This is a genomic window from Burkholderia sp. B21-005 (genome assembly GCF_020843965.1).
GTDB lineage: Bacteria > Pseudomonadota > Gammaproteobacteria > Burkholderiales > Burkholderiaceae > Burkholderia > Burkholderia ambifaria.
In genome coordinates this window covers 1-57,088 of sequence record NZ_CP086302.1, presented here as the reverse complement: position 1 = coordinate 57,088, position 57,088 = coordinate 1, and the positions used below count along the sequence as shown (strand labels likewise).

The 57,088-nt window shown below is 65.0% G+C and carries 51 protein-coding genes and 2 pseudogenes (1 of these 53 cut by a window edge); 25 read left to right on the top strand and 28 right to left on the bottom strand.

Annotated elements, in window-relative coordinates:
• From LMA02_RS16680 to LMA02_RS16670, 3 genes are all read left to right on the top strand, one after another.
• Positions 1–1,028: the 3' portion of a proline racemase family protein gene (locus tag LMA02_RS16680; RefSeq protein WP_228908786.1), read on the top strand. Its footprint begins 19 nt before the window's first position; the window shows 1,028 of its 1,047 coding nt (coding positions 20–1,047); its start codon lies beyond the left edge, outside the window; its stop codon occupies positions 1,026–1,028.
• 64 nt (positions 1,029–1,092) lie between these two features.
• Positions 1,093–1,800 carry a GntR family transcriptional regulator gene (locus LMA02_RS16675; protein WP_168736206.1) on the top strand — a complete coding sequence of 236 codons (708 nt, stop codon included), beginning with the start codon at positions 1,093–1,095 and terminating at the stop codon, positions 1,798–1,800.
• Between the two features lie 87 nt (positions 1,801–1,887).
• Positions 1,888–3,021, top strand: a complete 1,134-nt coding sequence (locus LMA02_RS16670) for a J domain-containing protein (protein WP_228908785.1) — start codon at positions 1,888–1,890, stop codon at positions 3,019–3,021.
• A gap of 77 nt (positions 3,022–3,098) precedes the next feature.
• On the opposite strand, the gene LMA02_RS16665 is transcribed toward LMA02_RS16670, so the two are convergent.
• On the bottom strand, positions 3,099–3,959 hold the full coding sequence (locus LMA02_RS16665) for a LysR family transcriptional regulator (protein WP_228908784.1): 861 nt from the start codon (positions 3,957–3,959) through the stop codon (positions 3,099–3,101).
• Here LMA02_RS16665 and LMA02_RS16660 point away from each other — a divergent pair.
• The 3 genes from LMA02_RS16660 to LMA02_RS16650 all read left to right on the top strand — a co-directional run bounded on the left by LMA02_RS16660 (position 3,916) and on the right by LMA02_RS16650 (position 7,465).
• Positions 3,916–5,103, top strand: coding sequence for a glycine betaine ABC transporter substrate-binding protein (locus LMA02_RS16660; protein WP_228908783.1), 1,188 nt, complete (start codon positions 3,916–3,918; stop codon positions 5,101–5,103). The genes LMA02_RS16665 and LMA02_RS16660 overlap by 44 nt on opposite strands.
• Before the next feature lie 200 nt (positions 5,104–5,303).
• A complete protein-coding gene (locus LMA02_RS16655) occupies positions 5,304–6,191 on the top strand; it encodes a hypothetical protein (RefSeq protein ID WP_228908782.1) in 888 nt (295 codons plus the stop codon).
• Between the two features lie 47 nt (positions 6,192–6,238).
• Complete coding sequence (locus LMA02_RS16650) at positions 6,239–7,465, top strand: M24 family metallopeptidase (RefSeq protein ID WP_166723396.1); 1,227 nt, start codon at positions 6,239–6,241, stop codon at positions 7,463–7,465.
• A 120-nt stretch (positions 7,466–7,585) separates the two neighbouring features.
• Here the strand turns inward: LMA02_RS16650 and LMA02_RS16645 are convergent, their stop codons facing one another.
• The 6 genes from LMA02_RS16645 to LMA02_RS16620 form a co-directional block, all read right to left on the bottom strand.
• A complete protein-coding gene (locus LMA02_RS16645) occupies positions 7,586–8,491 on the bottom strand; it encodes a LysR family transcriptional regulator (protein ID WP_228908781.1) in 906 nt (301 codons plus the stop codon).
• A 79-nt stretch (positions 8,492–8,570) separates the two neighbouring features.
• A complete protein-coding gene (locus LMA02_RS16640) occupies positions 8,571–9,815 on the bottom strand; it encodes an acyl-CoA dehydrogenase family protein (RefSeq protein WP_228908780.1) in 1,245 nt (414 codons plus the stop codon).
• A 33-nt stretch (positions 9,816–9,848) separates the two neighbouring features.
• On the bottom strand, positions 9,849–10,607 hold the full coding sequence (locus tag LMA02_RS16635; protein WP_228908779.1) for an SDR family NAD(P)-dependent oxidoreductase: 759 nt from the start codon (positions 10,605–10,607) through the stop codon (positions 9,849–9,851).
• Positions 10,608–10,614: 7 nt separating this feature from the next.
• Complete coding sequence (locus tag LMA02_RS16630; RefSeq protein ID WP_228908778.1) at positions 10,615–11,379, bottom strand: SDR family oxidoreductase; 765 nt, start codon at positions 11,377–11,379, stop codon at positions 10,615–10,617.
• A 58-nt stretch (positions 11,380–11,437) separates the two neighbouring features.
• Complete coding sequence (locus LMA02_RS16625) at positions 11,438–12,469, bottom strand: phosphotransferase (protein ID WP_228908777.1); 1,032 nt, start codon at positions 12,467–12,469, stop codon at positions 11,438–11,440.
• Between the two features lie 19 nt (positions 12,470–12,488).
• Positions 12,489–13,163, bottom strand: coding sequence for a histidine phosphatase family protein (locus LMA02_RS16620; RefSeq protein WP_228908776.1), 675 nt, complete (start codon positions 13,161–13,163; stop codon positions 12,489–12,491).
• Between the two features lie 206 nt (positions 13,164–13,369).
• Between LMA02_RS16620 and LMA02_RS16615 the strand changes: the two genes are divergently transcribed.
• The gene (locus LMA02_RS16615; RefSeq protein WP_228910037.1) at positions 13,370–13,525 is read left to right on the top strand and encodes a DUF3309 family protein; all 156 of its coding nucleotides are present in this window, start codon (positions 13,370–13,372) and stop codon (positions 13,523–13,525) included.
• A 139-nt stretch (positions 13,526–13,664) separates the two neighbouring features.
• Here LMA02_RS16615 and LMA02_RS16610 read toward each other — a convergent pair whose 3' ends face one another.
• A complete protein-coding gene (locus LMA02_RS16610) occupies positions 13,665–14,057 on the bottom strand; it encodes a BON domain-containing protein (RefSeq protein WP_229050611.1) in 393 nt (130 codons plus the stop codon).
• Between the two features lie 307 nt (positions 14,058–14,364).
• Complete coding sequence (locus LMA02_RS16600) at positions 14,365–15,051, bottom strand: hypothetical protein (RefSeq protein WP_228908775.1); 687 nt, start codon at positions 15,049–15,051, stop codon at positions 14,365–14,367.
• 185 nt (positions 15,052–15,236) lie between these two features.
• On the opposite strand from LMA02_RS16600, the gene LMA02_RS16595 reads away from it, so the two are divergent.
• Complete coding sequence (locus LMA02_RS16595; RefSeq protein WP_228908774.1) at positions 15,237–16,523, top strand: MFS transporter; 1,287 nt, start codon at positions 15,237–15,239, stop codon at positions 16,521–16,523.
• A gap of 256 nt (positions 16,524–16,779) precedes the next feature.
• Here the strand turns inward: LMA02_RS16595 and LMA02_RS16590 are convergent, their stop codons facing one another.
• Entirely contained in the window at positions 16,780–17,730 is a 951-nt protein-coding gene (locus tag LMA02_RS16590) for a LysR family transcriptional regulator (RefSeq protein ID WP_228908773.1), read from the bottom strand.
• 155 nt (positions 17,731–17,885) lie between these two features.
• Here LMA02_RS16590 and LMA02_RS16585 point away from each other — a divergent pair, with 155 nt between their 5' ends.
• The 9 genes and pseudogenes from LMA02_RS16585 (at position 17,886) to LMA02_RS16545 (ending at position 26,322) form a co-directional block, all read left to right on the top strand.
• On the top strand, positions 17,886–18,932 hold the full coding sequence (locus LMA02_RS16585; RefSeq protein ID WP_228908772.1) for a 4-hydroxythreonine-4-phosphate dehydrogenase PdxA: 1,047 nt from the start codon (positions 17,886–17,888) through the stop codon (positions 18,930–18,932).
• A 49-nt stretch (positions 18,933–18,981) separates the two neighbouring features.
• Complete coding sequence (locus LMA02_RS16580; protein ID WP_175798550.1) at positions 18,982–20,154, top strand: L-rhamnonate dehydratase; 1,173 nt, start codon at positions 18,982–18,984, stop codon at positions 20,152–20,154.
• An 8-nt stretch (positions 20,155–20,162) separates the two neighbouring features.
• Positions 20,163–21,080 carry a dihydrodipicolinate synthase family protein gene (locus LMA02_RS16575; protein ID WP_228908771.1) on the top strand — a complete coding sequence of 306 codons (918 nt, stop codon included), beginning with the start codon at positions 20,163–20,165 and terminating at the stop codon, positions 21,078–21,080.
• Positions 21,081–21,180: 100 nt separating this feature from the next.
• On the top strand, positions 21,181–22,473 hold the full coding sequence (locus tag LMA02_RS16570; RefSeq protein ID WP_228908770.1) for an MFS transporter: 1,293 nt from the start codon (positions 21,181–21,183) through the stop codon (positions 22,471–22,473).
• 78 nt (positions 22,474–22,551) lie between these two features.
• Positions 22,552–23,499 carry a YncE family protein gene (locus LMA02_RS16565; RefSeq protein WP_228908769.1) on the top strand — a complete coding sequence of 316 codons (948 nt, stop codon included), beginning with the start codon at positions 22,552–22,554 and terminating at the stop codon, positions 23,497–23,499.
• Positions 23,477–24,433: an amidohydrolase family protein gene (locus LMA02_RS16560; RefSeq protein WP_228910035.1), complete on the top strand. Its 957-nt coding sequence runs from the start codon at positions 23,477–23,479 to the stop codon at positions 24,431–24,433. The genes LMA02_RS16565 and LMA02_RS16560 overlap by 23 nt, the downstream gene beginning before the upstream one ends.
• A gap of 72 nt (positions 24,434–24,505) precedes the next feature.
• A pseudogene (locus LMA02_RS16555) lies at positions 24,506–24,667 on the top strand (MerR family transcriptional regulator); the annotation flags it as partial.
• Between the two features lie 183 nt (positions 24,668–24,850).
• Positions 24,851–25,807 (top strand): hypothetical protein, encoded by a 957-nt coding sequence (locus LMA02_RS16550; RefSeq protein ID WP_324251319.1) that lies wholly within the window; start codon positions 24,851–24,853, stop codon positions 25,805–25,807.
• Between the two features lie 65 nt (positions 25,808–25,872).
• Entirely contained in the window at positions 25,873–26,322 is a 450-nt protein-coding gene (locus LMA02_RS16545) for a GNAT family N-acetyltransferase (protein WP_228908767.1), read from the top strand.
• Positions 26,323–26,416: 94 nt separating this feature from the next.
• Here the strand turns inward: LMA02_RS16545 and LMA02_RS16540 are convergent, their stop codons facing one another.
• A complete protein-coding gene (locus tag LMA02_RS16540; protein WP_228908766.1) occupies positions 26,417–29,302 on the bottom strand; it encodes a bifunctional YncE family protein/alkaline phosphatase family protein in 2,886 nt (961 codons plus the stop codon).
• A 269-nt stretch (positions 29,303–29,571) separates the two neighbouring features.
• Positions 29,572–31,506: an SMP-30/gluconolaconase/LRE-like region family protein gene (locus LMA02_RS16535; protein WP_228908765.1), complete on the bottom strand. Its 1,935-nt coding sequence runs from the start codon at positions 31,504–31,506 to the stop codon at positions 29,572–29,574.
• Positions 31,507–31,654: 148 nt separating this feature from the next.
• Between LMA02_RS16535 and LMA02_RS16530 the strand changes: the two genes are divergently transcribed.
• Positions 31,655–32,707: an RNA-guided endonuclease InsQ/TnpB family protein gene (locus tag LMA02_RS16530; RefSeq protein ID WP_228908764.1), complete on the top strand. Its 1,053-nt coding sequence runs from the start codon at positions 31,655–31,657 to the stop codon at positions 32,705–32,707.
• Positions 32,708–32,993: 286 nt separating this feature from the next.
• Here LMA02_RS16530 and LMA02_RS16525 read toward each other — a convergent pair whose 3' ends face one another.
• Together LMA02_RS16525 and LMA02_RS16520 are read right to left on the bottom strand one after the other, a co-directional pair.
• Entirely contained in the window at positions 32,994–34,301 is a 1,308-nt protein-coding gene (locus LMA02_RS16525) for a dicarboxylate/amino acid:cation symporter (protein WP_228908763.1), read from the bottom strand.
• A 334-nt stretch (positions 34,302–34,635) separates the two neighbouring features.
• Complete coding sequence (locus LMA02_RS16520) at positions 34,636–35,841, bottom strand: MFS transporter (RefSeq protein WP_228908762.1); 1,206 nt, start codon at positions 35,839–35,841, stop codon at positions 34,636–34,638.
• Positions 35,842–35,994: 153 nt separating this feature from the next.
• On the opposite strand from LMA02_RS16520, the gene LMA02_RS16515 reads away from it, so the two are divergent.
• On the top strand, positions 35,995–38,142 hold the full coding sequence (locus LMA02_RS16515) for a TonB-dependent receptor (protein ID WP_228908761.1): 2,148 nt from the start codon (positions 35,995–35,997) through the stop codon (positions 38,140–38,142).
• Between the two features lie 120 nt (positions 38,143–38,262).
• On the opposite strand, the gene LMA02_RS16510 is transcribed toward LMA02_RS16515, so the two are convergent.
• Genes LMA02_RS16510 through LMA02_RS16500 form a run of 3 tightly spaced genes read right to left on the bottom strand, consistent with a single transcriptional unit; the run spans position 38,263 to position 40,015 of the window.
• Positions 38,263–38,448 carry a DUF1289 domain-containing protein gene (locus LMA02_RS16510; RefSeq protein ID WP_228908760.1) on the bottom strand — a complete coding sequence of 62 codons (186 nt, stop codon included), beginning with the start codon at positions 38,446–38,448 and terminating at the stop codon, positions 38,263–38,265.
• A 2-nt stretch (positions 38,449–38,450) separates the two neighbouring features.
• A complete protein-coding gene (dmeF, locus tag LMA02_RS16505) occupies positions 38,451–39,731 on the bottom strand; it encodes a CDF family Co(II)/Ni(II) efflux transporter DmeF (RefSeq protein ID WP_228908759.1) in 1,281 nt (426 codons plus the stop codon).
• Between the two features lie 11 nt (positions 39,732–39,742).
• Positions 39,743–40,015 (bottom strand): metal/formaldehyde-sensitive transcriptional repressor, encoded by a 273-nt coding sequence (locus LMA02_RS16500; protein WP_228908758.1) that lies wholly within the window; start codon positions 40,013–40,015, stop codon positions 39,743–39,745.
• A gap of 174 nt (positions 40,016–40,189) precedes the next feature.
• Here LMA02_RS16500 and LMA02_RS16495 point away from each other — a divergent pair, with 174 nt between their 5' ends.
• Positions 40,190–41,167, top strand: coding sequence for a chromate resistance protein ChrB domain-containing protein (locus tag LMA02_RS16495; protein ID WP_228910034.1), 978 nt, complete (start codon positions 40,190–40,192; stop codon positions 41,165–41,167).
• A complete protein-coding gene (locus LMA02_RS16490) occupies positions 41,164–42,342 on the top strand; it encodes a chromate transporter (protein WP_228908757.1) in 1,179 nt (392 codons plus the stop codon). Before LMA02_RS16495 ends, LMA02_RS16490 begins: the two co-directional genes overlap by 4 nt.
• 215 nt (positions 42,343–42,557) lie before the next feature.
• Here the strand turns inward: LMA02_RS16490 and LMA02_RS16485 are convergent, their stop codons facing one another.
• Positions 42,558–42,698, bottom strand: a complete 141-nt coding sequence (locus tag LMA02_RS16485) for a hypothetical protein (RefSeq protein ID WP_228910095.1) — start codon at positions 42,696–42,698, stop codon at positions 42,558–42,560.
• On the opposite strand from LMA02_RS16485, the gene LMA02_RS16480 reads away from it, so the two are divergent.
• Together LMA02_RS16480 and LMA02_RS16475 are read left to right on the top strand one after the other, a co-directional pair.
• Positions 42,636–43,685: a DUF3182 family protein gene (locus tag LMA02_RS16480; RefSeq protein WP_228910033.1), complete on the top strand. Its 1,050-nt coding sequence runs from the start codon at positions 42,636–42,638 to the stop codon at positions 43,683–43,685. The genes LMA02_RS16485 and LMA02_RS16480 overlap by 63 nt on opposite strands.
• Positions 43,682–44,461: an alpha/beta hydrolase family protein gene (locus tag LMA02_RS16475; RefSeq protein WP_228908756.1), complete on the top strand. Its 780-nt coding sequence runs from the start codon at positions 43,682–43,684 to the stop codon at positions 44,459–44,461. The genes LMA02_RS16480 and LMA02_RS16475 overlap by 4 nt, the downstream gene beginning before the upstream one ends.
• A 22-nt stretch (positions 44,462–44,483) precedes the next feature.
• Here the strand turns inward: LMA02_RS16475 and LMA02_RS16470 are convergent, their stop codons facing one another.
• The 7 genes from LMA02_RS16470 to LMA02_RS16440 form a co-directional block, all read right to left on the bottom strand.
• Positions 44,484–45,188, bottom strand: a complete 705-nt coding sequence (locus LMA02_RS16470) for an RNA polymerase sigma factor (RefSeq protein ID WP_228908755.1) — start codon at positions 45,186–45,188, stop codon at positions 44,484–44,486.
• Positions 45,185–45,484 (bottom strand): cupredoxin domain-containing protein, encoded by a 300-nt coding sequence (locus LMA02_RS16465; RefSeq protein WP_228908754.1) that lies wholly within the window; start codon positions 45,482–45,484, stop codon positions 45,185–45,187. Before LMA02_RS16465 ends, LMA02_RS16470 begins: the two co-directional genes overlap by 4 nt.
• A 31-nt stretch (positions 45,485–45,515) precedes the next feature.
• Entirely contained in the window at positions 45,516–46,067 is a 552-nt protein-coding gene (locus LMA02_RS16460; protein WP_228908753.1) for a DUF4142 domain-containing protein, read from the bottom strand.
• 409 nt (positions 46,068–46,476) lie between these two features.
• A complete protein-coding gene (gene thrS, locus LMA02_RS16455) occupies positions 46,477–47,685 on the bottom strand; it encodes a threonine--tRNA ligase (RefSeq protein ID WP_228908752.1) in 1,209 nt (402 codons plus the stop codon).
• A 428-nt stretch (positions 47,686–48,113) separates the two neighbouring features.
• Positions 48,114–48,908, bottom strand: a complete 795-nt coding sequence (locus LMA02_RS16450) for an SDR family NAD(P)-dependent oxidoreductase (RefSeq protein WP_228908751.1) — start codon at positions 48,906–48,908, stop codon at positions 48,114–48,116.
• Between the two features lie 57 nt (positions 48,909–48,965).
• A complete protein-coding gene (locus tag LMA02_RS16445) occupies positions 48,966–49,820 on the bottom strand; it encodes a type 1 glutamine amidotransferase domain-containing protein (RefSeq protein WP_228908750.1) in 855 nt (284 codons plus the stop codon).
• 9 nt (positions 49,821–49,829) lie between these two features.
• Positions 49,830–50,543 carry a type 1 glutamine amidotransferase domain-containing protein gene (locus LMA02_RS16440; RefSeq protein WP_228908749.1) on the bottom strand — a complete coding sequence of 238 codons (714 nt, stop codon included), beginning with the start codon at positions 50,541–50,543 and terminating at the stop codon, positions 49,830–49,832.
• Positions 50,544–50,664: 121 nt separating this feature from the next.
• Between LMA02_RS16440 and LMA02_RS16435 the strand changes: the two genes are divergently transcribed.
• A complete protein-coding gene (locus tag LMA02_RS16435; protein ID WP_228908748.1) occupies positions 50,665–51,573 on the top strand; it encodes a LysR family transcriptional regulator in 909 nt (302 codons plus the stop codon).
• Between the two features lie 352 nt (positions 51,574–51,925).
• On the opposite strand, the gene LMA02_RS16430 is transcribed toward LMA02_RS16435, so the two are convergent.
• Positions 51,926–52,660, bottom strand: coding sequence for a winged helix-turn-helix transcriptional regulator (locus tag LMA02_RS16430; RefSeq protein ID WP_228908747.1), 735 nt, complete (start codon positions 52,658–52,660; stop codon positions 51,926–51,928).
• A gap of 741 nt (positions 52,661–53,401) precedes the next feature.
• Between LMA02_RS16430 and LMA02_RS16425 the strand changes: the two are divergent.
• A pseudogene (locus LMA02_RS16425) lies at positions 53,402–54,607 on the top strand (NAD(P)-binding protein); the annotation flags it as partial.
• A 73-nt stretch (positions 54,608–54,680) separates the two neighbouring features.
• Here LMA02_RS16425 and istB read toward each other — a convergent pair.
• The gene (gene istB, locus LMA02_RS16420) at positions 54,681–55,478 is read right to left on the bottom strand and encodes an IS21-like element helper ATPase IstB (RefSeq protein ID WP_060091270.1); all 798 of its coding nucleotides are present in this window, start codon (positions 55,476–55,478) and stop codon (positions 54,681–54,683) included.
• Entirely contained in the window at positions 55,471–56,949 is a 1,479-nt protein-coding gene (istA, locus tag LMA02_RS16415) for an IS21 family transposase (protein ID WP_416378690.1), read from the bottom strand. Before istA ends, istB begins: the two co-directional genes overlap by 8 nt.
• Positions 56,950–57,088: the final 139 nt, after the last annotated feature.

Sequence of the window (57,088 nt, the reverse complement as noted above, 5' to 3'; positions counted from 1 at the left end):
TGCAACTCGTCGACGTGCATTGCGAGGGCGAGATCGGCAAGGTCATCACCGGCGGCGTCCTCGACGTGCCGGGCAAGACCATGCTCGACAAGATGAATCACATCAACGAGATCGACGACAGCTTGCGGCGCCTGGTCGTGCTCGAACCGCGCGGCTGCCTGCAGATGTCGGTCAACCTGCTGCTGCCGCCGACGCGGCCGGAAGCGCAGGCGGGCTTCATCGTGCTGCAGGCCGACAAGGCGCATCCGATGTCGGGCAGCAACTGCATCTGCGTCGTGACCTCGCTGCTCGAACTCGGGATGGTGCCGATGCAGGAACCGGAAACCACCGTCGTCCTCGACACGCCGGCCGGGCTCGTCACCGCGCGGGCCGCGTGCCGCGACGGCCGCTGCGTCGGCGTCTCGCTCGACATGGTGCCGTCGTTCGTCGAACACCTCGACGTCGACGTGCACACGGAGGAATTCGGCACGATCAAGGCCGACATCGCGTTCGGCGGCGTGTACTACGCGCTCGTCGACGTCGACCAGCTCGGGCTGGACATCGCGCCGGGCAACGCGCGGCAACTCGCGACGCACGGTGTGCGGCTCAGGGAGATCATCAACCGGCAGGTCGCCGTGCAGCATCCGCTCATCCCGGAGATCAACGAAGTCGCGTACGTGATGTTCCGCAACCGGGTCGACGACACGGTGTACCAGACCTGCACGACGCTGCCGCCCGGCCGCGTCGACCGCTCGCCGTGCGGGACCGGCAGCTCGGCCAATCTCGCGACGCTCGCCGCGCGCGGGCGCGTGCAGGTCGGCGATTGCCTCACATCGCGCTCCACGATCGGCGGCGAATTCCGCGTCGAACTGCTGGGTACGACCGAAGTGGGCGGCCGGCCGGCCATACTGCCGCGCGTCACCGGGCGCGCCTGGGTGTTCGGGTTCCAGCAACTCGGCGTCGATCCCGATGATCCGCTGGCCGCCGGGTTCATGCTCAGCGACACATGGGGCGACGGATTCGGGCCATCCGCGCCGTCAGGCACGTGAGGACGCGATGCTAAACTCGAGAGCGCGCCCGGCGACCCGGGCCGATTACAGGAAGGATGGCGAGATGAGCAAAGAGGCCGTTGAAACCGAAGGTGGCGGCCGCCGGCACGGCGGGCGGTATGTGTATGAGGAATTGCGCAAGCAGATCCTGACGCTCAAGCTGAAACCCGGCGTGCAGCTCGACGAAATCTCGCTGGCCGCGCAGTTCGGCCTGTCGCGTTCGCCGGTGCGCGACGCGATCGCGCGGCTGAGCAGCGAGGGGCTCGTCACGATCCTGCCGAATCGCACGACGCTCGTCACGCCGTTCGAGATCGAGGAATTCCCGAAATACATCTCGGCGCTCGACCTGATCCAGCGCGCGGTCACGCGGCTCGCGGCCACGCAGCGCTCCGAGGCCGACCTCGCGAAAATCCGCAAGGCCGACGACGTCTACATGGCGGCCGTCGCGAGCGGCGACTTCCAGGCGATGTCGGAGACCAACAAGGCGCTCCACATGGCGATCGCGCATGCCGCGAACAATCCCTACTTCGTCGGCTACTACGAGCGGCTGCTCGGCGAAGGGCAGCGCCTACTTCATCTGCATTTCGACTTCACCGTGAGCTCGCCGACGGCCGCCAAGCTCGGTCGCGACCACGACGAACTGATCGACGCGATCGTGCGGCGCGATGCGGACGCCGCCGAGCGCGCCGCGCACGAGCACACGATGCTGTTCCAGAAGCGCTTCCTCGATTACATGCGGCAGAACATGACGGAGTCGATGGCGGTGCTGTAAGCGCAATACCGGAGGCCGGCGGCACCACGCCCATCCGGCTAAAATACCGCCCTGCCGCGCGTCCCGCCGCGGCCGGAGGATACTCACATGACCACACGTCGCGGTGCCGCGGTCGCCATCGCGCCCGGTCACGAGACAGCCAGCCTGTCGAAAGCCCAGAAAACGTTCAATACGCTCGTCAAGCAGATCGAGAAGCGGCGCGAGCATCTCGGCGCGTGGGATGCCGTAATGCCGGCGTTTCAGAAGAAGTTCGTCGACGCGCTGTTGCCGCTCGAACAGGAATCGACGGCGCTGCGGATCAAACTGATCCACCTGCTCGACGACGCGTTCCTGCAGAAGGGCTTGAGCAAGGCCGAGCAACGCACGCTGTCCGACCTGATCGCCGATATGGTGCGCGATTTAATGCAGGTCAGCGACGACGCGACGCTGAAGATCATTTACAACCGGCATGTCGGATCCGCGAACGTCGGCAACGCGGCGGCCGAGCCCGATCCCAAGCGGACGAAACCGGCACGGGAACCCGAACCGCAATCGCAATCGCCAGAGGATCTCGACTCGCTGTCCCCCGACGAACTCGCCGAGCGGATGCAGGCCGAACTCGACGCACAGTTCGAGCGCGACATGGCCGCTCACGCAGCCCGCGAGGCCCAGCGCGCGAAGCGCAAGAAAGCGCCGAAGCAATCGGCCGCGCAGGCCAGGATCGAAGCCGAGCAGGCCGAATCGAACAAGTCGATCCGCGAGATCTATCGCAAGCTCGCCAGCGCACTGCATCCCGATCGCGAAACCGATCCGCGCGAGCAGGAACGCAAGACCGTGCTGATGCAGCGGGTCAACCACGCTTATGCGAAGGGCAATCTGCTGCAGCTGCTGGAACTGCAGCTGGAGATCGAGCAGATCGACCGGCGTGCGATCGACGGGCTCAGCGAAGCGCGGCTCACGCGCTACAACGGCATCCTGGAGGAACAACTCCGTGAGCTCGACCAGGAGATCCAGCACGTCGAGAACGATTTCCGGCGCACGTACGGCATCGCGTCGTCCACCAAGGTCGCGCCCGATACCGTCATCCGCATACTCACGCGCGACATTGCCGGCATGCAGCGCGGCAATCAGGATCTCGCCGTGGCGCTGCGCGAGTTCGAGGATCCGGACAAGGTCAAGGACTGGCTGAAAGACATGAAGCGCCGGCCGGCATCGTCACGCTTTGACGACAATCCGTACTAGGTCCAGTCGCCCACCCCGCAGGACGTCGGGCGCGTAGCCGGTCTGACGCGACAGCGATGCGGGCCGCGGAGCCGGCGTCAGGCTGCCTCGACCGGCGAGCGCCGCCGCTCCTCGACCATCGATGCGATCAGCGCCGCCAGATCGTCGGTCGACGGATCGTGAATTCCGGACGAGAGATGCAGTTCGAGATCGGCGGGCGGCAGCGGCGGCAACCCGTCGTTCGCGTCGAGCACCCGCCAGTTGGCGGGCAACGTGCAACGGTCGATGATGGTCACCGCCGCACGGTGATTGACCGCGATCCGGATCCCCGTGGGGCTTTGGCTCGTATAGACGATATGACACGGCCGATCGATATCGGCGAGCGCCGCGAGCCCGCGCTGCCGATAACAACAGGTTTCGGGAAACAGCGCGAGCGGTACCGAGGCTTGCTGGTCGAGCCGAAAATCCCGATGCGCGGCCCACACGACCGACTCACTGCCGAGCGGGTGACCACCGGGGCGCGGCCCATGCCGGACAACCAGCGCGAGGTCGAGCTCGCCCGCATTCAGGCGGTCGAGCAGTTCGAGCGACATCCGGCAATGAATGTGCGGCTGCACGCCGGGCCGCAATTCATGGAAGCGCTTCAGCAAGTCCGGCAGCCAAAGCTCCGCGTAATCCTCAGGCAATCCGAAACGAATGACACGCTGCGACGAACTGCTTCGATTCAGTGCGGCAATCGCCTCGCTTTGGACCTGAATGATCCGGCGCGCGTGAATCAGGAAATTCTCGCCATCGCGCGACAACGCGAGCCGGCGGCCGCCACGCAGGACGAGGGGCGTGCCGAGCCGCTCCTCGAGCGTGCGGATCCGCAGACTGATCGTCGATTGCGTCCGGTGCAACTGCCTCGCAGCGGACGTGAAGCCGCCCGTATCCACCACCGCGACAAACGCGCGAATCAATTCCGGATCCAGCGAGCTGAGTTTCGACCAATCGGGTCCGCTGATAGAAGCCATCGAAATTACTCGTTTTCAAAAAGAATTTGACGTCCGAAAGATGGCGGTGAGCGAGCCGATTATTGATCAAAATAATTCCGCTCACAACCTTCGCCGATCCGACACGGCCCGACTCGCCCGGCGCGATGCAGCCCGTATCGCGCGCCCTCGTCCACCTTATCGAAAACGAGATTCGCACATGATCCCCTCATTATTTTTCCATCGTCTTTTCCGCCCGATCCTCCGTCGCGCCGGCCGCTTGCTGCCCCGGCTGATTCTGCTCACCGGCCTGATCGCCGGCGCTCATCCCGCAACCGCAGCCGACGACCGCACGATCACGATCGGCGTGAACAACTGGGCCGAAAATATCGCGGTTGCGAACCTGTGGAAGGCACTGCTCGCGCAAAAAGGCTACACGGTCTCGCTGCGACCGGGCGACAAGGCGATCATTTACAGCGCTGTCGCGCAAGGCAAGCTCGACCTCACGTTCGAAGTCTGGCTGCCGTCGGCGGATGCCGCCCCCTATGACAGCGTGAAATCGCGAGTCGAAAAGATCGGACCCTGGTTTCCGCGCGCGCAGCTGGGCCTCGCCGTGCCGGACTATGTCGACGTCGACAGCGTCGACCAGTTGAATGCACGCGCCGCGCAGTTCCAGCACGATGGCAAGCCGATGATCTTCGGCATCGAACCGGGCAGCGGCCTGATGAAACTGACGGCCCAGGCGCGCACCGCGTATGGGCTCAACTACACGGTGCTGCCGTCATCCGAGGCCGCGATGCTGCTTGCGCTCGAACGTGCAGCAAAGCGTCGCGAGCCGATCGTGGTCACGCTGTGGAATCCGCACTGGGTCTGGGCGAAGTATCCGATGCACTACCTGAAGGACCCGAAGCAGGTGTTCGGGCAGCCGGATGCGATCTACGCGATCGCGACCGCCGGATTCGGCCGCGCGCATCCGGATATCTCGCACTGGCTCGGTGCCTGGAAGATGGACGACCAGACGCTCGGCTCGCTGATGAACGACATTCGCGCGGAGGGCGATGCCGACCCGCAGAAGGGCGTCGCCCGCTGGATCGCGGCAAACCGCGAGCGCGTCGACGCATGGCTGCGCTAGGTGCCGAACCGGGCAACCGTGCGCGGTCTGCCGTGGCCGCCGCACGGCGTGCCTGCCGGCGTATTCATTGACGGTTCCGCTTGGGCAATCGGAATAACTCGTTTCCTGAAACATTCTGGTTGACGAAAGATGATCGATATCCGCGGCAAGCATCCCGCGCCGCGACCGTGCCGATGCATTTCCCTTCCTGGAGTCAAAACATGACCGTCAACCTGCCGCTTGCCGATGCCGAATGTATGGACCTCGGCGACATCGTCGATACCGACCGCTATCCGCTGCACGCCCCGGATCATCCCCGGATGCGCGAGTTGATAGCGGCCTGCCGCGAAGAACTCGCGGGCCACGGCAGCGCCGTGCTGCACGATTTCCTGCGGCCGGCCGCTCTCGAACGGGCGCGCGCCGAGGGCCGCGCGCTGGCGGCGAAGACGTTCTACTCGCACCGCAAGGTCAATGCGTATTTCACGGCCGACGATCCGTCGCTGCCGGCCGACGATCCTCGCCGCGTGTTCATGGATCGCACCAGCGGCTTCGTCACGCGCGACGTCATTCCGGCCGACGCAATCATTCATCGCCTGTACGTTGCCCAGTCGATGAAATCCTTCATCGCCGCATGCCTCGGCGAGGCGCGCGTATGGGAGTACGCGGATCCGTACGCCGGCCTCGTGCAAAACGTGCTGCCGCCCGGCACGGAGCAGCCGTGGCACTACGACACGAACGAATTCATCGTGTCGATGATGACCCAGCAACCGGCCGCCGGCGGCGACTTCGAGTACTGCCCCGGTATCCGCTCGCCGGAAGGCGAGAACTACAACGAGGTCGGGCGCGTCGTACGCGGCGAGACACGCGCGCCGGTCCGCGTGATCACGTTGCGCCCGGGGGATCTGCAACTGTTCAAGGGCCGCTTCTCGCTGCATCGCGTCGCGCGAGTCGAGGGCGAGCGCGAGCGTCACACGGCGATCTTCGCGTACTCGAAGAAGCCCGGCGTGATCGGCCGCCTCGAGCGCACACGCCAGTTGTACGGCCGTGTCTCGGAAATGCATCTCGAGGCCGAACAACGGCTCGTCCGCGCCGACGGCCTTGTCGACTGATCCGTCATGCTCCGCCCGCTTCCATTCGAAACCCGATTCCCGATACCATGTCCATCCTCAGACCGACCCACCGTCCGGAAGATTGCGAACCGACCGCCGACGAGATCGCGCAGATCCAGCGAGACCGGCTCGCCGCGGTTCGCCGCGAACTGAAGAAGCGAGACCTGAGCGCCGCCGTCCTGTTCGACCCGACCCACATGCGCTATGCGACGGGGTCGCGCAACATGCAGGTGTACTCGATGCGCAATCCGGCGCGATACCTGTTCGTGCCGGCCGAAGGCAAGGTCGTGCTGTTCGAGTACGCCGGCTGCGAGTTTCTTGCCGACGGGCTCGATACGGTCGACGAGGTTCGTCCGGCGACCGCTATTTCGTACTACTTCTGTGACGACATGCTTCGTCAGGTTACCGAACGATGGGCAGACGAAATCGACGCGCTCGTTCGTGCATCGGGCGGCGGCAAGCGCATCGCGATCGAAAGCGCGACATCCGCGGCCGCGTTCGCACTTCAGGCGCGCGGCTACGAGATCTCCGATGCACAGGAACCGCTCGAGCGCGCACGCGCAATCAAGGTGCCGAACGAAATCAAGATGATCCGCGCGTCGCTGCGCGCGGCGGAAGCGGGGGTACGCAAGCTCGAGGCCGCGCTCGTGCCGGGCATCAGCGAAAACGAACTGTGGTCGCATCTTCATCAACACGTGATCGCAACGGACGGCGACTACGTGGAGACTCGGCTGATCAGTTCGGGGCCGCGCACGAACCCGTGGTTCCAGGAGAGCAGCCCGCGCAAGATCCAGGCGGGCGAGCTGGTCGGGCTTGATACCGACGTTGTCGGCCGGTTCGGCTACTACGCGGACTTTTCCCGCACGTTCCTGTGCGGCGACGGCCCGGCGACCGACGCGCAGAAGAACCTCTACCGGCTCGCGTACGATCAGATCCACGCCAACATGGAAAACGTGAAGGCCGGCACGACGTTTCAGGAATTCATCGCGAAAGCATGGAAAATCCCGCAGCCGTATCGCGCGCGCCGCTATTTCGCGCTCGCGCACGGCGTCGGGATGACCGGCGAGTATCCCTATATCGTCCATCGTGAGGATAGCGATGCAAAGGGTTATGACGGCGTGATCGAGCCCGGCATGACGCTGTGCATCGAGAGCTACATCGGTCACGAAGCCGGGGGCGAGGGCGTGAAGCTCGAAGAGCAGGTGTACGTGCGTGACGACGGGCAGGTCGAGCTGTTGTCCGACTACCCGTTCGAAGCGCGCCTGCTCGCGTAGCAGCGGCAAGCCCGCTGCCGCCGCTACGCCGCGCCCGCCAGCGAACGATCGAACGCGATGAGCGTCAGGTACGGCACGCGCGTGCCGAAAAGCACGAGACGCAGGCGCGGCCCGCCTGCATCACCGCGGCTCGCCCATCCCGCCCATCAGCGTCATCAACTGTTCGCGCAGCCACTGACTGCCCTGGTCCTGATCGGCGCTGCGATGCCAGTAGCAGAAGTATTCGAGCCCGGGCATCTCGAACGGCAGCTCGAGGATCCGGGCCGGATAGCGCCGCAGCAGCCGCAGCGGCGCCGTCAGCGCGAGATCGCCGCGCATCGCGATCAGCGGCGCGACCATGTAATGCTGCACGCGCATCTGGATGTTGCGGCGCAGCCCCAGGCGCGTCAGCTCCGCGTCGACGTGCCCGCTGCCCTTGCGGCGGCTCGACACGTGGATGTGCCCCATCGACAGGTAGTCGTCCATGGTCAGCGTGTCGCCGTTGAACGGGTGATCGTCGCGGATCATGCATGCGTAGCGGTCGCGCACGAGCAGCGCCTGGTGCAGATGCGGATCGCCGATCAGCGGCGCGTCGATCGCGATGTCGACCGAGCCGTTCGCGAGCGCGGTCGCGACTTCGCGGCGGTCCATCGTGTAGCTGCGCACGTGCATGCCCGGCGCATGTGTTTGCAGCAACTCGCCGAGCGCGGGCAGCAGCAGCGCTTCGGTCAGGTCGCTCATGCTGAGCCGGAACACGCGCTCGGACGAGGCCGGATCGAACACGTCGCCTTCGTGCGCGCTCGAATCGAGCAGTTGCAGCGCCTCGCGCACGCGGCCGACGATGTTCTCGGCCATCGGGGTCGGCATCATCCCGGCCGGCGTGCTGACGAACAGCGGATCGTTCAGCGTCTTGCGCAGCCGCGCGAGCGCGTTGCTGACGGCCGGCTGCGTGAGGTTCAGCACCTCGGCCGCGCGCGTCAGGTTGCGCTTGTTGTAGATCGCCTCGAATACGACGAACAGGTTCAGATCAATCTTCGAAAGGCGCATCGCCGGATCTCCTTGCCGGCATGTTACGGCGTGCGCCATCTGTTCGTCCATGCCGGCCCCGCGCATCGCGACGCGATGCTCAGCCGCGCGGCGGCCGCGTCAGGTACGGCTCGGTCGACCCGCGCACGGCGTCCTTGATCTCCATCCGCGCGATCGCCTGCAGGTGCACCTCGTCCGGGCCGTCGGCGAAGCGCAGCGCGCGGCCCCAGGTCCACATGTCGGCGAGCGGCGTATCGGGGCTCAGGCCCATCGCGCCGAACACCTGCATCGCGCGGTCGCATACGTCCGTGTACACGGTCGGCACGAGCGCCTTGATCATCGAGATTTCCTTGCGCGCGGCCTTCGCGCCGACCTTGTCGATCATCCACGCGGCCTTCAGCACCAGCAGGCGCGCCTGGTCGATCTCGATGCGCGAACGCGCGATCCATTCGCCGACCGTGCCGTGACGATTCAGCGGCTTGCCGAACGCCTCGCGCGACTGCGCGCGGTCGACCATCAGTTCCAGCGCCAGCTCGGCCGCGCCGATCGAACGCATGCAGTGATGGATGCGGCCCGGCCCGAGGCGCGCCTGCGCGAGCGCGAAGCCGCTGCCCTCCTCGCCGAGCAGGTTGCGCGCCGGCACGCGCACGTTGTCGAACGTGATCTCGCAGTGCCCTTCCGGCGCGTAGTGGTTGACCACCGTGATGTTGCGCACGATCGTCACGCCCGGCGTGTCGCGCGGCACGAGGATCATGCTCTGCTGCTGGTGCGACTCGGCATCGGGATCGGTCTTGCCCATCACGATGAAGATCTTGCAGTTCGGATGCGCGGCGTTCGTGATGAACCACTTGCGGCCGTTGATCACGTACTCGTCGCCGTCGCGCCGGATGCGCGTCGTGATGTTCGTCGCATCCGACGAGGCCACGTCGGGCTCCGTCATCGCGAATGCCGAACGGATCTCGCCGCGCAGCAGCGGCAGCAGCCACTGTTCGCGCTGCTCGGGCGTCGCGAACATGTGCAGCAGTTCCATGTTGCCGGTGTCCGGCGCGTTGCAGTTGAACACTTCCGACGCCCAGCTCACGCGCCCCATGATCTCGGCGAGCGGCGCGTATTCGAGGTTGGTCAGGCCCGTGCCGGGCTCGTCGTCCTTCAGGTGCGGCAGGAACAGGTTCCACAGCCCTTCCGCCTTCGCGCGTTCCTTCAGCTCCTCCATGAACGACACGGGATACTGGCCCGCGTGCACTTCGTCGTTCCACTGGCGGATGCGCGGCACGATGTGCGCGTCCATGAACGCATGCACGCGTTCGCGCAGCGCTTCCACTTTCGGGGTGTAGCCAAAGTCCATGATCGACTCCTCGAGATTGCGTGTTCGGTTCGGTCAGAAGGCCGAGACACCGCCGTCGACGGCGACGGCCTGCCCGGTCAGATAAGTGTTTTCCTTCGCGCACAGCATCAGCATCGTCGCGACGATTTCGTCGGGCCGGCCGAGCCGCTTCATCGGCGAGCCCTGCGCGAGAAAGTCCTGGCGGTCGCCGATATCGCTGTCGGTGACCATCGGCGTCGTGCTGTAGAACGGGCACACCGCGTTCACGCGAATGCCGTGGCGCGCGTATTCGAGCGCGGCCGTCTTCGTGAGCCCGACCACCGCATGCTTCGACGCCGCATAGGCCGCCAGCTTCGGCGCGCCGCCGAGCCCGGCTACCGACGCGACGTTCAGGATCACGCCTTCGCGCTGCGCGAGCATCTGGCGGATCTGGTGCTTCATCCCGAAGAAGACGCCTTTCGCGTTCACCGCGAAGCTCAGGTCGAGATCGGCTTCGTCGGTGTCGATCAGCGCCTTCATCGGCGGTGCGATGCCCGCGTTGTTGATGCCGACGTCGAGCCGCCCGAAGCGCGCGGCGGCCGCCTGCACCAGCGATGCCACGTCAGCTTCGATGCGCACGTCGCAGCGCTGCGCGATCACGTCGGCGCCGGCCGCGCGCAGCGGCGCGGCCACGCGTTCGAGCGCGTCGTCGTTCAGGTCGCCGAGCGCGAGCCGCGCGCCCATCGTGGCCAGCTCGCTCGCGAGCAGCGCGCCGAAGCCGCTCGCGGCGCCGGTGATCATCACGGCCTGCCCCGCATAGCTGTCGAGTTTCATCGCGCGCTCAGATCGTCAGGCCGCCGTCGACGACGATGCATTCGCCGTTGGTGTAGCTCGCCGCATCCGACACGAGATACAGCACGGTGCCGGCCATCTCGCGCGGCTCCGCGTGGCGGCGCAGCGGGATCTTCGCCTTCCAGCTTTCGTAGATGTCCTTGTCGGCGAACAGCGCGCCGGCGAACTTCGTCTTCGTGAGGCCCGGCAGCAGCGCGTTCACGCGGATGCCGAACGGCCCGCACTCCTTCGCGAACGCCTTCGTCATGTTGACGACGGCCGCCTTCGTGATCGAATAGATGCCCTGCCGGTCGCCCGGCTGCAGCGCGTTCACCGACGCGGTGTTGACGATCGCGCCGCCGCCCTGCGCCTTCATCAGCTTGCCGGCCTCGACCGACATGAAGAAGTAGCCGCGAATGTTCACATCGACGGTCTTTTCATACGCGGCAAGATCGGTATCGAGGATGTGCCCGAAATACGGGTTCGCGGCCGCGTTGTTCACGAGGATATCGAGCCGGCCGTGCTTGCCGCGGATCGTCTCGAACGTCGCGGCGATGTCTTCGAGCCGCCCGACGTGACAGGCCAGCGCCTCGGCGCGGCCGCCCGCCGCGACGATCGCGTCCGCGACCGCCTGGCAGTCGTCGAGCTTGCGGCTCGACACGATCACGTGCGCGCCCTGCTCTGCGAGCAGCTTCGCGATTTCCTCGCCGATGCCGCGGCTCGCGCCCGTCACCAGCGCGATCTTGCCCGTCAGGTCGAACAGATTCGTTGCCATGTTGCTGTGCTCCTCCATTGATATGTTGTCGTGCCGTCGCTCGGCGATGTCGGCAATCTCAGCGATGCGCGTCGATCACGCCGACGGCCATTTCGGCCAGCCGCCCGGCCATCGCGCCCACGCGCAGCGCCTGCTCGCTCGATGCGTTGCCCTGCAGCGCGCGCGCCTTCACGCCCTGCGCGATCGCCGCGAGCCGGAAGAAACTGAACGCGAGATAGAAATGCCAGTCGCGGATCGGCTCGATGCCGCGCAGTTCGCAATAGCGCGCGACGATCGCCGCTTCGTCGGGAATGCCGAGTTCGGCACGATCCTGGCCCGCGAGCCCGCGCACCTGGCCGCCCGACGGCAACCGCAGGCACATGCAGAAGTACGCGAGATCGGCGAGCGGATTGCCGAGCGTCGACAGCTCCCAGTCGAGCACGGCCTGCACGCGATAGTCGTCGTGCGCGAACATCACGTTGTCGATCCGGAAATCGCCGTGCACCAGCGCGGGCCGGCCCGTGTCCTCCGGGCACGCCTTCGGCAGCCAGTCGATCAGCGCCTCCATCCCGTCGAGGCGCTCCGTTTCCGCCGCGCGATACTGCTTCGTCCACACGCCGATCTGGCGCTCGAAGTAGTTGCCGGGGCGGCCGTAGTCGGCAAGGCCGACCGCGTCGACGTCCACGTCGTGCAGCGCGGCCATCGTGCGCAGCAGTGCGTCGTAGCAGATCGCCCGATCGGCCTTCGGCAGTTCCGGCAGCGCCGGATCCCAGAAGATCCGGCCGTCCTCGAAGCTCATCACGTAGAACAGGCTGCCGATCACGTCGCGGTCTTCGCAGAGGTGATACGGATGCGCGACCGGCACCGCGGTGCCCGACAGCGCGGTGAGCACGCGGAATTCGCGATCGACCGCGTGCGCGGATTTCAGCAGTTCGCCGGGCGGCTGGCGGCGCAGCACGTAGCGGCCGCTCTTCGCATGCAGCAGGAAGGTCGGGTTCGACTGGCCGCCGGCAAACTTCTCCATGTCGAGCGGGCCGTCGAAACCCGGCACGTGCGCTTCCAGATAGTGCGTGAGGCGGGCTACGTCGAGGGGCTGGGTAGGGTTCGTCATCGTCGCGATCGTTCGTGGGTCAGCCGTAGGTGCGCCACGCATGTCGTTCGGGATCCTCGAGATGTGGGATGCCGTTGAACGACGCCAGGTGGAACGCTTCGGCGTTGAAGAAAAACTGCGAAAGACTGCTGTTGCGGATCTGCAGGTTCAGCGCGATCGCGCTCGACGGCGGCGCGGCGAGCACCTGCTGCACCGTCACCGCGATCGGGCCGCCGGAGCTCACCGCGAGCACGCGCTGGCTGCCGCCGTGGCGGATCGCGGCGCGCGCGTCGGCGACGCGCTGCTGGAAATGGGCCCAGGTTTCGGGCGCGGTGTCGCCGAGCTTGTCGTCGGCCCACAGATGCAGCACCTGTCGCAGCGCGCGAAAGTGCTCCTTCATCGAGCCGGCCGCAAGCCGCGCGATCTCCGGATAGTCGCTGGCCGCCGCCGCGAACAGCCCGTGGAAGTCGTATTCGTTCAGGCCCGGATGGCGGTCGACCGGCGCGCCTTCGCGGCCCATCCCGCGCAGGATCGCGTCGACCGTTTGCGCATGCCGGTTCATCGTGCCGCAGATCACGCGGTCGAACGTCAGGCCCTGCCGTGCGAAGTACTCGCCGAGCCAGACGCCCTGCTGCTCGCCGGAAGGGGACAGCCGGTCGTAGTCGTCCGTGCCGAACGACGCCTGCCCGTGCCGTACCAGAAAGAGTTCAGCCATTGCATGTCCGCCTGAATGGAACCGAAGGCCCAGCATAGCGAGCGGGCTTACATTTTTGAAATTTATTTTTTGAATCGGTCAGTATTCATGAAATGAATTCCACGGTTTCAAACAATGCGCTTGCAACGACTTTCGTCTTGGCCTGCGTCGCGGCACGCGAATTGCGTCAGCAGGCACCGTCCTATCACCACGTTCAGGAGGGTGCGATGCTCGGTACGATCCTTATCATCGTTCTGATTCTGCTGCTCATCGGAGCATTTCCTGCATGGCCGCACAGCCGAAGCTGGGGTTACTGGCCATCGGGCACGGTCGGGCTGGTCGTCCTCATCGTCGTGATACTGGTGTTGCTGGGGCGCATCTGACGGTTTCCGCCGCCTGCTGACGGCGGGAAACGCCTCGGGCGGCACGCCTCCGCCCCGCCCGCCTGTGCGCCTTTCCGAATCCTCGCCGTGGATTCTTTACACAAAGGGGCCGGAACGGGCGCGCGGCGGGCGCCGCGCGTTACTGGCCGCCCTCCAGGCGCAACTGAAGGCGGCTCGTCACCGACGTCACTCCTGGCACCTGGCGGGCCGCGTCCACCGCGACCCGGTCCTGGGATTCGTCGGAGATCGACCCGGCCAGCGTCACGTCGCCCGTCTTCGCCTTGGCGAACACGGTGACTTGCGCATTGCCGATGCCGTGCGCTTTCCCGATTGCCTGGCGCACCTTCTTCGCGAACGCGCGGTCGGCCGCGCGCTCGGCTTTCTTCGCCGCCCGCGGCGACGCGTTCGACGGTGCAACAGCCGGCGCGGCGGACGCGGTAGCGGTAACGGCAGCAGCGGCGGACTGTGCATGGCCAGCCATCGGCGACAGCGCGACGAAACCTGCAACGACGATTGCAAAATGGTGCTTCATCGGATTTCTCCTCAACGGGAACGAACGGGGAAAATCGCCGAGCGCCGGCCAGCACGCCGAGCCGCGACGCGAGGATGCGGCTACTTGAGCATCGCGATCCGCGACACCGATCTCGCATCGGATGCGCGCGCGATGGTCGACGTGTTCGAACCTGCGCTGCAGGCCGCCGCCGGCCAGCATTCGGTGCTCGATGTCGATACACGCCGTATGCGCGGCGACTCGGTCCGCATCCGCCAGGCGCCGCCAGCGCTGCGGGAAAACGCGCGCCGCCATGCGCATCCCCGCAGAACCTGCCGCGTTCGCGCCGTCACGGGCGCGGTTCGCGCCCGACCTGTTCGAGCGGCGGGCTGAACCCGAGCACCGTGTACGCGATGACGGACACCGTCCCTTTCCCCGCCGCGCCCCGCACGACCACCGCGCGCACGGCGCCGGCCCGGTCGAATTTCAGGCGGGTACCGACGGTCGCGTTGCGCAGCGCCTCCAGCTCCTCGATCCGCGCGATCGCCAGCTTGCGCACCGCGCCGGACACGTACACGGGCAGGAACACCAGCGCGATGAAGATCGACACCGCGTCCTTCGATACACTGTCCAGCACCGGCTGCCCCGACAACACGAGCGACAGCGACGTCGCGGCGACGAAGATCGCGAGCACGGTCGCGCCCACGCCGAGCGACGAGAACCGCTCGGCCGCCTTCTTCATGCGTGCCTTCACGAGCGCGCGCGCGGTCGCGGACGGCACCAGCCATTCGCGCTGCGCGCCGTGGTACCCGGCGAAGCCAAGGAACAGCGTCGCGACGCCGCTGATGCCGATGCTGGTGTACAACGCGTCGAAGATCATGCAGATGAATTCGAGCACGAACACGATCACCGGCGGCCACAGCAGCAGACGGAACGAATAGCCGTCGCGGCCATGCCCCTGGATCCACCCTCTCACCATTGGCAGTTGCCAGAAGCGGCTCTCCCGGTGAAGCGAAAGTTTTTCGTCGTCGGTCAATTCTTCACCTGTGGTGTTCCGTTGCGTCTGGTACGGTTGACGCGGCTGAAACAGGAATGAATACCTGGGGTTATCGATTGATCCCAAAGATTCATTAGACGGTGCATCCTCCTGCGCGCGATGCTGGCCCCGCCAGTGAACGCTGCGTCATTGCAACGCCGCGCACGAAAAATGGAGTGAGACACATGCCGACCGATCACCGTCAACGGCGCCACACGCTGTGGCTGCTGTGCGCGCTTTCGTTCATCCTCTACGTCGACCGCGTGAACCTCGCGACCGCGGCCGGCGCGATCAAGGCCGAGCTCGGCCTGTCGAATACCGAACTTGGCGTCGCATTTTCCGCGTTCGCGTATTCGTATGCAATCTGCCAGATCGGCGGCGGCTGGATCGCCGACCGCTTCGGCGCCCGCATCACGCTGATCGGCTGCGGGCTGATCTGGGTCGCCTCGACGTTCATGACCGGGCTCGTGCACAGCCTCGCGTTGCTGTTTGCCGCGCGCCTGCTGCTCGGGATCGGCGAAGGCGCCACGCTGCCCGCCCAGGCCCGCGCGATCACGCACTGGTTCTCGCGTGAACGGCGCGGCGTCGTGCAGGGCTTCACGCATTCGTTCTCGCGGCTCGGCAACGCGGTCACGCCGCCGATCGTCGCCGCGCTGATGACGTGGCTGTCGTGGCGCGCGGCATTCTTCGTGATCGGTGCGGTAACGCTGGTGTGGCTCGTGTGGTGGGTCGTCGGCTTCCGCGAGTACCCGCGCGGAGAAGGCGACGGCAACAGCCGTACGCACACCGCTGCCGCCGCCCGCCCGGCACCGTCGTCCGGCCCGACGCCGTGGGGGCCGCTGTTCCGCCGGATGGCGCCCACGATCTTCGTGTACTTCTGCTACGGCTGGACCGCGTGGCTGTTCTTCACGTGGCTGCCGACCTTCTTCCTGAACGGCCAGGGCCTGAACTTGAAATCGACCGCACTGTTCGCGTCCGGCGTGTTCTTCGCGGGCGTGGTCGGCGACACGCTCGGCGGCTGGCTATGCGACCGCATCTATCGCAAGACCGGCAACCTCGCGCTGTCGCGCCAGAGCGTGATCGTCGCGAGTTTCACCGGCGCGCTCGTCTGCCTGCTGCCGCTCGCGTTCGTGCATTCGACGGCCGGCATCGCGCTGTGCCTGTCCGGGTCGTTCCTGTGCCTCGAACTGACGATCGGGCCGATCTGGGCCGTGCCGAGCGACATCGCACCGCAACACGCGGGCATCGCGAGCGGGATGATGAACGCGGGTTCGGCGATCGCGGGGATCCTGTCGCCGATCCTGTTCGGCTATCTCGTCGATCACACCGGCAGCTGGACGGTGCCGTTCGTCGGGTCGGTCGCGATGCTGCTGATCGGCATCGTCGCCGCGCTGCGGATCCGGCCGGATCGCGCGTTGTCGGAAGCGACGCCGCCGCTCGCCGAAGCGCCGGCCGCGCCGTCGGCGCGCTGAAGCCGTTCGCTTCGGGTTCGCCTGCCTCCCCCGTCTCGCCAGCGTCGCCGTCGCGCTTCACTGCGTTCCGCGATGGTGGTGCCTCGGGTGGTTCGGCTGGTTCGGCTGGTTCGGCTGGTTCGGCTGATTCGGCCAACGCGGCCGACGCGGCTTGTTCGGCGTGCTTGGCTGGCTCGGCCAGCTCGGCTGATTCGGCTGGTTCGGTCGCCTCGGCTGGCGCGGCTGGCTCGGCCGCCTCGGCTGGCAAACCGCGCCGTTACGCGCCGCCGTCATCGCCCGGCCCGCCTTCCCGGTGGAACAGCGCGAGAAACTGCTGCGCGGGAATGCTCAGCGGCCGGTCGCGCCGCACGAGACTCCCGTACGACGGCAGCTTCTGGTCCAGCTCGTAATCGAGGATCGCCACGAGCCCGTGCTCCGCGTTGCGCCGCGCGACCGTCAGCGGAATCACGCCGAGCATGTGCGAACGGTCGACGAGGTTCATCGTCGTCAGGATCGAGCCCGTCTCGACCAGCCCGCGCGGCATCGGCTGGTGACGCGCACGGAATTCGCGCTCGACGACCTCGCGCGCCGGGCTGCCGGCCGGCTGCAGGATCCACGTGTAATCGAGCAGCGCGTCGAATGCGACCGGCCCGGCGCCGGCGAGCGGATGGTCGCGGCCCGCGATGATCGCGAGCGCCTCGTCGTCCACCACGCGGAAGTCGCAATCGGTGCCGACGTTGCGTCCGATCACCACTTCGAGCACGCCTTCGCGCAACTGCGGCATCAGCCGGTCGCTGGTATCGACCGCGATGTCGATCGCGAGCAGCGGATAGCGCGCCTTCAACTGCACCAGCGCCTCGGTGAGCCGCCCCGGCGACGCGGCCATGATGCTGCCGATCGCAAGCCGCCCCGCGCTGCCGAGCTGCAGCTCGCCCAGCTCGCGATTGAGCGCCTCCATGCTGCCGCGAATCCCGCGGAAATAGCCGAGCACGCGCTCGCCGGCCGGGTTCAGCACGAGTCCGCGCCCGACGCGGTCGAACAGCCGCTGGCCGAGCGCGCTTTCCAGCTCGGCCAGCATCTTCGTCGCGGCCGGCTGCGTGAGGCCCAGCTGCCCGGCGGCCCCGCGCAGCGTCGAGCATTCATCCACCGCGAGCAGCAGCGCGATCTGCCGCATCCGCAGCCGGTTCAGCAATTGGGGAGTCGAGTCTCGTCGATCGATCGAGCCCATTTCGATTACTCCAGGTTATCGATTCATCAAGAGTTTTCAATTTACCGACTCATTCCGTCTACCTAGCATGAACCCCATAGACCAACGGCCCCGCGCCGACACCGGAGACACAGCATGAACCCGCACCCGACCGCCGCCCGTCACGGAGACGCCTCATGACGACCGCCGCTGCCCTGCCCGTCGTCGCGCTGACGCTCGGCGACCCCGCCGGCATCGGCACCGAACTGATCGCGAAACTGCTCGCGCGGCCCGACGCGACGTCCCGCGCGAACCTCGTGCTGATCGGCGACCGCTGGCTGTGGGAAGCCGGCCAGCGCGTCGCCGGCGTGACGGTCGAGGTCGAGCCCGTCGAATCGCTCGCCGCCGTGCGCGGCCGTCCGTCCACCGCGCGCGCCGCGTTCGCCGCGGTCGACACGATCGATCCCGCGCAGGTCACGGTCGGCCAACCCGGCGCGGCCGGCGGCCGCTCGACGCTGACCGTGCTCGACCAGTGTCTCGACGCCGCGCTCGCCGGCGACATCGACGCGATCTGCTTCGCGCCGCTGAACAAGTACGCGATGAAGCTCGGCGGGCTCAGGCACGACGACGAGCTGCACCACTTCGCGGCCGCGCTCGGCGTGACCGGCTACTTCTGCGAATTCAACACGCTCGGCGAACTGTGGACCGCGCGCATCTCGTCGCATATTCCGCTGAAGGAAGCGGCGGCCCAATTGAGCATCGAGCGCATCGAACAGGCGTCCGAACTGATTTACCAGTCGTTGCTCGCGAACGGCGTCGCGACGCCGAAGGTCGCGATCGCCGCGTTCAACCCGCACGGCGGCGACGGCGGCAGCTGCGGCCGCGAGGAAGTCGACATCATCGAGCCGGCGGTGCGCAAGCTGCAGTCGCGCGACTGGCCGACCGACGCGCCGTTCCACGGCCCGTTCCCCGCCGACACGATCTTCCTGAAGGCGCAGGCCGGCGACTACCAGGCGATCGTCACGATGTACCACGACCAGGGGCAGATCGCGATCAAGCTGCTCGGCTTCTCGCGCGGCGTGACCGTGCAGGGCGGGCTGCCCGTGCCGATCACGACGCCCGCGCACGGCACCGCCTACGACATCGCGGGCCGCGGCAGCGCCGACGTCGGCGCGACCTGGCAGGCGCTGCAGATCGCATGCCGGATGGGCGCCGCGCGCCGCACGCCCACCGTTTCGGCGTGACGTTCGCGCGCCCTTGCATACAACAACATCGATTCCAGGAGACACCAACATGAAAATCCGCTCCGTGCGCGCCCGCGTATTCCAGTGGAAAGGCAAGACCGTCCCGCCGCAGGGCAACTTCTGCTCGAACGCGATGGACCTGCTGTACGCGCCGCAGGAAACCATGAGCACGTTCCGCTTCCATGCGTGGACCGTCGTCGAAGTCGAGACCGACGACGGCATCGTCGGCCTCGGCAACGTCGCGCTCGCGCCGCACATCGCGAAAGCGATCATCGACCAGTACCTCGCGCCGCTCGTGATCGGCCAGGACCCGTGGGACTACGAGTACCTGAACCAGCGGATGTACCGCGCGACCCACGCGTGGGGCCGCAAGGGCATCGGCATGGCGGCGATCTCGGCGGTCGACATCGCGATCTGGGACATCCTCGGCAAGAGCGTCGGCAAGCCTGTATTCAAGCTGCTCGGCGGCCGCACCAAGGAAAAGATCCCCTGCTACTACTCGAAGCTCTACCGCACCGACCTGAAAGAGATGCAGGACGAGGCGCAGCGCTACATGAAGGAAGGCTTCCGCGCGTTCAAGATGCGCTTCGGCTACGGGCCCGCGCATGGGCAGCAGGGCGTGACGGAGAACCTGAAGTCGGTCGCGGCGATCCGCGAGGTGATCGGCTACGACAACGACCTGATGCTCGAGTGCTACATGGGCTGGAATCTCGAGTACGCGAAGCGCATCCTGCCGAAGCTCGAGAAGTACCAGCCGCGCTGGCTCGAGGAACCGGTGATCGCCGACGACATCGACGGCTACGCGGAACTGAACCAGCTCACGCGCATTCCGATCTCCGGCGGCGAGCACGAGTTCTCGCTGTACGGCTTCAAGCAGCTGCTGGACCGCAAGGCCGTGTCGGTCGTGCAGTACGACACGAACCGCGTCGGCGGAATCACGATGGCGCACAAGATCAATGCGCTGTGCGAGGCGTACAGCGTGCCGGTGATTCCGCATGCGGGCCAGATGCACAACTATCACCTGACGATGAGCACGCTCGCGTCGCCGATGAGCGAGTACTTCCCGATGTTCGACGTGGAAGTCGGCAACGAGCTGTTCTATTACATCTTCGACGGCGAGCCGGTGGCCGAGAACGGCTTCCTGCAACTGCGCGACGACGTGCCGGGCCTCGGTCTCACGCTGAAGACCGAGTTCCTCGACCAGTTCGACATCGTCGAGTGAGCACGGCCATGAACGCACGTTACCAGGGCGTCTTTCCGGTTGCGCCGACCATCTTCGACGCGCACGGCGCACTCGATCTCGACGGCCAGCGCCGCTGCCTCGACTTCATGATCGATGCCGGCTCGCAGGGCATCTGCATCCACGCGAACTACTCGGAGCAGTTCGCGCTCGGCGACGACGAACGCGACCTCATCACGCGCACGACGCTCGAACACGTCGCCGGCCGCGTGCCGGTGATCGTCACGACGTCGCATTTCAGCGCGCGCCTCTGCGCGGAGCGCAACCGCCACGCACAGGCGTGCGGCGCCGCGATGGTGATGGTGATGCCGCCGTACCACGGCGCGACGTTCCGCGTGCCCGAAGCGCAGGTGCGCGCGTTCTTCCGCGAAGTCGCCGACGGCCTCGACATTCCGCTGATGATCCAGGACGCGCCCGCGAGCGGCGTCGCCCTGCCTGCGTCGTTGCTCGCGACGCTCGCGCGCGAGATCGACGCCGTGTCGTACTTCAAGATCGAGACGGCCGGCGCCGCGTCGAAGCTGCGCGAGCTGATCGCGCTCGGCGGCGACGCGATCGAGGGGCCGTGGGACGGCGAGGAAGGCATCACGCTACTCGCCGACCTCGATGCCGGCGCGACCGGCGCGATGACGGGCGGCGGCTATCCGGACGGTATCCGCCGGATCACCGACGCGTATTTCGCCGGACGCCGCGACGAAGCCTGCGAGCAGTACGCGCGCTGGCTGCCGCTGATCAACTACGAGAACCGCCAGTCGGGTTTCCTGACCGCGAAGGCGCTGATGAAGGAAGGCGGCGTGATCGCGTGCGACCAGCCGCGCGCGCCGTGGCCCGAGATGCACCCTGAAGTGCGCGCGGGCCTGCTCGACGCGGCGCGGCGGCTCGATCCGCTCGTGCTGCGCTGGGGACGCTAGCCAAACACCGGTTGCCCCTGCAACGCACATGCGTTGTGCATCGGCGTGACGGCGGTCCGACAGACGACCGCCGCCGCTCGTCACATGGATCGGAGACACCATGAACCTGTTGAACCCCGCCACCCCGGCCTATGAAGCCGGCGAAGCCATTCCGCGCCGCCGCTGGCTGCGCGTGATTCCGCCGCTGCTGCTCGCCTGCATCATTTCGTACATGGATCGCGTGAACATCGCGTTCGCGATGCCGGGCGGGATGAACGCCGATCTCGGCATGGACGCGACGATGGCCGGCCTCGCCGGCGGCATCTTCTTCTTCGGCTACCTGTTCCTGCAGATTCCCGGCGGCCGGCGCGCGGCGCTCGGCAGCGGCAAGACCTTCATCGCCTGGTCGCTCGTGAGCTGGGCCGTACTGTCGGTGCTGACCGGGCTCGTCACCCACACGTGGCAGCTGCTGACGCTGCGCTTCCTGCTCGGCGTGGCCGAGGGCGGGATGCTGCCCGTCGTGCTGACGATGGTCAGCCACTGGTTTCCCGACCGCGAACGCGGCCGCGCGAACGCGATGGTCATCATGTTCGTGCCGCTCGCCGGCATGATCACCGCGCCGCTGTCCGGCTTCATCCTCGCCGCGTACGATTGGCGTCACCTGTTCTTCAGCGCCGGCGCGCTGTCGCTGCTGTGCCTGTTCGCGTGGATGATGTTCGCCGACGACGGCCCGCAAACCGCGCGCTGGGTATCGCCGCGCGAGAAGGCGTACATCCTCGACGCGCTGCGCGACGAACAGGCGCGCAAGCAGGCCGCCGGCACGCCGGCCGCCGCGTCGTTCGGCGCGATACTGCGCAACCCGACGATCTGGCTGCTGATCGCGATCAACTTCTGCTATCAGGTCGGCATCTACGGCTATACGATGTGGCTGCCGACCCTGCTGAAAAACCTCACGCACGGCGGGATGGGCAAGGTCGGCCTGCTCGCGATGCTGCCGTATGTCGCGATGGTGATCGGGATGTTCGCCACGTCGTATTTGTCTGACCGGACCGGCAAGCGCCGCCTGTTCGTGCTGCTGCCGCTCGTCGGCTTCGCCGCGTGCCTCGCGCTGTCGGTGCTCACGCATGCATCGATGGTCGTGTCGTTCGCGTTCCTGATCGGTTGCGGTTTCTTCCTGCAGGCAGCCGCCGGCGTGTTCTGGGCGATTCCGCCGAAGCTGTGCAGCGTCGAGACGGCCGGCAGCGCGCGCGGCCTGATCAACGCGCTCGGCAACCTCGGCGGCTTCTGCGGCCCGTATGCGGTCGGCGTGCTGACCCAGCACGTGAGCGCGGCGGCCGGCGTGTACAGCCTCGCCGTCACGCTCGCGGTGGCCGGCCTGCTCGCGCTGACGCTGCCGAAGCGCTGCGAAGGCTGACGCGCACCGACACGCGGTCACGCGAACACGCGAACACGCAGTCACGCGAACACGCGAACGAAACAACGGAGACACACCATGAACGACATCCTGTTGCTGGTGCAGAAATGCGCCCATACCTTCAGCTTCTACGACCTCGAAACGAAAGCCGCGCTCAAGCATGTCGTGCTGCCGAACTTCCCGCACGAGTTCACCGTCGACGTGAACAATCGATTCGCGTACGTCGGCATCTTCGGGATCGAGACCGCCTGGTCGCGCGGCCATGAAGGCGATCACCGGATCGCCGAGATCGACCTCGTCGAGCGCACGCATACGCGGATGCTCGACCTGTGGCCGTACTACCGGCCGCACGGGATGGCGACCGATCGCGACGGCCGGCTGTACGCGATGAGCGAGGCGCACGACATGCTGCTCGTGTTCGACGAACCGACCCGCCAGAGCGTGCCGAACATGGCCGTGCCGTCCGGCGGCGTGAAGACCCACCTCGTGACGCTCACGCGCGATGCGAGCCGCGCATATGGCGTGCACCTGCTGTCGAACACGGTCACGCAGTTCCATCCGCGCGACGCGACCGTCGCGCCGCGCGCGGTGATGCCCGGCCCGCGTCCCGAAGGCAATGCGCTGTCGGGCGACGAGCGCACGCTGTTCGTCGCGAATCGCGGCGACGACACGCTCGTCGAGATCGACACCGACACGATGACCTGCGGCCGCCGCGTGAAGACGCGCAGCGATCCGAACCGCATCTACCGCACCAGCGCGCCGGACGGACGCGACCTGCTGTTGCTGACGAATTCCGGCGAGCGTTCGATCTCGGTGTTCGATGCGCGGCAGCTGGAGGAGATCGAACGCGTCGCGCTGCCCGCGAACCCGACCGCGCTGTCGTTCCATCCGTCGCGGCGCGTCGCGTACGTGTCGTTCCAGGACGACTACGTGCGCGAGCTCGATCTCGATGCGTGGCGGTTCGTCGGCGCATGGCCGACGCTGCGCGAACCCGATGCGTCGTATGTGCTCGCAGGCGCGCGCTGAGCGGCACGGCGACGCCCCGCCGCCGCACGCGCTGCCGGCGGCGCTCGTCGACGCGCATCACCACCTGTGGCAGCTCGGCGCGGGTGCGCACTATCCGTGGCTGCAGGAACGCTACGACCCGGCACGCTTCATGTTCGGCGACTACGCGGCGCTGTGCCGCGACTTCGGCGTGGACGACTACCGGCATGCCGCACAACGCGCGCCGATCGTCGCGAGCGTGCATGTCGAGGCAGAACGGGCGCGCGGCGAGGCGCTCGCGGAAACGCGCTGGCTGCACGAGGTCGCGGCCGCGCACGGGCTGCCGTCGGCGGTCGTCGCGTGGGTCGACCTGCTGGCCGACGATGCGCACGAGCGGCTCGCCGAACAGGCCGCGTGGCCGCGCGTGCGCGGCGTGCGGTTCAAGCCGCGCACCGCCGCGGCGCCGGATGCGTTCGTCGACGGGCCCGGCACGCTGCGCGATCCGCGCTGGCCGGCCGCGCTGGAGCGCGTCGCCGCGCACGGCCTCGGCTGGGATCTGCGCGTGCCGTTCTGGCATCTCGGCGACGCGGCCGCGCTGCTGGCCGATGCGCCCGGTATCGACGTCGTCCTCGAACACGCGGGGCTGCCGTGGGATCGCTCGGAAGCAGGGCTCGCGCGCTGGCGCAGCGGCATGGAAGCACTGGCCGCATCGCCGCGCGTGACCGTGAAGATCTCCGAACTCGGCTTGCGCGATGCGGTGTGGAACGAGGCGGACAACGCGCGGATCATCCGCGACACGATCGCGATATTCGGCTGGCAGCGCTGCCTGTTCGCGAGCAATTTTCCGGTGGCGGGGTTGCGCGTGTCGTATCCGGCGCTGCTGCGCACGTTTGCCCGCGCGATGGCGGACCTCGACGAGGCAGCGCGTCAGGCAATCTGGCACGACAATGCGATGCGCGTGTACCGGATTTCGTGAACGCGCTTGACCCGGCCCTTGGGGTCGCCTTTACGCTGGGGGTGACGAATCGACGGCGGACAGGGGTGACGAATGGGCACGTCCACGCTTCGCTTGAGCGCCTCGGCGGCAGCCGCGCGGCTCGGCGTATCGGTGAAGGCGCTGCGGCTCTATGAGCGGCACGGTCTCGTCGCGCCGAAGCGAACGCCGGCGGGCTATCGGGTCTACGGCTCCGGCGAGCTCGCACGCACGAGTCGGCGATTGCAATCGGGAAAGTAGTGGAAAGTTCGATGCTTGGCGGGCACTGTCGGGACACGTCGGACAATCGCCCTGGCCCGATGGCCAACGTCGCGCGCGGCCAATCGATCGCGCTTAAGATGCAAGGCATCCGAACGAATTCGATTCCTGTATCGTCCACGTTTCCAGCCGACATTTCGCATGACCGCACGCCATGAAAACCGTACCGGCCCGGCCGATTTCGGCCGCCTCGACACCATGAGCCGATTTCGCGTCACTTACGACGGCCCCGCACTCGAATCTTCCGAAATGGACGTGCGCGAACTCGCGCCCGCACTGCTTGCGATCGGGGATTTGCTGGAAGCGTCGACACGGGCACTGTGCGGCGATCAGGTTCAACCGCGCGTGAACGTGCGCGGCAGCTTCAAGGCCGGCAGCTTCGGGATCGACTTCACGCTCGCGACCTCGCTGCTCGGCCGCATGCGCGACCTCCTGAGCGGCAACGAAAGCACGGCGCTTGCCAACGCGGTCACGATCCTGACCGCGCTCGGCATCGCCGCGCCGAAGGCGAGGAAGGGTCTCTTCGCCGTCCTCAAGTGGTTGCGCGGGCGCGAGATCCAGCGGGTGCAGATGCACGACCACACCGCATTGCTGCACGTGGACGGCGAGCAACTCGAGATCGACCTGTCGGTCCTCACGCTGCTGCGCGACGTCGGCGTTCGACAGGCCACCGAGCACGTGCTTGCGCCGCTCGCGCGCGACGGCATCGTGATTTTCGCGACCGGCACCGACACAGAGGTGTTCGAGACGATCACCCGCGATGAGATCGCCTGGTTTCACGCGCCCGGACAAACCGACGCGCTCCTTCTCGACGAACATCGAAAGATGGCGTTCTCGATCGTGTCGCTCGCGTTCAAGGACGACAACAAGTGGCGGCTGTACGACGGCGCGTCGACGATTCACGCGGCGATCACGGATGCCGGCTTCCTGTCGCGCGTGAACAACAGCCAGATCAGTTTCAGCAAGGGTGACGTGCTCGTCTGCAATGTCCGTATGCAGCAGTGGCAAACCTCGGACGGAGCGAAAACCGAATACGAAGTCACGGATGTCCTCGAGCATCGCCCGGCCGGGCGGCAGATTCCGTTGCCGGGGCTTTGACCCGCCTCGCGATTGCTGCAATCATCGGCGTCGAAGCTCGATCCCCGAGCGCATCCACATCGCTCATGAAACCGGCGATCCGCCTGCGTCCCGCATCCTCATCCGACCTGCCCTTTCTGCTGACGCTGCGCCGGCTCACGATGACCGAGCATCTGCAACGTGTCGGCGCGCCGACCGACGATGAAGCGCACCACCGGCGCATCGCGGCGAACTTCGAAGACGCGATGATCGTCTGCGAAAGTGTCGACACCGGCGTCAACACGATCGGATTGCTGAAGGTGACGCGCTCCGCCGACGAATGGCACGTTCACCAGATCCAGATCCTGCCGGCCCGACAAGGGCAACGCATCGGCGAAGCCGTGCTGCGCGAGTTGCTGGTCGAAGCGGCACGCGCGCACGTGCCCGTATCGCTCAGCGTGCTGCACGGCAATCCCGCACGTCGACTCTATGAACGCCTTGGTTTCCGCCTCGTATCGGAAACGGAACACAGTGCGAATCTGATATGGCGCGCGTGAGATCGAGCATCCCAGTCGACCGCCGCCGCGCGCCTCGCAAAAAACACGGCCCTCCCGCCGAGAGGGCCGCCTTCCAGACCGACCACCTAGACGATCAATCGTCGTCGCGGCTCGCCACCTTCTGCGTCACGCCCCGCAGCTTCGGATACGGCTTCGATCCCATCATGCCTTTCCACAAGACACGGTTGAACTGATCCGCCGGCACCTCGTCGGCATCGTCGAAGTCGAACTTCGCCGTCACCTTCGCCCAGTACGCCGCGTCATGCGTCGGCGTGACATCGGGCCCGGCCGCGTAGTGCAGCAGGCTCTCGCCCGCCCCTTCGGCCAGTCGCAGCCCGGTGCCCTTCAGCGCCGTCGACGCGACGGCCGTATAGCTCCACGACGCCGGGCCATGCACGTCGAACACGTCGCTCATCGGTCGCTGGTAGGCGGTATTCAGGTTCATGTGCTGCGTGCCGAGCACGTCCTCGATGGTCCGCAACGCGTTGACCTGGCTGTAGCGCGTCCGGATCACCGCGCCCTGCTTCACGTACGGCCCGACGATGTACGCCGGCCCGCGATGCGAATCCACGTGGTCGGGACCATCCTGCACATCGTCCTCGGTCACGACGATCAGCGTGTCGCTCGCATAGGGGCTCTTCGCGACGGCCTCGACGAGCCGGCCGACCGCCAGGTCGTTGTCTGCCTGCTGCGTTTCCGGCGTATTCACGCCGGCGAACGCCGTGCCGAACGCGCCCATGTGATCGTGGGACAGGCGCACCAGCGACAGCGTCGGCAAGTTGCCGCTCGCGACATACTGGTCGAACTCGCGTTTCCACTCGTTCAGGCGCCACTGGTCCGGATAGGTCTGGTCGAAGCCGCGGAAGTACACGTCGGTCATCGACGCCAGCCGCGGGTCCAGTGCGGCGACCTGGACGACACCGGACGCGCGCGGGTCGACGATCGGGTTCGCGGCCGTGCCGATGCTGCCGATGTTGTTGACGAGGAATCCGTAGTTGCGGACCGTGCCGCCGCCGGCGAGCACCGCGTCGAAGATGTAGCCGCGCTGGGGGCCGAACGGCGCATCGGACGACGCATGGTTGCCGGTGCCGGGCAGCAGGTTTGCCGCGCCGCCCGGCAGGCCGGCCGCCGCGTTGCTGTAGTTCGTCGTGCCGGCCGGGCCGGCTGCCGCATCGCGCTGCTGCACCGATTCCCAGTTGACCGGCACGCTGCGGTTCGTGCCCTCGCTCTCGTACGACAGGCCGCGATTGACCGCCGCGTAGTTGATTTGCTGCGTGATCGTCTCGGTGTTGGTGACGCGCCCCTGAAGCGCCCAGGACCAGCCGTCCATGCTGCCGTCGCCAGGGTTCATGAAGTTGTCGAGCGTTACGAACTGGCTCGCCAGCCGATGGAAGTTCGGCGTGATGTTCCGGCCGAACTGGGCGAGCCGCGGATCGCCGTCGGCCCCGTTGCCGATGTCGCCGAGCACCTGGTCGAACGTGCGGTTTTCCTTGACGACGTAGATCACGTGCTTGATGTGACGGCGCAGAAAGCCCATCACTTCGTTATCCCGGTCGTTGTCTTCCGGGCGATAGAAGTTGTTGCGCGCGGCCTGCTGCGTCAGCTTCGGCAGTTCGCCCGCCGCGGGCACCGGCGCGCTCACGAGCGACGCGCGCTCGAGCTGAAACTGGTATTCGTTCGACGCGCGCGACGCGGCGGCCTGCGCCGGCGTCGCGCCGGACAGGTGGTCCGGGTTCGGGCCGGTCGTGCTCTTGCCGTTTACCACGTACATCCACGTGCCGTCCGCGCTGAACGTTACGTCGTGCGGTTCGAACGCGGTCGGAATCAAGCCGGTGACGCGATACGCGCGCTCGCCGACGAGCGGAATGACGGCGATTTCGTTCGCGCCGGCGTTGGTCGCATACAGCGTCCGGCCGTCGCGCGACAGCGTGACCGCATACGTCGCCGCGCCCGTGTGCGTCTGGCCGTGCGCCAGCACACCGGACGGTGCGCGCGCGTCGATCCGCGTCACGATCGCGTTGGTGTTCGTGTCGATCACCGCGACCTGGTCGGCGTTGTCCTGCGCGACGAACAGCCTCGATTGCGACGCGTCGAGCGTCATGCCGAGCGCGTTGCCGTCCAGCTTGATGCGCTTGACCAGACGCCCGCGAGACGGCGACGACACGTCGATCGCGATGATTTCGCGATCGCGATCCGACGACACATACGCGACGCCGTTGCCCTTCACGACGACCGCGAACGGGAACGTGCCGCCGGCGTCGCCGCTGCGGCCTTCGTTGCCCGCAAAGAACGGGCGCAGGTCGTGCTCGTAGCGCACGTTGTTGGTCGCGGTATCGATCACGCTGATCGAATCGTTGTAGTTGTTCGCGACCACCAGCGTCTTGCCGTCGGCCGACAACGCAAGGCCCGCCGCGTTCGGCTGCACGCGGATGCCGACGCCCTTGCCGCCATGGCCGAGCGCGATCGTGGTCGACAGCGCCCACGTGCCGCCGTGCTGCGCATAGACGTAGACCGCATCGTCGCTGCCGCCGGTCGCGTAGAGCGTGCTCCCGTCATGCGAGAACGCCAGGCCGACGAACGCGTTGGTCTGCTGAAGCACCTGCCTGAGCACGGGGCGCGTCTTGTTCGCGCCCGCCACGTCGTACAGGAAGATGAATTGCGTCGAGTTCGCGGTGTCGACGGAACCGTCCGGTTTGTACAGCGAGTTCTGGCCGGCGGTGATGATCGCCAGCGTCTTGCCGTCCGGGCTCAATTGCGAGCGCACGGCTTCCCCCGCGACGAAATGCGGATAGGCCGGCAACCCGGGATTCAGGAACTGCTGGACCGCGCCACGGACGGCCAGCGGCGTGACGAACTGACCGCTCGGCACGCGGGCGGCATCGGCGGCGTCGAACCCGTCCGCGTGCGCCTGCGACGCAAGCAGCACGGCCGACATGACGGCTCCGAGCCGGAGCGCACGCTTGACCTGGCTATGTTTCATAGGAATCCTCTTGAACAGTGGGGGCGATTATCGTCTGACGTGTCCGGCATGATCCTGGCCCTGTCTGCCCGTGTCGCGCGGTGGCGCGGGCCGGTGCCAAGCGATCGAATGGCTTGCGTCGGCTATCGCCGACGTGCCGGAATTACAGCGCCGCCCAGTGTCAAGCGGATGACCGGCTCCATTGCGGGCCGACCTATTACATGTGGTTACAGCGAAGACGTTTCGATGACAGCCACCGTGGTGTCATCGTTGCATTCGAGGCGCCGCCCTCAAGGCGTCCACCGATAAACGGTGATGCTGTTCCCCTTCACGTTGTTCTTCGTCACCACGTACTCGCCGTTCGAGCGACGGTACGCACGCACGCTGTACATCGCGTCGATCGCGCTGCTGGTATCCACGGTCGCCGGGCTTGCATTGACGAGCGTCGTGTCGAGGTTGCCGGTGTCGAGGTTGAATGCGTCGATGTTCGGCCACAGCGGCCCGCTGCTGCTGAACCAGTAGCCGACGAACAAGTGATTGCCGGCCGCGTCGATCGACTTCGCGCCGCTGTGCGGCAGCGTGATCACCGGATTCGGCTTCGTCGTGTTGCCCGCGCTCCAGCCGTGATACACCTCGATGCGCGTGCCGATCGACGTCCAGTCCGTACTCCCGACCACGCCCTGCGCGAGCACCATCGTGTCGCTGTCGGCGAGATAGACGACGCGCGTCAGCGGCTGGATGCTGGCCGGCACTGGCGTCGGCACGCCCGGCCCCCACGAAGGCTTGCCGCTCGCATCGAAACCGGTCAGCGGATAGTGATAAATGGCGCCGGTCTTGTCGAGGCCGGCCCATACGCCACCCTTGCTGTCGAGACTGAAGCCGGCCGACACGCGCCGGGTCGTATTGAACGCCGGCCCCGGGATCGATCCGTCAGGAATCGCGACATAGCCGTTGGCAGCGTTGAAGTGGAAGAAGTAGTAAACCGGCGGATTCTGCCCCGCTGCAACGAGGATCCGGTTCGCACCGACCGACGTCAGCAGCTCGAAGTGCTCGTCGCGCTGCGTGTCGCTCATATTGATGCGCGGATCCGACGGATACGTGAACGGATCGACCGTATTCGCGACGAAGGTGCCGCCCGCAGTGCCGCCATAGATATGCGTGCCGCTGTAGAACAGCGCGCCGTCCGTGACCGGATCCGGTGCGGCGATACCTTCGAAGTTGAGCGACTGCAGCGTCCACCGCAGGCTGCCGGTGCTGCTGTACGCATGAATGTCGGTCGCGCCGTTGCGGCCGAGATCCCAGCTGCCGCCCCACGGGTTGTTGAGCACGTACAAGTTGCCGCCCGTGTCCTTGCCGATCCCGACGATCCGGGTGAAGCGCTTCGCGCCGACCTGCCCCTTGATGCCCGCCGTCGTGTCGAGATAGCCGCCGCGCACGCCGAACGTGCCGGCCAGCGCGGGCCGGCCCGATACGGTGTAGCGCTTGATGTTCATGTCGGGGCCTTCGTCGCCGACCAGCAGCTCCCCTGCCGCCGCATCGACATAGAGCGCCGACGGCTGCGACCCGGCCGCCAGCCGGATCGTGTTCAGCAGCGCACCGGCCGGGCTGAATTCGACGATCGCGCCGGCGCTTTTCTGCGCGACCCAGACGTTCCCCGCGCCGTCGACCGCGAGCGCGCCCGGCGCGGACACGCCGATGTCCCGCTGCCAGACGCCGTCGGTCGTAAACACCCGCACGCGGTTGCCGTAGAAATCGCTCGCGTAGAGCAGCGAGCCGGCCGTGGCGAGCCCGGTGACGACGTCGATGCGCGGCTGGTTCGTCGCCGCGGTGACCTGAATCAGCTTGTCGCGAAAGCGCGTCGCGCGGTTGTAGCGCCCGACCGCGCCGCTGCCGTAGCTGCTGCCGGGCTGCAGCGCGACGAACAGCGACGTCGCGTTGCCCGTGATCGCGCTGCCCTGGAATTCGGAATGCGCGCCGATCGAGCCGACGCTCTTGCCGTTCTGGTAGATCGCGACGCCGCCCTCATCCTCGTCCCACATCGACGCGGTGTAGATCACGCCTTCGGGCGCGACCCACATCGAACGCGCGACGTTGCCGACGTGCGCCGCCAGCGTGCCATACGTGTTCGCCAGCCAGTCGGTGGTATTACCCGCGTATCCGGACGGCGCAATCGCGGCAATCGCGGCGGCGAGCAGCACGGCCCGAATCGATTTTCTGGCGACCATGGCTGATGCGCTCCTGAATGGCTTTTTCATCAGAATTTGCTCCGAGAGACCAGCTATTTCCCCCAAGGGGACTTCCTTCGGGGCGGATGGCGGGAAGGAAAGGAGTGCTGTTGACAGACAGCTTCTTCCATGGGTTAGGATCAACGGCATGATCCTTGTCTACCGCTACCGCGTGAAGTCGCTCAACGGACTGCTTAACAAGCAGAGCCGTGCGGTGAACTACGTCTGGAACTTTTGCAACGATACGCAGAAGCATGCGCTGAAATGGAGCAAGAAGTGGCCAACAGGCTTCGACCTGAATGGACTGACGAGCGGCAGCAGCAAGGCGCTTGGCATTCACTCCGGCACGATCAACGCGACGTGCGAGCAATACGCGAAGTCGCGCAGCCAGCACCGTCGGCCTTACCTGCGCTATCGCGGCAGGAAGTCGCTTGGCTGGGTACCACTGAAGGGCTGTCACCTGAAGCGCGAGGGTGATGCGTTCCGATTCGCCGGCAATACCTTTCGCGTGTTCAGTAGCCGGCCGCTTCCCGAAGGCAAGATCAAGGATGGGACCAACTTCGCACAGGATGCGCGCGGCAACTGGTTTCTCAACATCGTGATCGAGATGCCCGATGTGCAGGCCCGCCCGGTCCGGTCCGGTGTTGGCATCGATCTCGGCCTGAAAGACTTCGCCACACTTTCGACCGGCGAGAAGCTGCCCAATGACCGATTCGGCCGACGCGCGGCGGAGAAACTGGCGAAAGCTCAACGGGCGCGCAAGCACAAGCGACATATCGCGAAGCTGCACGCCAAAGTGGCGAATGCCCGTGCCGATTTCCAGCACAAGCTCGCGCTCGATCTGGTGCGGCGTTTCGATTACCTCGCGGTCGGCAACGTGTCGGCCGCGAAGCTCGCCAGAACCAGGATGGCGAAGAGCGTCTACGACGCATCCTGGTCGTCCTTCCGAAACAAGCTCCGTTACAAGGCGATGGCGCACGGGGCCACGTTCGAGGAAGTCGACGAAAGCGGTTCTACCCAGTCCTGTTCGTCGTGCGGGTCGAAAGACAGCACGACGCGGCCGAAAGGTATCGCGGGACTGCGAATAAGAGAGTGGGCCTGCAGTGACTGTGGTGTCGTGCATGATCGAGATACCAACGCTGCCGTGAACATTCTCCGATGCGGACGTGCATCGCCAGGTGTGGGAATCCTCTGCCTTTAGGCGGAGGATGACGTCAAATAAATCGAAAAAAATTGCGGACCGCCCGCGCATGCGAGAGATGCGCTGCAGACGACTGCGCGAGAGTGAATGACCACTTACGCGTCCGGCACGACTATCGGGGAAAACGGGTGTTCGCCTGCGGGCATGTCACCGCTGGCTGGAATGCGGCGTATTGAAGAACTGGCGGACGGCTTGTTCGGCGAATCGGGAAGGTCGCCGGCGGGTCTCGCGCCGGCCTGAATCCCTGTCGAATCCAGGCCGGAAAACATCATTGACTACCGGAACATCACGCGGACGTCGCCGTCTCCCGCACCTCCACCTGCTTGATCTCGCCGCCGCCGCCCGAATCCGCGTCGTCGCGCGGATCGCCGAGCTGGCCCTCCCACTTCGCGACCACGGCCGCCGCGATCGAGTTGCCGACGGCGTTGGTCGCCGAGCGTCCCATGTCGAGGAACATGTCGACACCCATGATCAGCAGCAGCCCGGATTCCGGCAGATGGAACTGATTGAGCGTCGCCGCGATCACGACGAGCGACGCGCGCGGCACGCCCGCCATCCCCTTCGACGTCACCATCAGCATCAGCAGCATCGTGATCTGCGTGCCGAGCGGCAGGTCGATCCCGTACACCTGCGAGATGAACAGCACCGCGAACGTGCAGTACATCATCGAGCCGTCGAGGTTGAACGAATACCCGATCGGCAGCACGAAGCTCGAGATCTTGCGGTTCACGCCGAACCGGTCGAGCGCGTCGAGCAGCTTCGGATACGCGGCTTCGGAACTCGCCGTCGCGAACGACAGCAGGAACGGCTCGCGAATCAGGCGGATCAGCGTGAACGCGCGCTTGCCGAGGAACGTGACGCCCGCAAGCGTCAGCACGCCCCACAGCAGCGCCAGCGCCAGATAGAAGCTCGCCATGAACTTCGCGAATGTGAGCAGGATGCCGAGCCCTTCCGTCGTGATCGTCGACGCCAGCGCGGCAAACACGGCGACCGGTGCGAACCACATCACCGCGCCCGTCACTTTCAGCATGACCTGCGCGAGATCGTCGATCACGCCGGTCAGGCGCTTGCCGGCGTCGCCGAGCGCGGACAGCGCGGTGCCGAAGAAGATCGAGAACACGACGATCTGCAGGATCTCGTTGTTCGCCATCGCCTCGGCGATCGACTTCGGCACCAGGTGGACGACGAAGTCCTTCAGCGTGAATGCGGCCGTCTTCAGGTTCAGCGTCGCATCGGCGGCCGGCAGCGGCAGGCTCAGGTGACTCCCCGGCTTCAGGATCGTCGCGGTCACGAGACCGAGCACCAGCGACGTGAACGACGCGATGAAGAACCAGCCGAACGCCTTCACGCCCACGCGGCCGACCGACCCGCTGTCGCCCATCTGCGCGATGCCGACCGTCAGCGTCGCGAACACCAGCGGCGCGATGATCATCTTGATCAGCCGCAGGAACACGTCGGACAGCAACGACACGTAGCCGGCGACTTCCCTGGCCATTTTCGGGTCGGGAAACGCGCTATGACAGGCGTAGCCCACGGCGATGCCCAGCGCCATCGCGATGACGATGTACCGGGTGATGTTGTGCTTCTTCTTCATTAGCAATCCAAATTACGGAACATGTGTTTCCAACGGCAGGTCGATCGCCGGCATCGAAACGGGAACGGAATTCCGCGAGCGCGGCGCGCGCCATTTCGACTGCCGGAGCCCGTCCGTGGGCATGGCCACGGCGAACAGGGGGGGGCATTCTATCGCAAACGCCGGACGATCTTTCAATTCTGAAAGGGAGGATGGCGGGGCAAGGCAGGTGTAGGTGCCGGAGCGTTCTGCCGCAGCGGGACGCGCAACGCCGCCGGTTTGGGACAGGCGCACCGTGGCGCCAGGCGGTCACTTGGTCGTACGCGGGACATCCGCGAAACCGCCACGCGACGCATCACGCCGCCGACGCGCCGGGTCGCGGCATGAACCGGCACAGGCCCAGCGGCACCACGACCAGCGCGGCGCCCGCGAGAAACGTGGTCGACGCGCCGAAATGCGTCCACAGCGCGCCGGCGAGGCTGCTCGCGAGCAGCATGCAGATGCCGCTCACAAGATTGAATACGCCGAACGCGGTGCCGCGCAGCGTGGCCGGCGAGGTTTCCGACACCATCGCGGCGAGGATGCCCTGCGTAAAGCCCATGTGCAGCCCCCACACGGCCACGCCGACGAACATCGAGATCGTCGACGTGCCGATGCCCAGCAGCAGGTCGGCCGCGATCAACAGCACCATGCCGGCCGCAAGCAGCAAGCGGCGATCCAGCCGGTCCGACAGGATGCCGACCGGCCAGGCGGACAGTGAATAGGCGACGCTCATCGCGACCATCACCGCCGGGATCCATGCGGCGTCGAGCCCGGTCTGCTGCGCGCGCAGCACCAGGAACGCCTCGCTGAAACGCGCGAGCGTAAAGGTCGCGCCGGCCGCGACGACGGACCAGTAGCTGCGCGGAAACTCGCGCAGGGCGCTCCAGCGCAGCGGCGAGCGGAAGCGCCGGTGCGGTGCCGCCCGATCGGGCTCCCGCACGCCGAAGACGATCAGCGCGATCGCGACGAAAGCCGGCACCACGGCAAACCAGAGCACGGTCCGGATATGGTTCCCGAACCACAGCATCAGCGCGATGGCGAGCATCGGGCCGAGAAACGCGCCCACGGTATCCATCGACTGACGCAGGCCGAAGCACGCGCCGCGGATTTCGGGCGGTGCGACGTCGGCCACCAGCGCGTCGCGCGGCGCGCCGCGAATCCCCTTGCCGACGCGATCGAGCAAGCGGGCCGTCACGACCAGGGCCGGGGTGGACGCCAGCGGAAACAAAGGCTTGGTCAACGCCGCGAGGCCGTAGCCGAGCAGCAGCAGTCCCTTGCGGCGCCCGAGCCAGTCGCTGATCGCGCCGGAGAACACCTTCACGATCATCGCGGTCGCCTCGGCCGCCCCTTCGAGGATGCCGAGCGCGACGACGCTCATCCCCATCGTCGACACCAGATAGATCGGCAACAGCGCATGGATCAGCTCGGACGACAGGTCCATGAACAGGCTGACGAGGCCCAGCGCCCACACGGTCCGCGGAATCGCAGGCTTGCCGGCAATCGGTGATGGAACGCTCATGACGGGTCGACATCAAGGTTGGGGGCGGTGTACGAAAACATCAGACAAATCAACAATCCCGTGCAACGCAACACTTGTTGACCTTCCATTCCTTTCAAATGATAATGCGTCGCGTTACGAAATTACGAATCATTACGCACGATAGGTTGGGAGATGAGACGAGTATTGCACCCGGCACGACGAGCCGTCCTGGCTGCCGTTGCGTGCCAGCCGATCATGGTTGGCGCGGCCTTCGCGCAGGAAAACACCGCGGCGCCGACGAGCACGACGACCAACCTGTTGCCGGCCGTGTCGGTGAGCGCGAGCGCCGTTCGCGATCCGGGAGAAGGTTACAACCCGACGAACGCGGTCAGCGCCACCCGGATCGACGCGCCGCTGCGCGATATCCCGCAGACGGTGAACGTGATCACGGCCGAAGTGATGCGTGATCAGCACGCAAATTCCCTGCAAGACGTGTTGAAGAACGTCGCGGGCGTCGGGTTTTCCACCGGCGACGGTCAGCGCGACCAGGTCACCATTCGCGGCTTCTCCGCGATTGCCGACCAGTTCGTCGACGGCATTCGCGACGATGCGCTCTATTTCCGCGATCTGTCGAACGTCGATCGGGTAGAAGTCGTCAAGGGCCCTGCCGCCGTTCTTTATGGCCGGGGTTCTTCAGGTGGACTAATCAATCGTGTGACGAAAAAACCCGGAATCGACGTCACCAACCTGGGTGTCAGCTACGGTTCGTGGGCCGATCGTCGGGTCGAAGCCGACGTCGGCCGTGTGCTCGCGAACGGCGCGGCCGCGTTCCGGATAACCGGGGCGCACGAGGAAGCCAAGAGCTATCGGTCGCAGCAGTTTCTGAATCGCACGGCGGTCGCGCCGTCGTTCGAATTCCGCATCGCGCCGAAGACGACGGTGTTGCTGCAGGCCGACTACCTCGAAGATCGCCGCGTGACGGACTTCGGCATCCCGGCCTACAAGGGACGGCCGGTCGACGTGCCGGCATCCGCCTATTACGGCGCGGCGAACGCCGGCGAGGTCGACTACTCGCGATCGCGTGTCTATTCGAGCACCGCGACGATCAAGCACGAGTTCAACGAACAGTGGTCGATCCGTAATGCCACTCGCTACTATCACTATTCGCTCGACCGGAACAACACGCTCGTCGGCAGCGTCAACGAAGCGAACCGGACGTTCACGCTGAATCACGGCAACGTCTATCGCGAGGAACACGGCTGGTTCAACCAGACCGATCTCACGCAAAAGGCCACGCTGTTCGGCATGAAGCACGAGTTGCTGTACGGGATGGAATTCGGCCAGCAGAACAAGGATCTCGTCAATTATTCGACTCCCGTCGCCGACGCGAACGGCAAGCCGATGAATTTCGACCTGTTCGCGCCGGCGCTGCCGACGCTGCCGCTGCACACGTCGACCACGCCAGCCGCCAACAACCTCGGCATCTTCAAGACGCTCGGGTTCTACACGCAGGACCTGATCAGCTTCAACGATCAGTGGAAGGCGCTGGTCGGCATCCGCTACGATCGCTTCGAGCAGGAGACGCTCGATCGCCGTCCCCAACAACCGGGCCTGTCACGTACCGACACTGCATGGAGCCCGCGCCTGGGCCTGGTCTGGCAGCCGACCCGGACGCAGTCGTACTACGTGTCGTGGAGCCGCTCGTTCCAGCCGTCGGGCGAGGCGTTCTCGCTCGCGGCCAACAATGCGGAACTCGCGCCGGAAACCACAACCAATACCGAGATCGGTGCCAAGTACGACTGGCTCGGCGGCAAGGCCACCACGACGATCTCGGTGTTCCGGCTGGATCGCAGCAACATCAAGATCGCCAATGCAACCAATACGGCGCTGATTCCGATCGGCGAGCAGCGGACCGACGGCGTGGAACTCAGCGGCGCAGCCGAGCTCAGCCACGGCTGGCGCGTGCTGGCAGGCTACGCGTACCTGGATGCAACCGTCACGAACTCGACCGCTGCATTGCAGGGCAAGCGGGCAACGCTCACGCCGCGTCACTCCGGCAATCTGTGGCTGACCAAGAATCTCGGCAGCGGCTTCGGCGTTGGCGGCGGCCTGAACTTCGTCGGCGCGCGGATGGCCGATCCGCAGAACACCGTGACCTTGCCGGGTTACGTGACGGCCGACATGATGGCCTGGTACGCGCGCGGCCCGATGTCGCTTCAGTTGAACCTCTACAACCTGTTCAACAAGGGCTATATCGTCTCCGCACACGGCTCGAACGCGAACCTCAACCTGCCGGGGGCACCGCGCAGCGTCATGGCGACGTTGCGATACGAGATGTAGAAGCGGCGCGTTGCCGACGACGCGTGACGGGCCGGCTGGCGGCCACACGCGGCGTGCGTCGTCGGCAATAGATGATCGCGGTCGCGCGGCGTGTCGCTGTCCGGCCGCGCAAGCCTGCAATCAGTCGGTCGTGTCCCGCGTCAGCTTCGCGTGCCGCCGCGCGCGGTCGTTCACGATCTGGTGACGCCGGTGGTCCGTCATCTTCTTCCAGCCGCGCGCTTCGTCGCGCGTGCGCAGGCATGCCACGCAGTAGCCGGTCCGGCCGTCGAACGAACACACGTCGATGCAAGGGGATTTGACCGCCATATCTACTGCCCTCGCGTCGCCGGCATTACTTCGACGGTGACATGCGACAGGTTCCTGAAGCGCTGGAGCACGCCGTGATAGAAGCGCGCATCCCGCTTCGGGTCCGCCGTCGCCACCGACACGACCGCGCTCATGTGCCCCGGCCCGAGCCGCCAGACATGCAGGTCGCCGACGCGGTCGCCCACACCTTCGATTGCATCGCGCACATTGTCAGTCAGACGACGGTCCGAATTCATGTCGAGCAGGATGCCACCGGTGTCGCGCATCAGGCCATACGACCAGTTCGCGATCACCAGCGCGCCGATGATGCCGGCCAGCGGATCCATCCAGACCCAGCCGAACGCGCGCGCGAGCAGCAGCCCGACGATCGTCAGCACGGACACGGCCGCATCGGCGATCACGTGGATATACGCGGAACGGATGTTGTGGTCGCGCGCCGCCGCCGCGGACGCGCCATGGTCGTGCTCCTCGAACGCCAGTGCGTGCTCGCGACCGTTCAAGCGGACGATCGCCTTGAATTCATGCGGCTCGGGAATGTCGTCGGTCGACTCCAGGTAAGCGCCTCGGCTTTCCATCGCGAACGTCTGCCGCGTGCCGTCCGGACGGATCGTCGTCACCGACACGGCGCTCGCGTCGACGAGCTTCGTCTCGTTCGTCGCGGGGGCCACACGGAAAACCGGCGGGACGCCGTCCTCGTATACCGATACGAGAAACACGCCTTGCTGATCGAAGATCCCGTGCGCGTTCTCTTCGTGTTCGTGAGCGTCGTGAGCATGCCCGCAGTGGTGGTGGTGACCGTGCCCGTGGCTATGGCCATGATGGTCGCCGCTCAGCAGCCAGACGCTCGCGACGTTGACGAGCAGGCCGGCAACCGCGATAGGAACGGCCTCGCCGAAATGAATCGATACCGGCGCGAGCAGGCGCGCAACCGCCTCGTACCCGATCAGCAGCGCGATCATCGCGAGCACGATCGCGCTCGTGAAGCCCGCCAGATCGCCGAGCTTGCCCGTGCCGAACACGAAGCGCGGGTCGCTCGCGTGCTTGCGAGCGTACGTGTAGGCGAGCGCGGCGATCAGCATCGCGCCCGCATGCGTCGACATGTGCAGGCCGTCCGCGATGAGCGCCAGCGAGCCGAACAGCGACCCGCCGACAATCTCGGCCACCATCATCGCCGCGCACAGCGCGATGACCATCCAGGTCCTGCGTTCGTTCTGCTCGTGCGCCGCGCCGAGAAAGATGTGGTCGTGCCCTGCGCCGAAGGCGTCGTTCCTGAAGTCGTTCATTTCGCCCTCGATTACTTGAAGTAGCTGTGAACGACTTCGATCAGCTGTTCGGTCGCGCTGCCTTCATCGGCGTGATGTTCGGCGTCGACCAGATGGCTGCGGATGTGATCCTCCAGCACGACCGCGAGCAGGCCGTTCATCGCGCCGCGGCCGCTCGTGATGAGGCGCAGGATCTCGTTGCAACCGCGCTCGTCCTCCAGCGCGCGTTCGATCGCTTCGACCTGTCCCTTGATGCGGCGGACACGGTTCAGCAGCTTCTGCTTTTCCTTGATGGTGTGGCCCATGGCAGTCCCTTCATATACCGGGGGGGACTATATATCAAATCGATCTTCCATATAGGGGGGAGGGGTATATGCGCCAAACGTCAGACGAAGAAGGGATTGCCCGGCCGCCACGCCACGGCAGCCTTCGCCAAAGTTTTCTTGTAGAGGTGATAACGCTTGAGTAGCATTGTCTACATGAATTCGCTCACGACATGGTCGCTCCTCATCCTGACGCTTCCGACGCAGAACGCGACGGCGCGCATGCGGTTCTGGCGTTCCCTCAAGGCGAAGGGCTGCGCGGTGTTGCGCGACGGCATCTATCTGCTCCCGCACTCGGACGAGCATGAAGCGGCACTGCGCGAACTCGCGGACGCGATTGCCGAGAGCGGCGGCACCGCCCACCTGTTGCGCGCGCCGAGCCTCGACGCAGCGCAGGACCTGGAGTTCCGGACGCTCTTCGATCGAGGCGACGACTACACCGCCTTCATTCAGACCCTCGCGCAAGCCCGCAAGACCTTCGCCGGACAGTCCGCCACGGAACTCACGCGCTTGCTGCGGCGCGTCCGCAAGGACTTCGACGCGATCCGGGCAATCGATTACTTCCCGGACGACGCGGCGACCCGCGCCGAAGTCGCGCTGCAGGACTTCGTCGCGCTGGTCGATACCGTGCTGTCGCCGGGCGAGCCGCACGCTGCCGAGCGCCCCGTCCGCCAGCTCGCAATGGACGAGTACCAGGGACGAACCTGGGCGACGCGTCAGCGCATGTGGGTCGATCGGGTCGCCAGCGCGTGGCTGATCCGCCGCTTCATCGACACCCGCGCGCGCTTCATCTGGCTCGCGTCGCCGGCGGATTGTCCCGCTGACGCGCTGGGCTTCGATTTCGACGGCGCTGCATTCACCCATGTCGGCGAGCGCGTCACGTTCGAAGTCCTGCTCGCGAGTTTCGGGCTCGACACGAACGCCGCACTCGTGCGGCTCGGCGAGATCGTGCATGCGCTCGACGTGGGCGGCCCCGCGGCGCCCGAAGCGATCGGCTTCGAGGCCGTGATGGCCGGCACGCGCCAGCGCGCGGAGAACGACGACCAGTTGCTCGAGCACATGGGCGCCGTGCTCGATGCCCTGTACGCGCATTTTTCATCGACCGGAAAGAACGGGACCGGAGCCAGGTCATGACCACTGCCATCGCCGCGACCGAACCGACCTACTCGCTCGGCGAGCTCGTCGCCTACATGCTGCGTCTCGGGACGTTCGGTTTCGGCGGGCCGGTTGCGCTCGCCGGCTACATGCGTCGCGACCTGGTCGAGCGTCGCGGCTGGATCACCGAAGCCGACTACAAGGAAGGACTCACGCTGGCCCAGCTCGCGCCCGGGCCGATGGCCGCGCAGCTCGCGATCTATCTCGGCTTCGTCCACTATCGTCTCCTGGGCGCGACGCTCGTCGGATTCGCGTTCGTGCTGCCGTCGTTCCTGATGGTGCTCGCGCTCGGATTCGCCTACGCGCACTTCGGCGGGCTGTCGTGGATGCAGGCGGTTTTCTATGGTGTCGGCGCGGCGGTGGTCGGCATCATCGCGATGAGCGCGTACAAGCTGACCACCAAAACCGTCGGCAATGACAAGTTGCTTTGGGCGATCTTCCTGACGCTCACCGTCGTCACGTTCGTCACCGAATCGGAAATCGCATGGCTCTTCATCGCTGCCGGGTTGATCGGCTGGCTGTGGCGCGCCCCGCCCAAGTGGCTGCATCGGGGCGGGCTGAATGCGATTGCCGCCGCCAACCTGCCGGCCGCCAGCGGAATACTGAGCGGCATCGACCTGCCGCAGCTCGTGCAGATCGGCGCGTTCTTCACCAAGGCGGGCGCGTTCGTGTTCGGCTCCGGGCTCGCGATCGTGCCGTTCCTCTACGGCGGCGTCGTCACCGAACATCACTGGCTGAACGACAGGCAGTTCGTGGATGCCGTCGCGGTCGCGATGATCACGCCGGGCCCGGTCGTGATCACCGTGGGCTTCATCGGGTATCTCGTGGCCGGCTTGCCCGGCGCGTGCGTCGCGGCACTCGGCACGTTCCTGCCTTGCTATCTGTTCACTGTCATTCCCGCGCCGTACATGAAGAAGTACGGGCACCGTCCGGACGTCAAGGCGTTCGTGGACGGAATCACCGCCGCAGCCGTCGGTGCGATCACGGGCTCCGTCCTGGTGATCGCGAAACGGTCGATCGTCGACATACCGACCGCACTGGTCGCCGTCGCAACCGTGCTGCTGCTGTGGCGATTCAGGAAGCTGCAGGAGCCGGTCATCGTCACCGCGGCTGCGCTCTTCGGGCTCGTGGCCTATCCGTGGCTCCATCATTGATTGGTGCTGCGGGGCGGTGAACGCGTGCCGCGCTGATCGTCCGGAGCCTTCCGTCCCCTCCGGCATGCCGATCCGCGCGCGTCGGTGAATGAATCTTGCTACATCACCGCCACGAGCGGATTCGACAGGCGATACCGCCCGCGACGATGCATTCCTGACAATCGCGCCGTCCGCGCAAAGGGGGCGATTTGAAACCACGGGTCCACCTGGCGCATTCAACGCCGGCACTGCCGGTCGTCCTCATCCATTTCCGGGAGGATGGAACGCCGCACGTCGGTCATGTAGCCGACACGCTGCGGCAGCTCGGCGCGCAGATCGCCGAACTGAAGGGAACACGGCTTGCGGGCGAGTTCCATCGGACGGAAAGATACCCTGCAAACCGTTACGTGATCCCGAACGATACGCTCACCGTGTCGCAGGCACGCGAACTCGGGGTCCGATCGGTACGAGACCTGTTCGGTGGCGTCGTGCCGTTTCCGTTCGTCGCGACCAAGGTGATAGCCCATCGTCTGGTCGATGGCGCCCGCGTCAAGCCGCCCGGCTGGTCCGTCCCGTTCGCGGAACGCACCGCGGCGCTCGCGCTGCCGGGTTACTCCGCGTTTTCGCGCGAGGATGCGTGCGATGCCGCGCAGCGCCTGTGGCAGGACGGCCGCGTGCGGATCAAGCGGCCCTGCGGAATCGGCGGAACGGGGCAGACACTCGTGGCCGACATGGCCGAACTGGAAGCGGAGCTCGACGAGTTCGGCGACGCGGCATTGCGCACCGGCGGCATCGTCGTCGAGCGCCATCTCGATTCGATCGAGACGTTGAGCGTCGGGCAGGTCACGCTCGACGATCTGGTGGCGAGCTACTGGGGCATTCAGCATCTGACCGTCAACAACCACGGCCATGAAGTGTATGGCGGCACCGACCTCGTCGTCGTCCGCGGCGGCTTCGACGTGCTGGCGCGGCTCGACGTCACGACCGAGGTCAGTGAGGCGATCGCGAAGGCATGCGCATTCAACGCCGCCGTGCAACGCGATTACGCGGGCTTTTTTGCGTCGCGGCGCAACTACGACGTCGCGTTCGGCACCGACGCACAAGGCGTGCGCCACTGCGGCGTCCTGGAGCAGTCGTGGCGGATCGGCGGTGCATCCGGCGCGGAAATCGGCGCGTTGCGCATGTTCAGGACGGACCTGGAGGTGGACGCCGTGGCCGCCGCGACGCGCGAGATTTACGGCGACGACCCGGTGATACCGGCCGGCGCGCAGATCGTCTATCGCGGTGTCGACGCCCAGGCCGGCGCCCTCACCAAGTACTACATGGTCGATCGTCATTCCTTCCGAAGGAGCAGCGAGACATGACAGCGGAGCATTATCGTGTGCGCATCAAGGTCGAGAACGGCTACCTCGACGGTACCGTGCTCGCGCCGAAGACCACCGTGGCGGGCGTTCTGTTCGTGCACGGCTGGGGCGGCAACCAGGAGCAGTATCTCGAGCGGGCGCGGCAGGCGGCGGCGCTCGGTTGCGTCTGTCTGACGTTCGATCTGACCGGGCATGGACGTACGCTGGAGGAGCAGCAAAACGTGACGCGCGAAACCCATCTTCGCGATTTGCTCGCCGCTTACGATACGCTCGTTGACCACCCATTGATCGATCGCGATGCCATCGCCGTGGTCGGCAGCAGCTATGGCGGCTATCTCGCGACCATCCTGACCGAATTGCGCCCCGTACGCTGGCTTGGCCTGCGCGTACCGGCGCTCTATCTCGACGACGGCTGGAATACGCCGAAGCGCGCGCTGCACGTCCAGCACGATCTCGTCGCGTATCGCAAACGCATCGTGCCGGCGTCCGACAATCGCGCACTGCGCGCGGCGTCTCGCTTTCGCGGCGACGTGTTGCTCGTCGAATCGGAGCACGATCAGATCGTGCCGCACACGGCGATCGCCAGCTATCTGCAGGCATGCCTGTCGGCGCATTCGCTGACGTACCGGATTCTCGAAGGCGCCGATCACGGGCTCTCGGACGCTGCCAGCCAGCGCGCGTACACCGCCCTCGTCGAGAAGTGGCTGGTCGAGATGATCACGGGTCAGCGTGCGGGTGAGCGCGGATCCGCCGGACCGGGCCCGACGGACGCATAGCGCGCCTGTCGGCCCGTCGAGATCACCGCGAACCGCTTTTCGCCAGCACACCGTGCACGATGCGGTCGCACCGTTCCCCGTCGAACGAAAACACGTCGCGCTCGGCCAGATCGATGTCCCGTGCGAGCGACTCGCGCAGCAGACTTCTTGCCCGGAAATGCCGCGAGCGCACTGTAGCCTCGGGTATGTCGAGGCACTCGGCGGTTTCCTCGACGCTGAATTCCTCGACGCAGCGCATCATGAACACGATGCGAAACGCTTCGGGCAACGCATCGAGCTTCCGCTCCAGCAAGGTGCGCAATTCGGTCCGCATCAGCGCCCGGTCCGGCGATTCGTTCTGGTCTGCATCCATGGTTTCCCGCTCGAAGTCGGCGATGGTCGACAGCCCGACCATCGGCGCGATCGTGTCGCGCCGCGCGCCGCGGCGCTGACGCGTCAAGCACTCGTTGAGCACGAGCCGCGACAGCCAGGTCGACAGCGACGCGTCGCCACGAAAACGCGGAATTGCGCGGAACGCCGCGAGGTAAGCCTCCTGCAGCGCATCCTCGGCTTCGGCATCGTCGCGCAACGTCACCCGTGCAAGCCGGTAGAGCCGCCGGTTGTAGCGACGCATCAGCTGTTCGAACGCAGCGCGCTCGCCGCTCGCGACGCGTGCGGCAAGCGTACGGTCGTCTTCTTCCGCAAGCGGCAGCGGCTTCGGTTCGGGATGACCCGCATCGTGCGTCATGGTTTGCGCTTCACGATCAGTGTCGCTTTCATCGTAGGATGAAACGTGCAGATATATGCGTAGCGGCCCGGTGTGTTCGCGACATACGTCCACGAGGCATCGGGCGGGATTTCATGCGAATCGAACAGGCCTGCGGCCGTGGCTGTGTGCGCGACGAGATCCTTGTTGACCCAGACGATCGTGTCGCCGCGCTCGACCGTCACGCTGGTCGGGTTGAAACGCATGCCTTCGATGGTGATCCGGTGCGTCGTGGCGGCGACGACGTCCGCGACCACGAACGCCAGTGCCGCCGCCAAGACGATCCGCCGCGCGGTCGAGCGCGCAGGCTTAGTAGGCCTTCTTCTCACTGCCGCCGCCGAGCGTCGATTGCAACGCGCGAGCATGTTCGAGGTGTGCGACGAATGCCGGCCGCACCTTCACTAGGAGCGCCTTCAGTTCGTCGTTCTTCGCCGACGGAATGAGCGTCTTGTCCAGCGCATCGATCACCTGTTGATGATAGGTCACCTCGTGATCGACATAGGCCTTGTCGAATGCGTGCCCCTTGAGCGCCTTGAGCGCGGCGACGTTGTCATCGCCCTCCTTCTTCAACGCGTCGCTCGTCGGGTTGGATTCCGGCTTCAGGTTCAGCTTGGTCGCGAGCGCGACCGCCGATTTGTTCACATTGATGTGATCAGTGACCATCAACGCGGCAAAGTTCTTGACCGGTTTCGTATGCGTCATGTTTTCGGCGAGCTTGCCGGCATCGATGTCGACCTGGTTGGCCGTCACGACGATCGCCGCGATCTGAGGATCCGACAGTTTGATTGCTTGCGCGGAGGCGGCGAGCGGCAGCGCGGAAAGGAGGGCCGCCAAGATGGATAGCTTGTGTATGCGTGCCATGTCGATTTCTCCAGTCGAATGGAAACGGGACGCTCATCCACGTCGCTCGACGCTGGATGGCTCTGTGGCGATAGACGTCGTGAGGTTCGGCTGCGTTCCGGGGGGGCTACGTGAGGGTGCGAAATCCTTCATCGCCGTCGAGGGCTCCGACGGCTCCGATAAATTACCCTGATTCACGCGCTCGAGGCGCGCACCCCGGCGGAATGACGGGCGATCGTCATTTGCCTGGACGGCCTCACATACGGCGCAGACTCACAATACCCCCCCGGGCCATTAAATTACTCGCTCGCCTGGCTTCACTCATGATTTTTTAGAATTACTTATTGAATTATGCGTGTCTACGGATTCGATTGCTCCGCCACGCGCCCTCTATCCGCCCGCGGTTTCCGAAAACATTGCTGTTTTCAGATCAGAACACCCGCGTCGCAGACGGAACGCGCGCATGCTGCTTCAGGTACGCGAGCGCATCGTTGATCGTCAGCACGTGCTGCTCCCCGTCCCTCAACCGTAACGACACTTCGCCAGCCAGCGCCTCCTTGCGTCCTGCTATCGCGACGATCGGCGCGGCCAGTTCCCTTGCATCGAAGATCTTGCGCGGCAGGCGCTCGGCACGGAAATCCCGAAGCACCCGACAGCCGATGTCTTCGAAGGCGAACGCCGTGTTGTCGGCAAATTCGCGATCATCCTTCCCAATGTTCGCAACGACGATCTGGTCCGGTGCCAGCCAAGTCGGCAACCATCCCTCGTAGTGTTCGAGAAGAATACCGATGAACCGTTCGAGGCTTCCCAGCACCGCGTGGTGCAACATGACGGGCGTCGCCTTCCCATCGTCCGCTGCGACATATGACGCACCGAGCCGTTCCGGCAATACGAAATCGAGCTGGATCGTCCCGCACTGCCACTTCCGTCCTTGACGGTCGAGCAGATGAAATTCGAGCTTGGGGCCATAGAATGCTCCTTCTCCTGCCTGGATCGCGAAATCCAGACCTGCCGCTCGCGCAGCGGATGCCAGCATCGCTTCCGAGCGATCCCAGACGGCATCGCCACCCGCGCGGACCGCCGGCCTCGTCGACAAGGCCACATCGAATTCGCCGAATCCGAAGTCTGCGTAGATCGTCTTCAGCAACACACAGAATCGTGCGACTTCAACCTCGACCTGATCCGGCATGCAAAGCACATGAGCGTCGTCCTGCGTGAACGCACGGGCACGCATGAGACCATGTAGCGCCCCGGACGGTTCGGCCCGGTGGACCGCGCCAAATTCAGAATATCGGATCGGGAGATCACGGTACGACCGACTGCCTTTTTTGAAAATCTGCACATGGCAAGGGCAACTCATCGGTTTGAGACAGTACGGGTTGTTGTCACTCTCGAGAGAAAACATGTTTCGCCCGAACTTCTCCCAATGACCGCTCTGTTCCCAAAGATCGCGCGAGACGATCTGAGGAGTCCGAACTTCGGCAAAGCCGGCCTGACGCATCCGGACCCGGATATATTCCTCGACGACCCGATAAAGAACCATGCCGCGCGGATGCCAGAAGATGGCGCCCGGACTTTCATCCTGCTGATGAAACAGATCGAGTTTGTTGCCGAGCACTCGGTGATCGAAATCGTCCATCATGTTCTCCGTTGACGTTGGTACGGCCGAACGGAGCACAAAAAAGCCCCGTCCGTTTCCGGCGGGGCTTGAGGATGGTTTGAGGCACTGACTTACGACGTGCAACCTCCCCCGGGCCCGCCATTGGCGGTCGTGGTGGTGGTCGTGGTAGTCGTAACGAAAAGTGCGTTCATGTGGCTAATTTAGGCAACCTGTTAACGTCTGTCAATAGAGCGTTCGAATCTAACTTCAGCAACGCCACTTCCTGATTCATTAAGAATCCTCAAAACAGCAAAACAAATGAAATCCACAGAAGGCTGGGAAAGGGGCTTACTGGGCTGGAAGTTGTTCGACAAGTTCCCGCTGGGCTTGCACCAGCACCGCCTCACAACCTTGCTTCGCTTCGACGAGCGCGACGATGACGTGGGCGGACATATCGACGCACCTGTTCAGAGAATCGACCGGAAGGTGCCGCCTTCGACGCGCACCGCCGCGCCGTTGGACGCCGCGCCCAACGGACTGGCCAGCAACGCCACCATGGCGGCGATCTCATCGGCTTCGATCATGCGGGCGATCAGGGAACTCGGGCGATAGGTCTCAAAGAAGTGCGATTCGATTTCCGCATCGCTCATGCCGGGGCGCGGCGCGGTCTGCCGCAAATACGCGACGATGCCTTCGGAACGCGTGGCGGACGGCAGCACGCTGTTGACGGTCACGCCCGTACCCTTCGTCAGTTCGGCCATGCCGCGAGAAACCGCGAGCTGAGCCGATTTGCTGACGCCGTAGTGCACCATGTCCGGCGGCGTGAACGCACCGACTTCGCTGGACATGAAGATCACACGCCCCCAGTTCTTCGCAAGCATGCGAGGAAAGTAATGGCGCGACAGTCGCACCCCCGACATCACGTTGACGTCGATCATTCGCAGCCAGTCGTCATCGGTGATTTCCGCGAACGGCTTGGCTTCGTAGTAGCCGAGATTGTTCACGAGAATATCCGTATCCGGCTGGGCGTCGATCAGTTCGGCAACGCCTCGCGCGCCGCTCACGTCGGCAACGATTCCGCGCACGCTGCCCTCAGGGACGGCCGCAGAGATCTGAGCGACGGCTTCGTCGAGTTTGTCGCGGTGACGCCCCGTGATCGTGACCGACACGCCCTCGCCGACCAACGTTCGTGCGATAGCCATGCCGATGCCGGCGGTAGCACCCGTGACGATCGCGGTTTTGCCTTGAAGTTGCAGATCCATGTGTTCGTTCTCCTTTGCATCATCGAAGAACCGGCGATGCCGGTCCGTTGCGTGGCGTTACTTCAGCCGCTTCAGCATTTCGCCAGCGACGTCGAGTGCGGACGCCGGGTTCTGTCCGGTGATCAATTCGCGATCGGTCACCATGTGCGGGGTGAACGGAACCTCGTTGCTGCTATAGATGCCGCCGGCTTGTTGCAACGCAGTCTGCGGATAGAACTTCATCGCGCCGCCACCGAGCAGTGCTTTGGCCTGCTCTTCTTCCGCGTTGCTGATCACCGTCATCCGGTAACCGGCATAGATCCATTTCGAGTCGCCGTCGCGGGCCTTCCCGGCGGCGAGTTGCCGTGCAAAGCCCTGTGCATCGGGCAGAGTCGACAGCAGCGCAATCGGCCCATGGCAAACGAGCGCCGTGGTCTTGCCGCGCGCATGAAAATCGGCCAGCAGCCTGCCCACCGCGGGACTGGTCAGAAGATCCTGCATCGGCGCATGACCGCCGGGAACATAGACGGCATCGAAGTGGCCGTAACCGATCTGCTCGACCCGCGACAGACTGATCACGGAAGAGTGCGAACGCGATGTGATCTGCAGCTTGTCGAGCAAAGCCCGGTAGTCGCGCATCGCCTTTTCGTCGCCACTGAAGTACATCTTGTCGGCAGACGTGGCATCCATCGTGGGCGCCTTGCCCTCGGGTGTGGCGAAGGTCACCTGATGGCCTGCATCAAGCAGGGCCTTCACGGGCTGCATCAGTTCGTTCAGGTAGAAGCCCGTCGCGAACACCTTGCCGTCCTTCAGATCGAGGTGATCGGAATCCGACAACACCACGAGCACGTTGGCAGCGTGAGCGCTGTACGCGGCAATGCCGAGCATCGCGGCTACGGCGAGCTTGCGCATCGAATGCATGGTTTTCTCCATCGGGGAATGTCAGGCCTGTCCTGAACGGTTCAGTAACAGGTGACGAATCGCCGCGCCCACGCCAGCAGCCGACTGCGGGTTCTGGCCGGTCACGAGACGCCCGTCGACGACGACCTTCGCCGTCCAGTTCGGTACCGGATGGTGATGCGCACCTCGCTGCGTCAACGTGCTCGCCAGCAGGAAAGGCACGACGCGGTCGAGCTGGACCGCGCGTTCCTCTTCATCCGTGAATGCGCTGAGGTTTTTGCCGGCGACCAGGTAAGTACCGTCGCCGAGCGTCACATCGACCAGCGCGGCCGGACCATGGCACACCGCGCCGACCACGCCACCCGCCTCATAAATCGCGCGCGTCACCTTTTGCACGTCGGCATTGCCCGGAAAATCCCACATCGCGCCGTGGCCGCCCGCAAAGAAGACAGCGGCATATTTCGACGCGTCGACATCGCCCAGTCGCTGCGTGTGGCGCAGCACGTCGCGGAAAGCACTGTCGTTCCAGTAGCGCGCATTGACTTCATCCGTCAGGTCGAGACCATCGACGGGCGGCTCGCCGCCCTGAATCGACGCGAATTCGACCGGGATGCCCGCCGCGTCGAGTTCGGCAAGCGGATGCGTCACTTCGCCGAGGTAAAAGCCGGTCGGCTCGCCGGTCGCGCCTTTCGTCGCGTGGCTCGTGAGTACGAACAGCACGGACAGGCCCTGCCGGTCGCGAGGGACACGATTCATGGTTTGCTCCTTGATGTCAGTGAGTGACCGGACGACGCAGTCACGATGCGCTCACTTTATTTAGACCGCTCAAGGAGATAAACTCGGTTGAAAGTAAATCTTCTGTTCTTTGGAGGACAAGATGGTGCGACGATTCGACCATCTCGGTGATGTGGAAGCATTCGTCACGGTGATCGAAAAAGGCTCGATGACGGCGGGCGCGGTGGCGCTGGGCAGCACACCGTCCGTTCTCAGCCGCGCCATTACACGTCTGGAGACCCGGCTGGGCGTGCAATTGCTGCGCCGTTCGACTCGACGGTTGAGCCTGACGGAGCAAGGCAGGCTCTATCTGGAGCAATCGCGCGCGGCGTTCTTGCTGATCGACGACGCCGAGCGTGCCATTCAGGGGCATGGCGGCACGTTAACCGGCCATGTCCGCCTCAGCGTACCGACGACGTACGGACACTATCGTCTGCCGCCGCTGCTGCGGCAGTTCACGCAGCAGCACCCGGAGGTTCGCGTGGAGTTGAACATCGCGAACCGGAACGTGGATCTGGTGGCCGAAGGGTTCGATCTGGCGATCCGGCTCGGTGAATTGCCGGACAGCGGCCTGGTCGCACGCAAGCTCGAGGACGCGGCGTTGTGCCTTGTCGCGTCGCCGGAGTACGTGGCGCGCGCAGGCATGCCGGAAAACGTGGCGGATCTGGCGCACCATCTCTGTTTGCCTTTCATGCTGCCCAGCAGCGGCCGTATCGCGCCCTGGGTGTTCCGGGACGGCGGGCAGGACATCGATTGGCTCCCGCCATCGAACGTCGCGGTCTCCGACGACGTGCTCGGGGTTGTTTCGATGGCGCAGAGCGGTGCCGGCATCTGCCAGACCTATGACTTCATTGTTCAGGATCGCGTGCGGGCCGGGAATCTCGTCGAAGTGCTGCCTCATCTTCGTGGCCGCTCACGGCCGTTTTCGGTGATCTATGCGCCGCATCGGCGGTTGTCTGCGGCGTCGCGGACCTTGATCGACATGATTGTTGCGTCTACCGCCGATCACTGAAGGGAAAACAGAAGGGTTGGGGATAGACTCCTGCAAGCAGAGAGTGTCGCGCCGATCGTCGCGGCGCGACGTGGGGCCGTGCGCTCGCCGAGAAGCGACGGTACCCGTCTGGATGCGTCGCAGTTCGGTCGACTTTCGCGGGAACATCGACTGTAAGCAGAGACTGGTCGGCCAGGGAGCTCGTTTGAACCCAAAGATTTCTGCGCCGTTGCCTTCATGGCGCGTCTTCTCGCATCGGTTGCCAACCAAGCTTGCTTACATGGCAAGCCGGATTCGCCGCGCGATGATGCAGGCAGCGCAAATGGATGGCCGGAATTCGTGGGGTATCTGAAGCTTTGGATATTTGCGAGTCTCAGCCGAACTTCGGCAAGACATCAGGGCTTGTATTCGAGAATCTTGAATACCTGGGTGAACGCCTCCTTGCTTCCGTGCAGGAGGGATACACGCCCTTCGCGAAGTGCATGCGTTGGAGTGACTTCGCGCAAAGCCAGAGCCATGAATGTCCCCATGTCGCACTGTATCTTGACGTCGGGGGCTCAGGGCTGGGACCGGAGCGGATCAGCACCTTTCCGTGGTTCACCGGGACATGGAAAACCTCCGCGCCCACATGGAACTCATACAATGTTTGTAAGCCGGCGCTCGCGGCAGGATCACTCGCCCCCGTCAAGCACAGTGCGATGAGCTCCGCACGAGCCGTGGACGGATCGATGCGTTCATCGAGCGGCAGGCGCAGCCCCCAGAGCCCGAGTGCAATCACAGGCTTGCGCAGTTGTTCACCCATTTCCGTCAGTTCATAAGCTGGCGTAGCGGCGGATGTTGGCAACGTGGTCGGTTGGATGACATCGTTCTCTACCAGCATAGCCAAGCGCTCTGACAGCCGATTTGCTCCCATGGTCGGTAAGATCGCCAGCAGATCCTTGAACCGCTTTGGGCCCAGCAAGAGTTCGCGGATCACGAGAAGCGTCCAACGATCGCCGAGGACGTCTAATGCCCGAGCCATTGGGCAAAGTTGACCGTAGGTTTTGTTTGGCATGTCACATTGTACAAGGCCCTGCTTAAGCAAAGCCGGTTGGAAGGTGATGGTCACGGCTCATTCAGGAAATCGACGGACGGCCTTGCGGACACCTGCATCCGTAGGGAATCCATTTTCCAGACAAGGCGCGCCCTGCCATCGCGAATCTGCCGCCGCGTTGGGTATCCGTTGAGCCACGTCCTGAATCTCCTCGGGGCAACACACCCAGTGCACACGTCGGGTCGGCCCAGAAGGCGGTGACCGGCCACGCGATCGCTGCCGCGGCGAAAGGGGTATTCATTGTCGCGCCTTCTCGCCCAGAGACGCCATGGCAAGCGCGGCGGTCTGATCGAACGGCAGTGGGACCTTGAGGTCTCGCGATGTCAGCGTCGTAACCGGACCCATGCGTTTTCTCCAGTCTTGGGGTTCTGAGCACGCACCACACACTCTACTATATTGTTTGTATAGTATATGTGCTATACCAAGCGTATAGTGCTGTCCGTGGTCGTAACGTCGGTTCCGCATTTGTGCTTTTCGCCCCGGTCGGGGCGGTCCGATACTGCGCCCAAGCTAACGCGGCGTGATGGTTGGCGGACTGAACGGGGTCTTCGCTTATAAGTATGGACACCTGAATGATTGGAGGCACTGATTTCATTCGTGCGGCTCGATCCCCACGAGATCGTTGTGGATCGCGGTCCTTCGTCGACTACGCTGCTGCAGACTACTAGAACCAGGAAAACGGAGACAAACCATGAACGTCTTATTCGCCAATGTGCGTGTACAGACCCGGACCGGAGAAGGCTCGAGGTGCCCCCGATGAGTACTTCATATGATTTTGACTACATCGTCATCGGTTCGGGTTTCGGCGGTAGCGTGTCCGCCTGCCGCCTCACTGAAAAAGGCTATTCGGTTGGTGTGATGGAGATGGGGCGGCGTTGGACTGCAGAGGATTTTCCCAAGACCAACTGGGACGCGCGGCGCTGGATGTGGCGACCTGGTTTGAAAATGTTCGGTTTCTACAACATGCGTTTGTTCCGCCACGTCATGGTCTTGAGCGGAAATGCAGTCGGCGGCGGTTCCATCACATACGCGAACGCCTTGCTGGTACCGCCCGACAAGGTGTGGGACGAGGGCTCGTGGGCAGGCCTGAAGGACTGGAAACGCGTCATGCCCCAGTACTACGCGATGGCGGAACGAATGCTCGGCGTAACCGAGAACCAAATTCTGGGCGAGGCCGATTTTCGGCTCAAGAAGATGGCGGACATGCAGGGCGTAGGCGATACATTTCACAACGGCCGTGTGGCGACGTTCTTCGCGCCAGAAGGTGAGGCCGGCGGCAAAACCTATGCCGATCCCTACTTCGACGGCGAAGGTCCGGAGCGCGGGACGTGCGTCGGTTGCGGTGGCTGCATGGTCGGTTGCAAGCACAACGCCAAGAATACGCTCGACAAGAATTATCTTTATTTTGCTGAGAAACGTGGCGCGCAGGTTTTTGCCGAAACCAGGGTGGTGGACGTGCGCCCACTCGACGGCAAGGAAGACGGAAGCAACGGCTACGAAGTCTTCACTGAGCGCTCGACCACCTGGTTCAATAAGCAACGACGCAGTTTCCGCTGCCGCGGGGTGGTATTTGCCGCGTCCTCATTGGGCACAATGGAATTGTTGTTCCGGCTCAAGCAGAGCGGCTCCCTACCGCGCATCAGTGATGACCTCGGCAAGCGCGTGCGCACAAATGCCGAGTCTCTCGTTGGCGTGCGCTTTCCGGCCAAAGACAAGAGCATGTCGCTCGGCGTAGCCGGTGGCGCCGGCGTCTATATCGACGAACGGACGCACATCGGCGCGGTGCGCTATCCGGAAGGTTCGGACGCTACCGGTCTGATGATGACCTTACTATCTGGCGGCCGTGGCGGATGGACGCGGATTTTTACCTGGCTATGGACGCTGGTAACACATCCGGTGAAAGCAATGCGCGCGCATAACCCCTTCGGATTTGCACGCCAGACCATACTGTTCGTAGTAATGCTGTTGATTTCCACCGAGTCTTAACCCACCGATTTCATCTAAATCTGACCCACCCCGAGACAGCGTAGTACATCTATTCCGGTGTGGATAACTCTTCGTTACCCGCTGGTTTTGCTGCTCTCTTTCTTGTCGTCTTCGCCTTGGCAGAACTGGTCCTGAAGCGCCACGATTCATTGCCCGTTTCAACGATGTGGCAGTGATGGGTGACGCGGTCCAGCAGCGCTGTCGTCATCTTTGCATCCCCGAACACGCTCGCCCACTCGCCGAAGCTGAGATTGGTCGTGATCGCGACGCTCGTGTGCTCGTAAAGCTTTGAGAGCAGATGGAACAGCAATGCACCGCCGGTCTGGCTGAACGGCAGATAGCCCAGCTCATCGAGAATCACCAGATCGACGTACATCAGCTTGTGGGCGATCTGGCCTTGTTTGCCGATGGACTTCTCCTGCTCCAGGGCGTTGGTCAGCTCGACGGTCGAGAAGTAGCGCACACGCTTGCCGTGGCGCTGTACGGCTTCGATTCCGATCGCTGAGGCGAGGTGCGTCTTGCCAGTGCCCGGACCACCGATGAACACGACGTTGTGCGCGCTTTCGAGGAACGACAGCTCGCTCAGTTCGCGCACCAGCGCTTCGTCGACGTGTGCCTGCGCGAAGTCGAAGCCCTTCAGGTCGCGGTGGGCCGGGAAGCGCGCAGCGGTCATTTGATAGGCGATCGAGCGCACCTGCCGTTCGGCGGTTTCAGCCATCAACAGCTGCTTCATGAAGCGCTCCGGCTCGAAGTCAGTGTGGCGCGACTGCGCGAGCAGCTCCGGCCACGTGCTCGCCATGCCGTGCAGTTTAAGACCCTTGAGCTGGGCCGCGATATCGTTAGACATGACGATCCTTCGGTGGGTTGGCGCGCAGCGTCTCGTAACGGCTCACGTCGGCCGCGGGCTCTTCCTTGAGCTGGAGTTTCGTCGTGGCGAGGCTGCCATTCGTGACGGGCGCCTTCAGCCGGCTCAGCACGTTCAGGACGTGCTCTGCGCTGGGGCGTCCTGAATCCAGCGCAGCCTGTACGGCGAGCAGCACCGCATCGAGCCCGTGTTCGCGCACCGCAGCGAGCACCTGCGTCATGACGCGATCGCCGCCCGGGTGTTTCAGCAGATGCCGCTGCAGCAGTTGCAGCGGCTGCGGCATCGTGATGAACGGCGCGCCGTTGCGCAGTGCGCCGGGTTTGCGCTCGACCAACGTGACGTAGTGGCGCCAATCGTAGAAGGTCATGTGCCGCTCGAAGCTGCGTTCGTGGCGTGCGATCTCCTGGGCGTTGGCGACGACGCTGAGATATGCCGGATAGCAGCGCACGCTCACCAGCTGGTTCGTGTACTCGGTGGGCACGCTGTAGCGGTTGCGCTGGAAGTGAATCAGGCTGGTCGACGAGACTCGCAGGGTCTGCTCGATGTAGCCGTCAAACGGCCGTGGATTGGGCATCAGCCGGGTACGCTCGTCCTGCAGCACATCCTCGACCGTCAGCTCAGGCCACTGCGAGTGCCGCATGTGCCACGCCTCACGACACTGACCAGCGACCCATTCGTTCAGGATCTCCAGCGTTTCCCAGCGCCGTAGCGCTGCTTCGTGCCAGATCTGACGTCGCCGGTCCTGAACGTTCTTCTCGACGATGCCTTTCTCCCAGCCTGCAGCCCGGTTGCAGAACTCCGGCTCGAACAGGTAGTGACTGCACATCGCTTCGAAGCGCGCGTTGACCGCACGCTCCTTGCCGCGGCCAACCTTGTCCACGGCGGTCTTCATGTTGTCGTAGATGCCGCGCCGCGGCACGCCGCCGAACGCGGCGAACGCGCGGGCGTGCGCATCGAACAGCATCTCGTGACTCTGTGTGGGATAGGCGACGAGCCAGAACGCGCGGCTGGAGTTAAGTTTGACGTGGGCGACCTCCAGGCGTCGCCGCAGCCCGCCAATAAAAGCGTATTCGCAGCTCCAGTCAAACTGGAAGGCTTCGCCGGGTTCGAAGGTGAGCGGCACGAAGGCCTGCCTGCGAGGCGCCTCAGCCTGCTCCTCGTGCCAACGCCTCACGAACGCGCTCACCCGGCCGTAGCTGCCGGCGTAACCCTCGGCGCGGATCGCCTCGAACATGAACCGGGCGGTGCGCCGGTCACGCTTCGGGCGATGACTGTCGGCACGCAGCCAACCTGTCAGCTGTGCGGCCCAGTCGTCGATGACGCTCGGGCTGACGCGCTTCGGATACTTCGGCTCGACGGCATCAGTCTGCCGCAGCCAGCGGCGCACCGTGTTTCGGGACAGGCCCGTACGCCGCGCAATCTCGCGCAACGGGACCTTCTCGCGGAAATACATCCGCCTGATCTTGGCCAATATACCCACCGTGATCACCTTTGTATCCCCTGCTCAAAGATTGAGCAGGGCATTCAATCACGTGGGTCAAAATTCGATGAAAATTTCCAGCTCTAGTGGGTCAGTTCTGCGCGGACATCAA

Coding starts and splice junctions, on each gene's coding strand:
- LMA02_RS16675 (WP_168736206.1), top strand. CDS start 1,093: ATGAGCAAAGAGGCCGTTGAAACCGAAGGTGGCGGCCGCCGGCACGGC.
- LMA02_RS16670 (WP_228908785.1), top strand. CDS start 1,888: ATGACCACACGTCGCGGTGCCGCGGTCGCCATCGCGCCCGGTCACGAG.
- LMA02_RS16655 (WP_228908782.1), top strand. CDS start 5,304: ATGACCGTCAACCTGCCGCTTGCCGATGCCGAATGTATGGACCTCGGC.
- LMA02_RS16650 (WP_166723396.1), top strand. CDS start 6,239: ATGTCCATCCTCAGACCGACCCACCGTCCGGAAGATTGCGAACCGACC.
- LMA02_RS16645 (WP_228908781.1), bottom strand. CDS start 8,491: ATGCGCCTTTCGAAGATTGATCTGAACCTGTTCGTCGTATTCGAGGCG.
- LMA02_RS16640 (WP_228908780.1), bottom strand. CDS start 9,815: ATGGACTTTGGCTACACCCCGAAAGTGGAAGCGCTGCGCGAACGCGTG.
- LMA02_RS16635 (WP_228908779.1), bottom strand. CDS start 10,607: ATGAAACTCGACAGCTATGCGGGGCAGGCCGTGATGATCACCGGCGCC.
- LMA02_RS16630 (WP_228908778.1), bottom strand. CDS start 11,379: ATGGCAACGAATCTGTTCGACCTGACGGGCAAGATCGCGCTGGTGACG.
- LMA02_RS16625 (WP_228908777.1), bottom strand. CDS start 12,469: ATGACGAACCCTACCCAGCCCCTCGACGTAGCCCGCCTCACGCACTAT.
- LMA02_RS16620 (WP_228908776.1), bottom strand. CDS start 13,163: ATGGCTGAACTCTTTCTGGTACGGCACGGGCAGGCGTCGTTCGGCACG.
- LMA02_RS16615 (WP_228910037.1), top strand. CDS start 13,370: ATGCTCGGTACGATCCTTATCATCGTTCTGATTCTGCTGCTCATCGGA.
- LMA02_RS16610 (WP_229050611.1), bottom strand. CDS start 14,057: ATGAAGCACCATTTTGCAATCGTCGTTGCAGGTTTCGTCGCGCTGTCG.
- LMA02_RS16595 (WP_228908774.1), top strand. CDS start 15,237: ATGCCGACCGATCACCGTCAACGGCGCCACACGCTGTGGCTGCTGTGC.
- LMA02_RS16590 (WP_228908773.1), bottom strand. CDS start 17,730: ATGGGCTCGATCGATCGACGAGACTCGACTCCCCAATTGCTGAACCGG.
- LMA02_RS16585 (WP_228908772.1), top strand. CDS start 17,886: ATGACGACCGCCGCTGCCCTGCCCGTCGTCGCGCTGACGCTCGGCGAC.
- LMA02_RS16580 (WP_175798550.1), top strand. CDS start 18,982: ATGAAAATCCGCTCCGTGCGCGCCCGCGTATTCCAGTGGAAAGGCAAG.
- LMA02_RS16575 (WP_228908771.1), top strand. CDS start 20,163: ATGAACGCACGTTACCAGGGCGTCTTTCCGGTTGCGCCGACCATCTTC.
- LMA02_RS16570 (WP_228908770.1), top strand. CDS start 21,181: ATGAACCTGTTGAACCCCGCCACCCCGGCCTATGAAGCCGGCGAAGCC.
- LMA02_RS16565 (WP_228908769.1), top strand. CDS start 22,552: ATGAACGACATCCTGTTGCTGGTGCAGAAATGCGCCCATACCTTCAGC.
- LMA02_RS16560 (WP_228910035.1), top strand. CDS start 23,477: ATGTGCTCGCAGGCGCGCGCTGAGCGGCACGGCGACGCCCCGCCGCCG.
- LMA02_RS16550 (WP_324251319.1), top strand. CDS start 24,851: ATGACCGCACGCCATGAAAACCGTACCGGCCCGGCCGATTTCGGCCGC.
- LMA02_RS16545 (WP_228908767.1), top strand. CDS start 25,873: ATGAAACCGGCGATCCGCCTGCGTCCCGCATCCTCATCCGACCTGCCC.
- LMA02_RS16540 (WP_228908766.1), bottom strand. CDS start 29,302: ATGAAACATAGCCAGGTCAAGCGTGCGCTCCGGCTCGGAGCCGTCATG.
- LMA02_RS16535 (WP_228908765.1), bottom strand. CDS start 31,506: ATGGTCGCCAGAAAATCGATTCGGGCCGTGCTGCTCGCCGCCGCGATT.
- LMA02_RS16530 (WP_228908764.1), top strand. CDS start 31,655: ATGATCCTTGTCTACCGCTACCGCGTGAAGTCGCTCAACGGACTGCTT.
- LMA02_RS16525 (WP_228908763.1), bottom strand. CDS start 34,301: ATGAAGAAGAAGCACAACATCACCCGGTACATCGTCATCGCGATGGCG.
- LMA02_RS16520 (WP_228908762.1), bottom strand. CDS start 35,841: ATGAGCGTTCCATCACCGATTGCCGGCAAGCCTGCGATTCCGCGGACC.
- LMA02_RS16515 (WP_228908761.1), top strand. CDS start 35,995: ATGAGACGAGTATTGCACCCGGCACGACGAGCCGTCCTGGCTGCCGTT.
- LMA02_RS16510 (WP_228908760.1), bottom strand. CDS start 38,448: ATGGCGGTCAAATCCCCTTGCATCGACGTGTGTTCGTTCGACGGCCGG.
- dmeF (WP_228908759.1), bottom strand. CDS start 39,731: ATGAACGACTTCAGGAACGACGCCTTCGGCGCAGGGCACGACCACATC.
- LMA02_RS16500 (WP_228908758.1), bottom strand. CDS start 40,015: ATGGGCCACACCATCAAGGAAAAGCAGAAGCTGCTGAACCGTGTCCGC.
- LMA02_RS16495 (WP_228910034.1), top strand. CDS start 40,190: ATGAATTCGCTCACGACATGGTCGCTCCTCATCCTGACGCTTCCGACG.
- LMA02_RS16490 (WP_228908757.1), top strand. CDS start 41,164: ATGACCACTGCCATCGCCGCGACCGAACCGACCTACTCGCTCGGCGAG.
- LMA02_RS16485 (WP_228910095.1), bottom strand. CDS start 42,698: ATGGAACTCGCCCGCAAGCCGTGTTCCCTTCAGTTCGGCGATCTGCGC.
- LMA02_RS16475 (WP_228908756.1), top strand. CDS start 43,682: ATGACAGCGGAGCATTATCGTGTGCGCATCAAGGTCGAGAACGGCTAC.
- LMA02_RS16470 (WP_228908755.1), bottom strand. CDS start 45,188: ATGACGCACGATGCGGGTCATCCCGAACCGAAGCCGCTGCCGCTTGCG.
- LMA02_RS16460 (WP_228908753.1), bottom strand. CDS start 46,067: ATGGCACGCATACACAAGCTATCCATCTTGGCGGCCCTCCTTTCCGCG.
- thrS (WP_228908752.1), bottom strand. CDS start 47,685: ATGGACGATTTCGATCACCGAGTGCTCGGCAACAAACTCGATCTGTTT.
- LMA02_RS16450 (WP_228908751.1), bottom strand. CDS start 48,908: ATGGATCTGCAACTTCAAGGCAAAACCGCGATCGTCACGGGTGCTACC.
- LMA02_RS16445 (WP_228908750.1), bottom strand. CDS start 49,820: ATGGAGAAAACCATGCATTCGATGCGCAAGCTCGCCGTAGCCGCGATG.
- LMA02_RS16440 (WP_228908749.1), bottom strand. CDS start 50,543: ATGAATCGTGTCCCTCGCGACCGGCAGGGCCTGTCCGTGCTGTTCGTA.
- LMA02_RS16435 (WP_228908748.1), top strand. CDS start 50,665: ATGGTGCGACGATTCGACCATCTCGGTGATGTGGAAGCATTCGTCACG.
- istB (WP_060091270.1), bottom strand. CDS start 55,478: ATGTCTAACGATATCGCGGCCCAGCTCAAGGGTCTTAAACTGCACGGC.
- istA (WP_416378690.1), bottom strand. CDS start 56,949: ATGTATTTCCGCGAGAAGGTCCCGTTGCGCGAGATTGCGCGGCGTACG.